This window comes from Photorhabdus bodei (assembly GCF_003287735.1).
Taxonomy (GTDB): Bacteria; Pseudomonadota; Gammaproteobacteria; order Enterobacterales; family Enterobacteriaceae; genus Photorhabdus; species Photorhabdus kayaii.
The window spans coordinates 1-57,671 of the sequence record NZ_NSCM01000019.1; the positions used below are offsets into that span (position 1 = coordinate 1).

At 43.2% G+C, this 57,671-nt stretch carries 49 protein-coding genes, 1 tRNA gene, 1 other RNA gene and 2 pseudogenes (1 of these 53 running past the window's edge); 24 read left to right on the forward strand and 29 right to left on the reverse strand.

The features are described from left to right. The 6 genes from CKY02_RS12335 to zapG form a co-directional block, all read right to left on the reverse strand. Positions 1–1,255 (reverse strand): PAAR domain-containing protein (locus tag CKY02_RS12335; protein WP_193493129.1); only part of this gene is annotated, 1,255 nt, incomplete at its 3' end. A 510-nt stretch (positions 1,256–1,765) separates the two neighbouring features. Further along, positions 1,766–2,827: an outer membrane-stress sensor serine endopeptidase DegS gene (gene degS / locus CKY02_RS12340; protein ID WP_112895508.1), complete on the reverse strand. Its 1,062-nt coding sequence runs from the start codon at positions 2,825–2,827 to the stop codon at positions 1,766–1,768. Positions 2,828–3,785: 958 nt separating this feature from the next. Then, the gene (locus tag CKY02_RS12345; RefSeq protein WP_112895509.1) at positions 3,786–4,007 is read right to left on the reverse strand and encodes a hypothetical protein; all 222 of its coding nucleotides are present in this window, start codon (positions 4,005–4,007) and stop codon (positions 3,786–3,788) included. Between the two features lie 719 nt (positions 4,008–4,726). After that, positions 4,727–4,915, reverse strand: a complete 189-nt coding sequence (locus CKY02_RS12350; protein ID WP_112895510.1) for an AbrB/MazE/SpoVT family DNA-binding domain-containing protein — start codon at positions 4,913–4,915, stop codon at positions 4,727–4,729. Positions 4,916–4,974: 59 nt separating this feature from the next. After that, complete coding sequence (gene degQ, locus CKY02_RS12355) at positions 4,975–6,351, reverse strand: serine endoprotease DegQ (protein WP_112895511.1); 1,377 nt, start codon at positions 6,349–6,351, stop codon at positions 4,975–4,977. 361 nt (positions 6,352–6,712) lie between these two features. Beyond that, positions 6,713–7,117, reverse strand: coding sequence for a Z-ring associated protein ZapG (zapG, locus tag CKY02_RS12360; RefSeq protein ID WP_011148149.1), 405 nt, complete (start codon positions 7,115–7,117; stop codon positions 6,713–6,715). A 343-nt stretch (positions 7,118–7,460) separates the two neighbouring features. Here zapG and zapE point away from each other — a divergent pair, with 343 nt between their 5' ends. The 5 genes from zapE (at position 7,461) to sspB (ending at position 11,192) form a co-directional block, all read left to right on the forward strand. Then, on the forward strand, positions 7,461–8,591 hold the full coding sequence (zapE, locus tag CKY02_RS12365; RefSeq protein ID WP_112895512.1) for a cell division protein ZapE: 1,131 nt from the start codon (positions 7,461–7,463) through the stop codon (positions 8,589–8,591). A gap of 253 nt (positions 8,592–8,844) precedes the next feature. Continuing rightward, positions 8,845–9,273, forward strand: a complete 429-nt coding sequence (gene rplM / locus CKY02_RS12370; protein ID WP_112878885.1) for a 50S ribosomal protein L13 — start codon at positions 8,845–8,847, stop codon at positions 9,271–9,273. A gap of 15 nt (positions 9,274–9,288) precedes the next feature. Further along, on the forward strand, positions 9,289–9,681 hold the full coding sequence (gene rpsI / locus CKY02_RS12375; protein ID WP_011148146.1) for a 30S ribosomal protein S9: 393 nt from the start codon (positions 9,289–9,291) through the stop codon (positions 9,679–9,681). A 350-nt stretch (positions 9,682–10,031) separates the two neighbouring features. Next, complete coding sequence (sspA, locus tag CKY02_RS12380; RefSeq protein WP_058589205.1) at positions 10,032–10,673, forward strand: stringent starvation protein SspA; 642 nt, start codon at positions 10,032–10,034, stop codon at positions 10,671–10,673. Between the two features lie 3 nt (positions 10,674–10,676). Continuing rightward, positions 10,677–11,192, forward strand: a complete 516-nt coding sequence (gene sspB / locus CKY02_RS12385) for a ClpXP protease specificity-enhancing factor (protein ID WP_112878884.1) — start codon at positions 10,677–10,679, stop codon at positions 11,190–11,192. A gap of 51 nt (positions 11,193–11,243) precedes the next feature. On the opposite strand, the gene CKY02_RS12390 is transcribed toward sspB, so the two are convergent. From CKY02_RS12390 to gltB, 3 genes are all read right to left on the reverse strand, one after another. Then, a complete protein-coding gene (locus CKY02_RS12390) occupies positions 11,244–11,750 on the reverse strand; it encodes a hypothetical protein (protein WP_112895513.1) in 507 nt (168 codons plus the stop codon). 238 nt (positions 11,751–11,988) lie between these two features. Continuing rightward, a complete protein-coding gene (locus tag CKY02_RS12395) occupies positions 11,989–13,407 on the reverse strand; it encodes a glutamate synthase small subunit (RefSeq protein WP_112895514.1) in 1,419 nt (472 codons plus the stop codon). 9 nt (positions 13,408–13,416) lie between these two features. Continuing rightward, complete coding sequence (gene gltB / locus CKY02_RS12400) at positions 13,417–17,874, reverse strand: glutamate synthase large subunit (protein WP_112895515.1); 4,458 nt, start codon at positions 17,872–17,874, stop codon at positions 13,417–13,419. A gap of 747 nt (positions 17,875–18,621) precedes the next feature. Here gltB and arcB point away from each other — a divergent pair. From arcB to mtgA, 3 genes and pseudogenes are all read left to right on the forward strand, one after another. After that, positions 18,622–21,013 (forward strand): annotated as a pseudogene (gene arcB, locus CKY02_RS12405) (aerobic respiration two-component sensor histidine kinase ArcB); the annotation flags it as partial. Positions 21,014–21,200: 187 nt separating this feature from the next. Next, positions 21,201–21,854, forward strand: a complete 654-nt coding sequence (elbB, locus tag CKY02_RS12410) for an isoprenoid biosynthesis glyoxalase ElbB (protein WP_112878879.1) — start codon at positions 21,201–21,203, stop codon at positions 21,852–21,854. A gap of 4 nt (positions 21,855–21,858) precedes the next feature. Next, positions 21,859–22,584 carry a monofunctional biosynthetic peptidoglycan transglycosylase gene (gene mtgA, locus CKY02_RS12415; protein ID WP_112895517.1) on the forward strand — a complete coding sequence of 242 codons (726 nt, stop codon included), beginning with the start codon at positions 21,859–21,861 and terminating at the stop codon, positions 22,582–22,584. A 131-nt stretch (positions 22,585–22,715) separates the two neighbouring features. Here mtgA and dolP read toward each other — a convergent pair whose 3' ends face one another. From dolP to CKY02_RS12435, 4 genes are all read right to left on the reverse strand, one after another. Further along, positions 22,716–23,291: a division/outer membrane stress-associated lipid-binding lipoprotein gene (gene dolP, locus CKY02_RS12420; protein WP_112895518.1), complete on the reverse strand. Its 576-nt coding sequence runs from the start codon at positions 23,289–23,291 to the stop codon at positions 22,716–22,718. Positions 23,292–23,301: 10 nt separating this feature from the next. Continuing rightward, positions 23,302–23,892, reverse strand: a complete 591-nt coding sequence (diaA, locus tag CKY02_RS12425; RefSeq protein WP_112878876.1) for a DnaA initiator-associating protein DiaA — start codon at positions 23,890–23,892, stop codon at positions 23,302–23,304. A 24-nt stretch (positions 23,893–23,916) separates the two neighbouring features. Continuing rightward, a complete protein-coding gene (locus CKY02_RS12430; protein WP_112878875.1) occupies positions 23,917–24,297 on the reverse strand; it encodes a YraN family protein in 381 nt (126 codons plus the stop codon). A 72-nt stretch (positions 24,298–24,369) separates the two neighbouring features. Continuing rightward, complete coding sequence (locus CKY02_RS12435; protein ID WP_112895551.1) at positions 24,370–26,112, reverse strand: penicillin-binding protein activator; 1,743 nt, start codon at positions 26,110–26,112, stop codon at positions 24,370–24,372. A gap of 63 nt (positions 26,113–26,175) precedes the next feature. On the opposite strand from CKY02_RS12435, the gene rsmI reads away from it, so the two are divergent. Both rsmI and rnpB read left to right on the forward strand, forming a co-directional pair. Further along, entirely contained in the window at positions 26,176–27,042 is an 867-nt protein-coding gene (gene rsmI / locus CKY02_RS12440; protein ID WP_112878874.1) for a 16S rRNA (cytidine(1402)-2'-O)-methyltransferase, read from the forward strand. A 77-nt stretch (positions 27,043–27,119) separates the two neighbouring features. Further along, positions 27,120–27,496, forward strand: an RNA gene (gene rnpB, locus CKY02_RS12445) — RNase P RNA component class A. A 43-nt stretch (positions 27,497–27,539) separates the two neighbouring features. Here rnpB and CKY02_RS12450 read toward each other — a convergent pair. Continuing rightward, on the reverse strand, positions 27,540–28,241 hold the full coding sequence (locus CKY02_RS12450; protein WP_112878873.1) for a pirin family protein: 702 nt from the start codon (positions 28,239–28,241) through the stop codon (positions 27,540–27,542). A gap of 110 nt (positions 28,242–28,351) precedes the next feature. Here CKY02_RS12450 and CKY02_RS12455 point away from each other — a divergent pair, with 110 nt between their 5' ends. Then, the gene (locus tag CKY02_RS12455; RefSeq protein ID WP_112895519.1) at positions 28,352–29,248 is read left to right on the forward strand and encodes a LysR family transcriptional regulator; all 897 of its coding nucleotides are present in this window, start codon (positions 28,352–28,354) and stop codon (positions 29,246–29,248) included. Between the two features lie 1,013 nt (positions 29,249–30,261). Here the strand turns inward: CKY02_RS12455 and CKY02_RS12460 are convergent. From CKY02_RS12460 to CKY02_RS12485, 6 genes are all read right to left on the reverse strand, one after another. Continuing rightward, positions 30,262–30,657 (reverse strand): DoxX family protein, encoded by a 396-nt coding sequence (locus tag CKY02_RS12460; protein WP_112878871.1) that lies wholly within the window; start codon positions 30,655–30,657, stop codon positions 30,262–30,264. A 212-nt stretch (positions 30,658–30,869) separates the two neighbouring features. After that, positions 30,870–31,130: a YqjK-like family protein gene (locus CKY02_RS12465; protein WP_112878870.1), complete on the reverse strand. Its 261-nt coding sequence runs from the start codon at positions 31,128–31,130 to the stop codon at positions 30,870–30,872. Next, positions 31,123–31,524: a phage holin family protein gene (locus CKY02_RS12470; RefSeq protein ID WP_112895520.1), complete on the reverse strand. Its 402-nt coding sequence runs from the start codon at positions 31,522–31,524 to the stop codon at positions 31,123–31,125. Before CKY02_RS12470 ends, CKY02_RS12465 begins: the two co-directional genes overlap by 8 nt. A gap of 1 nt (position 31,525) precedes the next feature. Continuing rightward, complete coding sequence (locus CKY02_RS12475; protein WP_112878868.1) at positions 31,526–31,831, reverse strand: ElaB/YgaM/YqjD family protein; 306 nt, start codon at positions 31,829–31,831, stop codon at positions 31,526–31,528. A 194-nt stretch (positions 31,832–32,025) separates the two neighbouring features. Continuing rightward, positions 32,026–32,697, reverse strand: coding sequence for a DedA family protein (locus CKY02_RS12480; RefSeq protein ID WP_112895521.1), 672 nt, complete (start codon positions 32,695–32,697; stop codon positions 32,026–32,028). Between the two features lie 264 nt (positions 32,698–32,961). Next, positions 32,962–33,168: a hypothetical protein gene (locus CKY02_RS12485; RefSeq protein WP_112895522.1), complete on the reverse strand. Its 207-nt coding sequence runs from the start codon at positions 33,166–33,168 to the stop codon at positions 32,962–32,964. Between the two features lie 89 nt (positions 33,169–33,257). Between CKY02_RS12485 and CKY02_RS12490 the strand changes: the two genes are divergently transcribed. Together CKY02_RS12490 and sstT are read left to right on the forward strand one after the other, a co-directional pair. Then, positions 33,258–34,220, forward strand: coding sequence for a TerC family protein (locus CKY02_RS12490; RefSeq protein ID WP_112895523.1), 963 nt, complete (start codon positions 33,258–33,260; stop codon positions 34,218–34,220). Between the two features lie 290 nt (positions 34,221–34,510). Then, a complete protein-coding gene (gene sstT, locus CKY02_RS12495) occupies positions 34,511–35,758 on the forward strand; it encodes a serine/threonine transporter SstT (protein WP_112895524.1) in 1,248 nt (415 codons plus the stop codon). Between the two features lie 125 nt (positions 35,759–35,883). Here the strand turns inward: sstT and CKY02_RS12500 are convergent, their stop codons facing one another. Then, positions 35,884–37,905, reverse strand: coding sequence for an oxidoreductase (locus CKY02_RS12500; protein ID WP_112895525.1), 2,022 nt, complete (start codon positions 37,903–37,905; stop codon positions 35,884–35,886). Positions 37,906–37,987: 82 nt separating this feature from the next. On the opposite strand from CKY02_RS12500, the gene CKY02_RS24590 reads away from it, so the two are divergent. Next, positions 37,988–38,143 carry a hypothetical protein gene (locus CKY02_RS24590; protein WP_162120488.1) on the forward strand — a complete coding sequence of 52 codons (156 nt, stop codon included), beginning with the start codon at positions 37,988–37,990 and terminating at the stop codon, positions 38,141–38,143. A gap of 448 nt (positions 38,144–38,591) precedes the next feature. Beyond that, positions 38,592–39,191: a GNAT family N-acetyltransferase gene (locus CKY02_RS12505; protein WP_112895526.1), complete on the forward strand. Its 600-nt coding sequence runs from the start codon at positions 38,592–38,594 to the stop codon at positions 39,189–39,191. Between the two features lie 53 nt (positions 39,192–39,244). On the opposite strand, the gene CKY02_RS12510 is transcribed toward CKY02_RS12505, so the two are convergent. Then, a complete protein-coding gene (locus CKY02_RS12510) occupies positions 39,245–40,180 on the reverse strand; it encodes a VirK/YbjX family protein (protein WP_112895527.1) in 936 nt (311 codons plus the stop codon). 616 nt (positions 40,181–40,796) lie between these two features. Between CKY02_RS12510 and CKY02_RS12515 the strand changes: the two genes are divergently transcribed. After that, positions 40,797–41,219: an isopentenyl-diphosphate Delta-isomerase gene (locus CKY02_RS12515; RefSeq protein WP_240002047.1), complete on the forward strand. Its 423-nt coding sequence runs from the start codon at positions 40,797–40,799 to the stop codon at positions 41,217–41,219. 137 nt (positions 41,220–41,356) lie between these two features. After that, positions 41,357–42,301, forward strand: a complete 945-nt coding sequence (locus tag CKY02_RS12520; RefSeq protein ID WP_112895528.1) for an SAM-dependent methyltransferase — start codon at positions 41,357–41,359, stop codon at positions 42,299–42,301. A gap of 670 nt (positions 42,302–42,971) precedes the next feature. Here the strand turns inward: CKY02_RS12520 and CKY02_RS12525 are convergent. Then, positions 42,972–43,048 (reverse strand) — tRNA-Ile (locus CKY02_RS12525). A 548-nt stretch (positions 43,049–43,596) separates the two neighbouring features. On the opposite strand from CKY02_RS12525, the pseudogene CKY02_RS12530 reads away from it, so the two are divergent. Then, a pseudogene (locus CKY02_RS12530) lies at positions 43,597–43,832 on the forward strand (helix-turn-helix domain-containing protein); the annotation flags it as partial. A gap of 126 nt (positions 43,833–43,958) precedes the next feature. On the opposite strand, the gene rpoD reads toward CKY02_RS12530, so the two are convergent. The 3 genes from rpoD to rpsU all read right to left on the reverse strand — a co-directional run bounded on the left by rpoD (position 43,959) and on the right by rpsU (position 48,061). Further along, on the reverse strand, positions 43,959–45,803 hold the full coding sequence (gene rpoD, locus CKY02_RS12535) for an RNA polymerase sigma factor RpoD (protein ID WP_112895529.1): 1,845 nt from the start codon (positions 45,801–45,803) through the stop codon (positions 43,959–43,961). Positions 45,804–45,973: 170 nt separating this feature from the next. Next, positions 45,974–47,719, reverse strand: coding sequence for a DNA primase (gene dnaG, locus CKY02_RS12540; RefSeq protein WP_112895530.1), 1,746 nt, complete (start codon positions 47,717–47,719; stop codon positions 45,974–45,976). Positions 47,720–47,845: 126 nt separating this feature from the next. Further along, on the reverse strand, positions 47,846–48,061 hold the full coding sequence (gene rpsU / locus CKY02_RS12545) for a 30S ribosomal protein S21 (RefSeq protein WP_001144069.1): 216 nt from the start codon (positions 48,059–48,061) through the stop codon (positions 47,846–47,848). Positions 48,062–48,355: 294 nt separating this feature from the next. On the opposite strand from rpsU, the gene tsaD reads away from it, so the two are divergent. After that, entirely contained in the window at positions 48,356–49,369 is a 1,014-nt protein-coding gene (gene tsaD, locus CKY02_RS12550) for a tRNA (adenosine(37)-N6)-threonylcarbamoyltransferase complex transferase subunit TsaD (protein ID WP_112895531.1), read from the forward strand. Positions 49,370–49,438: 69 nt separating this feature from the next. On the opposite strand, the gene plsY is transcribed toward tsaD, so the two are convergent. Then, a complete protein-coding gene (plsY, locus tag CKY02_RS12555; protein WP_112878321.1) occupies positions 49,439–50,095 on the reverse strand; it encodes a glycerol-3-phosphate 1-O-acyltransferase PlsY in 657 nt (218 codons plus the stop codon). Between the two features lie 106 nt (positions 50,096–50,201). On the opposite strand from plsY, the gene folB reads away from it, so the two are divergent. Further along, positions 50,202–50,552, forward strand: coding sequence for a bifunctional dihydroneopterin aldolase/7,8-dihydroneopterin epimerase (gene folB, locus CKY02_RS12560; protein WP_112895532.1), 351 nt, complete (start codon positions 50,202–50,204; stop codon positions 50,550–50,552). Between the two features lie 176 nt (positions 50,553–50,728). Then, on the forward strand, positions 50,729–51,547 hold the full coding sequence (gene bacA / locus CKY02_RS12565) for an undecaprenyl-diphosphate phosphatase (RefSeq protein ID WP_112895552.1): 819 nt from the start codon (positions 50,729–50,731) through the stop codon (positions 51,545–51,547). Positions 51,548–51,600: 53 nt separating this feature from the next. On the opposite strand, the gene CKY02_RS12570 is transcribed toward bacA, so the two are convergent. Beyond that, on the reverse strand, positions 51,601–52,836 hold the full coding sequence (locus CKY02_RS12570) for a multifunctional CCA addition/repair protein (RefSeq protein ID WP_112895533.1): 1,236 nt from the start codon (positions 52,834–52,836) through the stop codon (positions 51,601–51,603). Between the two features lie 15 nt (positions 52,837–52,851). After that, positions 52,852–53,472 (reverse strand): TIGR04211 family SH3 domain-containing protein, encoded by a 621-nt coding sequence (locus tag CKY02_RS12575; RefSeq protein WP_112878319.1) that lies wholly within the window; start codon positions 53,470–53,472, stop codon positions 52,852–52,854. A gap of 261 nt (positions 53,473–53,733) precedes the next feature. Here CKY02_RS12575 and CKY02_RS12580 point away from each other — a divergent pair, with 261 nt between their 5' ends. The 3 genes from CKY02_RS12580 to hldE all read left to right on the forward strand — a co-directional run. Further along, on the forward strand, positions 53,734–54,672 hold the full coding sequence (locus tag CKY02_RS12580) for a CYTH domain-containing protein (RefSeq protein ID WP_112895553.1): 939 nt from the start codon (positions 53,734–53,736) through the stop codon (positions 54,670–54,672). Between the two features lie 33 nt (positions 54,673–54,705). Then, positions 54,706–57,561, forward strand: a complete 2,856-nt coding sequence (gene glnE / locus CKY02_RS12585) for a bifunctional [glutamate--ammonia ligase]-adenylyl-L-tyrosine phosphorylase/[glutamate--ammonia-ligase] adenylyltransferase (protein ID WP_112895534.1) — start codon at positions 54,706–54,708, stop codon at positions 57,559–57,561. 85 nt (positions 57,562–57,646) lie between these two features. Then, positions 57,647–57,671 carry the 5' end (the start) of a bifunctional D-glycero-beta-D-manno-heptose-7-phosphate kinase/D-glycero-beta-D-manno-heptose 1-phosphate adenylyltransferase HldE gene (gene hldE / locus CKY02_RS12590; protein ID WP_112895535.1) on the forward strand. The gene runs 1,400 nt beyond the window's last position, so 25 of the gene's 1,425 nt are visible here — the first part of the coding sequence; its start codon is at positions 57,647–57,649; the stop codon falls past the right edge of the window.

Below are 57,671 nucleotides of genomic sequence, written 5' to 3' on the forward strand. Positions count from 1 at the left end.
GCCCGTACAGCAGATAGTGACCGGCATGGAGATTGACCGAGAAGACGGTTTCCGTCGGGGTGTGGAAGGTGTAAATCACTCCCTCGCCATCAGTGAAATGGGTTTCCTCGCCGTCGCGGCGCAGGTGCTGCGACCAGTCGTCGGCCCATTGGGGGCCGAACAGCCCGGACAGGGCGGCGGTGGAGCGGTAAGTCCGGTTGAGGGTCAGCGGCAATACCCCCGGCAGGGCCAGCACCGGCCAGACCTGTAAGAAGTCGCCGGTCGCCACGTCCACCGGCTCGCCGGCTTTGTGACAGAGCTGGCTGTCACAGCCGGTTTTTTTCACCGACGGGGTGGGGGGTGATTCATGGGGGCGGTTTTTGTTCCCTCTGGGCAGGGGGAGCAGGCCGGCAATGGCGACCAGCCAGCGCAGGTCTTTGTTGCTGGCGGTCAGGATAGTCAGGGCGTCACCGGTTTGTGTGGTGAGGGCAATCGAGGCGGCGGCGCTGTTGATATTGGCGTCACAGGCGGTGCGGTGGCCCAGCCGGGCAATCGGCCTGCCGTTGGCAAACACGGTTTTGGCGCCTTCGGCAATCACCACCGGGCCGGGGTGGTCGCCGCACACAATTTTGTCCCCCTGTCGGGCCACCGGCCGGCCTTCAAAAAAGACATCCGGCGACCCCTCGACAATCTGGCCTTTATTCGCCCCGTACTGCCCGAGCGCCGCGCCCACGGACGAGACCAGTCCGCCGACAAAACCGCCCGCCAGTCCGACCGCCGCCCCGGCGACCACGGCCATCGCCAGGCCGCCGGTCGCCACAACTAGCCCGCTGACGGCCACCGCAGCCAGTGCGCCAAGCAACACGCCGCCCAGCGCCCCCCATAACCCGGCGCTTTTGTTCTGGTGGGCAATCGCATCCCCGAGCCGGGCCGGGGCCTGGCCTTCGGTGGCGACGGTGCGCTGGCCCCAAAGCGACATCACGCCATGCGTGAGGCTTTCGCCGATATCACTGCCTATCTGCGCCCCCAGCTTCCCGGCGGCCACCCCGGCGACCAGCGGAAGGACGGCGGGGGCGCCGCCCACCGCAACGGTATACGTCATCGCCGCCGCCAGCGAATGACGCTGAAAATCCTCACTTTCCAGATAATTCAGCACCGTATCGGCAGAAGAGCTGCCTTCGGTCGGCGGCGGAGCATTATCCGCGGCGGCCGTCTTTGTTTGGGGTGTACGCTGCGCGGCGCCGGCCCCCAGCCAGGCCATCATCAAGACACTCATGACCCCTCCCGGACGTTATGGCTCATGACTCAGGCGAAGCTGAAACGTGGTCATGATGGTGAGCAGCGGCTTTGGCTGGGTTGGGGACATGTGGCAGATTAGACCGTCGGTGCCTTGAGCACTCAGGCGGTCAGCAATTTGTCCGGCGCTCAATCGCCAGCATTGGTTTTTTGGGAATGGCATCACGCTCCCTTATCATTGGCAAGTTACGTCAGAACTATCTATAAAGCGATAAAGGCGCCAGCAGTTTGTCGCTGATAGTCTTATTGATAACCTGTATGAACAGGCAACGTCGGGAATATTCCATTGCGGCTTAAGAGCATCGTGAAGATAGCTAATCAGTCGTTTTATGTGTTTAATATCCAGTCAAAAACATATAACAAAAAACTTATGTTGTCCCGTCTGTTTGTCTGATGAATATTTGATTAACTTAATAAATGTGACATAAATCGCAAATTTTTTAACTTGCTACACTCACTAAAAATCCGATTTAAGTGAAGATCAGGTTAATTAATATTCATCGTATTCTTCAATGGTCACTTGCAACGATAATATTTTCCCATTGCGCAATAAAGTGACAGGAACAACGCTGCCGGGGCGTATTTCAGCCACTTGATCCATTGTTTCAACCGCAGAAATAGCGGGTTTATTATTGACGCTAGTAACGATATCGCCCACTTTAATACCGGCTTTTTGCGCTGGTCCGTTTGCAGTCACCTGAAATACTCGTAACCCCTGAATCTGGTTAATATTGCCGTTAGAAGAGCGAATATGTGGCAGCTCTTGTGACGTTATGCCGATAAAACCTCGGATAACTCGTCCATCACGGATAAGTTTCTGCATAATCTTAGTGGCGAGTTCAGTCGGAATAGCAAACCCCAATCCTTCTGGCGTTTCACCATTTTCACTTTTATCGAATGATAATGTATTGATACCCACCAGCTCACCAAGGGTGTTAATCAGTGCACCGCCGGAGTTACCTTGATTAATGGAAGCATCAGTTTGGAGAAAGTTTTGGCGGCGGGTAGGGCTTAATCCAACGCGACCGGTAGCGCTAATAATCCCTTGAGTAATGGTTTGCCCCAAGTTGTAAGGGTTACCGATGGCGAGAACGACATCTCCCACATGCGCGACTCTATTTGGATTAATCGTTATGACAGGCAGGCTCTCGGCATTAATTTTCAGGACAGCAAGATCCGTTAAGCTATCAGAACCTATGACCAGAGCTTCATAAAAATGACCGTCTTGCAGTGCAACAATAATTTGTCCTGCATTATTAATGACGTGTTTATTGGTAAGGATGTAGCCTTTATCACTCATGATGACGCCAGAACCAAGGGTATGGTTTTCCCGACCTTGATGAGAAAAACTCCCCATGTTGCTGCTGTAGACGTTAACCACGGCGGGCGCCGCCCTGCGGACACCTTTATTAAAGCTGAATGGAACTTCGTCATTACTGTTGCTGGTAATTGCAGATATCAGCCCGCTAGGGCGCAGCGATGGAATGGTAATGAGTAAAATTACAGCGACAAGTAATCCTAAAAAAGCAGAGCGCAGCAACTTGGCAATCATGGGTATTATTCAGTGTGAGTTAATGAGTCATGGCAGGATAACATAGAAATTAACAGACACCGCATTATGCTGTATCTACTTTTAGCGCTTCGATTATCACTATTGAGTTTTCATTAATCATAAAACGAAAAAATTTGTACTGACAGTTTACATGGGTATTAAACTTTTTTTATCGCATTTTGCTACAAACGGAGGGGTTTTAACGCTGTTTTCACTGTCTTTAATTTTTCGTTTTAGCGCTTTTTATTTACTTCGTAATGTTGAGATTCATTCAGATTAAATCATGTGAGGTGTCGTTTTTCATATCGTTTGAAAACAAGGCGTGACAAAAATTTTCACTCATTCAGGTAAGATAAGGTACGCTTTATCTGCATATGATAAACCAGTCGTTAAAAAACCGTTTATGGTTTATCAGTGTAGTTTTAAAATCTGGAAAAAATAGTAAGCGTATTATGAAAAAACAGGTAAAAACTTTAATCATTAAAGGTGAAAATAAGTGATTAAGGCTTTTTAAAATGGGTAAAAAATTCGACGTTATACTGACATTGTAAGAGAAAACATCAGGAAAAACCGGTTTTGAATTGATTAACAAAGTGACTGCGTTAATATAATAATAAGAATAAAAGTATTTAATAGGATTAACCAAATTAAGCTAATGTGCTTAAATAAGCGGTTTTGTATGGGTTGTAAGACGTTTATGAAAAACAGAGTCAATCATTAAAGAAAATCGATAAACATTTAGGTTGACTAGATTAGCAGTATTAAAAATGATTAAATAAGTAGGTATTGATCTTAAATACTATTAGTATATCTGTTATCTGCTCTGGTTTTAAAGTTGAAGAGTAAAATACGGGAAAAGAGAAAACCTAAACATCAGTTTAATGAAAATGGGAAAGTTAAATACGTATCAGGAAACGAAAAATCATTAGGTTTATAAAAACTGCTTAATCAAAACCATCTATTGGATGCATTTTTGCTTTAAAAAATAGGAAAACCCCAGTAATGATAATTGTTTTACAGATTCCATCTCTTTTAACATGGTTAACTTTCTCTTTTTACTTGTATTTCCAGTTATTAGTGAATGCAAGCATTTTTTATCGGTAATTAACTCATCTGAGGATTTAAAAAGTAAGTATCCCATTAATGCCAGTTTTTTAAAAGGTACAGAGTAAATAAACATGGTCTATTCCTTACTATGAGCATTTAAAAGTGAGAATGCAGAGAAATTAAAGGTTTTATGTGAAAGTAAAAGGCGGATTTAACTCAATGATGCATTTTTTATAAGAACAGTTAATTACATTTAATCAAATGCTATTAACCATTAACAGAAAGTTGAAAAGAAATCATCAGGTAAAGGAATATTACTCGGTACGTTGATATTAAAGTGTTTTCTCACCATTATTTTACTAAGCAAGTTATATACCCTATGGATTTCAAGATGAATCGCGGCGGCAAGGGAGCGAATCCCCGGGAGCATAGGTAACTATGTGACCGGGGTGAGTGAGTGCAGCCAACAAAGAGGCAACTTGAAAGATGACGGGTATAAACATAACGCAATAAAAAGAGGGATAAAACGGTTAATGTGGTAGGATTTAACTTCTAAATAGAGAGTTGATTATCCGAAAAGATATAAGGGGTATCTTTAATATCATCAGGCTATTTACTGGCATAATTTATGCCGTAAAATAAAAGGTGGTAATCTATAAAAATCTCTCAGGATTGAGAGTAAACAGCATCAGTAAAGATAAAAAACGGGTATGATTAACGTTTGTTAAATGTAAAATACGATATGCCATGATGATTAAACTTAATAAAAAGCAGGTGTTAAGAGTGGTAAAAACAACGGTTAAAACTTTATACCGATTAAAATCAGAGGTTAAAACAATGGATTATATTTTTTCATAACTTAACGCGTCCTTCTTCCACAATATCCAGCCGTTCGGTTAAAAAGTCAGAGTTAGCTTTTTCTTGTTGCAAAAAGGAATTCCAACAGGGTTTAACCGGCCGCAGAATAATGATATCGCTTTCACGAATAATCTCCAATTCGTTCACTCCCTCGAAATCAAGGTCGCGAGGGATATCAGCCATTTAAGACACAGCATAATGCTGTGTCTTAAATGGCATTAGATCGATTTTTACTAAAAGTATTAATTTCTCAGTAATAGATAGATACTTTCTTCACCGCGAAGAATGTTCAGAGCTATGACGGGTGGTTTTGAATCAATAACTTTGCGCAGTTCATTAATATTCTGTACCCGTTCATTATTGATCCCAACAATCAGGTCATTTTTCTGTAAGCCAGATAACGCCGCCGGTGAGTTTTGAGTAACACTATCGATTTTCACACCGTAAGTCCCTTTCACTTCACCATTGCTTAGGGTTGCGCCTTGCAGGGCAAGGGTTAGATTTCCGGCTTTGGTTGTTTGACCTTCACTGTTTTCCAGCGTAACAGAAACCTCCATTGGCTTACCTTTACGCAATAAACCAATTTTAATTTCTTTACCTGGTATCGTTGTGCCGATTTTGGCTTTCAGTTCAGCAAAGCTACTAATCTTCTTACCCTCAACGGAAATAAGAATATCGCCAGATTTAATACCTGCTTTCGCGGCTGCGGATTTTGGTAATACTTCACTGACAAATGCTCCGCGCTGGGCGTCAATATTGAATGCCTTAGCGATATCGGAATTCATTTCAGTACCTTTAATACCGAGGATACCGCGTTTTACTTCACCATGCGCGATAAGCTGCTCGCTCAGGGTTTTTGCCATATTACTTGGGATAGCAAAGCCGATACCGATGTTACCACCACCTGGGGCTAGAATGGCGGTATTGATACCGATTAATTCACCATTCAAATTAACCAGCGCGCCACCAGAGTTGCCACGGTTAATAGAGGCATCTGTCTGGATGAAGTTTTCCAATCCTTCCAGATTCAAACCGCTACGCCCTAACGCGGAGATAATGCCGGAAGTTGCAGTTTGACCAAGGCCGAATGGATTACCAACCGCAACAGCGAAATCACCAACTCGGAGCTTATCAGAATCGGCCATAGTAATTGCAGTTAAGTTCTTAGCATCTTTCAGTTGCAGCAAGGCAATGTCTGTCTGAGGATCGCGGCCTAATAATTTGGCTTCATATTCACGGCCATCATTCAATTGCACACGGATTTTATCTGCATTCTCAATAACGTGATTGTTGGTTAATATATAACCTTTGGCGGCGTCAATGATGACACCTGAACCAAGCCCTTGGAATGGGCGGGTACTTTCACGGCCCATGGGTAGGTTTGGACCAAAGAAGAATCTGAATTCTTCAGGTATACTCTGTTCCTGTTGTACTTGCGTACCAGAGACATGCACGCTGACAACGGCTGGCAGGACTTTTTCAAGCATCGGTGCGAGGCTTGGCAACGCCTGACCGGCGATAGCAGCAGGCAAAGCAGCATTGCTAATCGTAGGGACAGAAATTGTAGACAATCCGATACTGATTGCTAATGCACTAAGGAATAAGTGTTTTCTTTTCATCTAATTTTGTTCTCTTGTATACCTAAGCCGAAAGCTAATTGAGTTAATTCTGGCAAGCTGCCATGATTACTCTATACCTATCATCCTTCAAGTTGCCTCTTTGTTGGCTGCACTCACTCACCCCGGTCACATAGTTATCTATGCTCCCGGGGATTCGCTCCCTTGCCGCCGCGATGCATCTTGAAATCCATAAGGTATATGACTGTTAATTATTAAATAAAGTTCATCGGGCAAACAGATTTAGCATGATTCTTTACAGGTATTTACATGATTGGAAAACAAAAAAACAAAACTTGTAGGTAGATAATAGATTTTACATTTGAATTAATGCTGTGGCACACGATGTGCCACAGCAGGGTATTTACTGGTTTTTTTCATTCATCGGACGAAACAGGCCGGAAGCGCCATCGGAATAATCTCTTGGTGGCATTTTAACCGGAGATTGATCATTATCCGCTTCTGACTCAGTCAATCGATAATTAAATGGATTTTCTTGTGCTGGCATATTCGGCATCAGTTCATGAGAGCTTTTAGCCATATGTTGATATAACTGACGATAATCGCGAGCCATATTGTCGAGTAATTCTGCACTACGGGCAAAATGACCAACTAATTCTTTACGGTACTCTTCCAGTTCTGATTTATTATTCTCCAGTTCAGTTTGTAAGGCTTTTTGCTGGCGCAGCTTAGTGTTACCAAAACGCATAACTAGCGCTCCGATAGCAAAACCAACCACCAAGCCAATCAGTGCATACTCCCAAGTCATAGCTACTCCTTCATCGACATCGTTGTTCCGCAGAATGTTTCACTTAATTATCGTCACTATAACCGTTAATCTAGTTAGAGTGGAATATTGATCATGATTTACATTTGCTTGTATACCCGTCATCTTTCAAGTTGCCTCTTTGTTGGCCGCACTCACTCACCCCGGTCTCATAGTTATCTATGCTCCCGGGGATTCGCTCCCTTGCCGTCGCGATGCATCTTGAAATTCATAGGGTATAGATCTTATTGTGGACCTTATTGTAGACAATTGATCCGGTAATAAGGTCAATCTGAATCATAAAAACGATAAAAAACGGGCGATTATTTTAAGGATTGTTATTGTTATGCCATCATTGATTACCCCTTCATCATACTATCAAGAAGCCCTTTCTAAGGGTAAATACCAACCAGATGATGTTCAGCGCCAAGTTGTAGCGCAATTGGATACCATTCACAATACTCTGATTAATGCTTCTCCCGGCAATCCCGTAAGGCGACAAAGCTTGAAAAGGCGTCTGAGTAAACTGTTAGGAAAGCAGGCTTCAATGAGCTGTGCGCCTGTTCAAGGGCTTTATATGTGGGGGGGCGTTGGTAGAGGGAAAACTTGGTTAATGGATATGTTTTACCAGAGTTTACCCGGTGAAAGAAAACTACGTTTGCATTTCCATCGTTTTATGCTGCGGGTACATGAAGAATTAAAGGTATTGCAAGGGCATGAAAATCCGCTGGATATTGTGGCTGATGGTTTTAAAACGGAAACAGATGTACTTTGCTTTGATGAATTTTTTGTCTCCGATATTACTGATGCTATGATTCTTGGTACATTGTTGGAAGCGCTGTTTGTCAGGGGGATTACCTTGATTGCAACGTCAAATATTCCTCCTGATGAACTCTATCGTAATGGTTTACAGAGAGCTCGCTTTTTGCCTGCTATTGAGCAGATCAAAAAATATTGTGACGTGATGAATGTGGATTCGGGTATTGACTATCGGTTGCGCACGTTGACTCAAGCTCATCTCTATTTCACACCGCTGAATGAAGATAATGAACGCGCGATGGATCGAATGTTTATTCTTTTGGCCGGTAATAGCGGTGAGCAAGCCGCTGTATTGGAAATTAACCACCGGCGGATGCCCGCGATTCGTCATGCTGACGGTGTATTGGCAATTGGATTTAAAGTTTTGTGTGAAGATGCGCGTAGTCAGATGGATTACATTGTTTTGTCAAAACTTTATCACACGGTTTTGTTATATCAGGTTCCAGCGATAATGCCGGGTAATGAAAATGCCGCTCGCCGTTTCCTGGCACTGGTTGATGAATTTTACGAACGCCGGGTAAAATTGATAATTAATGCGGCGGTGCCGATGGAGCAAATTTACCAAGGGGTGTTGTTGGTTTTCGAATACCAGCGTTGCTTATCCCGTTTGCAAGAGATGCAAAGTGAAGAGTATCTGAAATTACCTCATTTACCTTAATTTTGTGTTTACCCGTATATTTCAGACTCAAAACTGATTTTAAATATTCAAATTGGGGTCGATTTTTATTTTTGACTTCTCTATAATCTTGCGACCCCACGTTACGGCAATGTTTTTTTCCCAAAAACTTGCAATAGTGCCGGCATAGGCTATTCGAAGGGGTAGGTTTGCTGGACAAGAGTCGTGTGAACCTCAGCAAGTTTCTGAACCTTGAGTGTTCACCAACGTGTAACTTATTATTGGGTAAGCTTTAATGAAAACTTTTACAGCTAAACCAGAAACCGTAAAACGCGACTGGTATGTTGTTGACGCAGATGGCAAAACTTTAGGCCGTCTTGCAACTGAAGTGGCTAGCCGTCTGCGCGGCAAGCATAAAGCGGAATACACTCCGCATGTTGATACCGGTGATTACATCATCATCGTTAATGCAGAAAAAGTTGCAGTCACCGGCAACAAGCGTTCTGATAAAATCTACTATCACCACACCGGTCATATCGGTGGTATTAAGCAAGCGACCTTTGAAGAGATGATTGCCCGCCGCCCTGAGCGTGTAATTGAAATCGCGGTTAAAGGCATGCTGCCAAAAGGGCCGCTGGGCCGTGCAATGTACCGTAAACTGAAAGTTTATGCAGGTAGCGAGCACAACCATGCGGCACAGCAACCGCAAGTTCTGGACATTTAATCGGGATTATAGGCAATGGCTGAAAATCAATACTACGGCACTGGTCGCCGCAAAAGCTCTTCCGCACGTGTCTTTATTAAGCCAGGTAGCGGTAATATCGTCATCAACAAACGCAGCCTTGAAGTTTACTTTGGCCGTGAAACAGCGCGCATGGTTGTTCGTCAGCCGCTGGAGTTGGTTGATATGTTGGGTAAACTGGATCTGTACATCACTGTTAAAGGTGGTGGTATTTCTGGTCAAGCAGGTGCAATCCGTCACGGTATCACCCGCGCACTGATGGCGTATGACGAAACTCTGCGTTCTGATCTTCGTAAAGCTGGCTTCGTTACCCGCGATGCTCGTGAAGTTGAACGTAAGAAAGTTGGTCTGCGTAAAGCACGTCGTCGTCCACAGTTCTCCAAACGTTAATTTTTTGTCTTTATGGCAATTATTTAATGTGCAAACCCGTCTTTGTGGCGGGTTTTTTACTTAATTATCCACACACTTCCCCCAAAATGTACAAAATCTGGTAAACTAGTGCCAATTTTTGCCTCATCCATTTGTCTGCCTACTATCTGAACGGTAGTAATCGCGTTGAAACGGTAATGATTGTGTTGAAACGAAAGTAATTGCGTTGAAACGAAAGTAATTGTGTTGAGTAGCGCATTCCGTATTCACCGTTGTGGCGTAGAAACATAAGGGATGAGAATGAATGAGTAAGAATAGTCGTGGTCGTGTGGGGCTATTCATTCCCTTTTTAGATAAACTTGGAGGTTTTCATGGCTGTCGCTGCCAACAAACGTTCGGTAATGACTCTGTTTTCAGGCCCGGCCGACATTTTTAGCCATCAAGTGCGAATTGTATTGGCGGAAAAAGGTGTCAGTGTTGAAGTTGAGCAGGTTGAGGCAGGTAACTTGCCACAGGACCTTATCGATCTGAACCCTTATCAGACAGTTCCGACTTTGGTTGATCGTGAGCTGACGCTATATGATTCCCGCATCATTATGGAATATCTGGATGAACGCTTTCCTCATCCACCATTAATGCCTGTGTATCCAGTTGCCCGTGGTTCCAGCCGTTTGATGATGCACCGCATCGAAAAAGACTGGTATTCCCTGATGCATACTATTGAGGAAGGCAATTCTCAAGAGGCCAATACTGCCCGTAAACGATTAGCGGAAGAGTTGCTAGCAGTGGCGCCAATATTTAAAGAGATGCCATTCTTTATGAGCGAAGAATTCAGTTTGGTTGATTGTTATCTTGCTCCTTTACTGTGGCGTTTGCCGGTATTGGGTATAGAATTACCGAGTTCTGGTACTAAAGATTTACAAATTTACATGCAGCGTGTCTTTGAGCGTGATGCATTCTTGGCTTCATTAACCGAAGCTGAACGTGAAATGCGCTTGCAATCCAGGAGCTGATTTATGGAGCTGTCTCAAATGTCTCCCCGTCGTCCTTATTTGTTGCGTGCTCACTACGAGTGGTTACTCGATAATGATATGACTCCGCATCTAGTTATAGACGTGACTTTACGTGGAGTTAATGTACCAATGGAATATGCCCGTGATGGGCAAATTGTGCTGAATATAGCGCCGAGAGCTGTTGGTAATCTTGAGTTAACCAATGATGAAGTACGCTTCAATGCCCGTTTTGGTGGTGTTCCACGTCGGGTTAATGTACCGATGGCGGCAGTTATTGCGATTTATGGCCGTGAAAATGGGGCGGGAATGATGTTTGAGCCTGAAGCAGCTTATAAAGATGAATATCTTTTTAAATCCGCTTCAGATCAGGATAAGGCTGATACCTCTGCATCCGCGACAGATAATCTGGTATTAGTTACGGATGCATTGCCCGGTGCTGGAGATGATAGTGGAGCTTCACCTGATGATGAGCCACCAAAACCGACGAGAGGGCGCCCTGCTTTACGGGTAGTAAAATAAGCGTTAAAAGAGGGGGGCGGTTTGCCTCCTTATTTTTTTCAAATTCATTGATTAGAATTCTGTATTGTAGGCTTTTTCTAATTCCCAAAAACAATTTTCAGCTCTGTTTTTAGCTTTGGAATCTGTGATAGCGCCTAAGCTCTTTTTAACCTTATCTACAAATTCTATTTTATTCTCTCTGGTCCCCAGTTCTGGTGGGATTGTGCAGATATCAGCCAATGATATATTGTTTTCTTTATCTACGTTAGCAAGGACTTCAACAGGATTATTAATTAATGCTAGGGATAATGCGTAGCGAACTTCTTTGGCAAAACCTAGGTGTATGCTTTGCGTTAATTTAAAAGCCAGTTTTATCCATTTACTATCACCAGTAGAAATGTTGTGAGTGATTTCTTGTTTGGCTCCTATTTCACCTAATTCTGCCACTACAGAATTGGTACCTCTATTCATAATTTCTTTATTAATATTTTCAGATGTTAAGGGCTGTGATAAAGCAAGTGCTGTATGACTGATAAACAGCATTGGAGATAATAAAGTTAAGGTTTTTATTAGCTTCATTAATATTTCCAGTATTTATAGTTGAATAAGCATCGTGATATTTGTGTTGGTTAATTAGAATATTTTATTTAAGACCCACACTAATGAGAATGAATATTCCAAAATATTATGTATGACAGTAATAAGTGTGGAATGTTCATTAAATTCACTTACTTTTTTGTGTAAGGGTAATCCAATTAATATAAGTTATCGAACTGATGATAGAAAGAGTTGGGAGCTGAAAAGCTCCCTTGGTTGATTAGATATTGAGATAATCAAGAATGCCTTGCGCGGCTTTACGCCCCTCGGCAATTGCGGTTACAACGAGATCTGAGCCACGAACAGCATCTCCACCAGCAAATATCTGCGGATTGCTAGTTTGAAAGGGAGTGTCTGAGTACTCTGGTGCGACAATGCGTCCTTGTTTATCCAAGGTTACTTGGTGATCACTTAGCCAGTTCATGGTATGTGGTTTAAAGCCGAATGCCATGATCACTGCATCGGCCTTAAGCAGGTGTTCCGAGCCTGCGATAATTTCAGCTTGGCGGCGTCCATTCTCATCAGGTTGACCTAATTGAGTCCGTACCATTTTTATGCCACAAACTTGACCTGAATGGTTGATTTCAATCCTGACCGGTTGCAGATTAAACAGAAATTCCACACCTTCTTCCTTGGAATTTTTGACTTCACGCTGAGAGCCTGGCATGTTGATTTCGTCACGACGATAAGCACAGGTAACTGAAGCTGCTTTTTGGCGAATAGCCGTTCTGACACAATCCATTGCAGTATCACCGCCACCAAGCACCACGACCCGCTTACCTTGCATATTGATGAAAGGTTGCGATTGTAGGGCGGGATAACCCATCAAATGCCGGGTATTGGCAGTCAGAAATGGCAGAGCATCATAAACACCATCAGCATCTTCATTTGCCAGCCCCCCACGTATTGACTGATAGGTTCCTACACCAAGAAATACCGCATCAAACTGCTCAGTCAGTTCAGATAAGGCAATATCTTTGCCTATTTCAGTATTGAGCCGGAATTCAATTCCCATCTCAGAGAAAATTTCACGGCGGCGTATCATGACCTCTTTTTCCAGTTTAAACGCCGGTATGCCAAAGGTGAGTAATCCACCGATTTCCGGGTGACGATCAAAAACAACGGCTTGTACGCCATTACGAGTCAATACATCAGCACAAGCTAGCCCAGCAGGGCCTGCGCCAATAATCGCAACCTGTTTGCCCGTTGGCTGAACTTGTGACATATCGGGCTTCCAGCCCATAGCAATCGCTTTATCATTGATGTAGCGTTCAATATTACCAATGGTTACTGCACCGAACTCATCATTCAGAGTGCAAGCGCCTTCACAAAGGCGATCCTGTGGACAAACACGACCACAAACTTCCGGCAGGCTGTTTGTTTGATGGGATAAATCAGCCGCTTCCATAATACGTCCTTCATTGGCAAGTTTAAGCCAATTGGGAATGTAGTTATGAACAGGACATTTCCATTCGCAATAAGGGTTACCGCAAGAAAGGCAGCGATCAGCCTGTGTCTGTGCCTGAATTGCTGAAAATGGTTCATAGATTTCCACAAATTCTATTTTACGGATTTTCAGCGGCTTTTTAGGCGGATCGACGCGTTGTAAGTCGATAAACTGATATACATTCTGGCTCATCTTGGCTCCTTATTGCGCTTGAATTCGCAACTCTGCGGAAGAACGACTGCGATGTCCCAATAGGGCTTTCACATCACTGGATTTTGGCTTCACAAGCGCAAATTTGCTCAGCCACTGTTGCCAGTTAGCAAGAATATCTTCACCGCGCTGGGAGCCTGTCAGGTGGACGTGTTCAGTGATAAGCCCTCTCAAGTGCTCTTCGTGGATAGCTAAGGCATCTACTGCCAGTACTTCAACCAACTCTGGGTTAACCCGTTTGCGGAAATCATCATTTTCATCCAGGACATAAGCAAAGCCGCCGGTCATTCCTGCACCAAAATTTATTCCAGTGCGTCCGAGAATACAGACGATACCTCCTGTCATATATTCACAGCCGTTATCTCCGATACCTTCCACAACCGTGATAGCACCTGAATTACGAACGGCGAAGCGTTCTCCTGCTCGCCCGGCTGCAAACAGCTTGCCTCCGGTTGCACCGTAGAGACATGTGTTGCCAATGAGGGTTGCCTGATGGCTTTTGAAGGCAGAACCTACAGGAGGGTGTATGACAATGCGGCCGCCAGCCATACCTTTACCGACATAATCATTGGCATCACCGATAAGTGTCAGCTCCAGACCACCGGCATTCCAGACGCCAAAACTTTGACCGGCGGTACCATTGAAATGAATTTTTATGGGTGCCGCGGCGATCCCCTGATTACCATATCGAGCAGCGATAAAACCGGAAAGGGAAGCGCCCACTGAACGATCGGTATTACGGATATCGAAATAGAAAGTTTTACTTTGTTGCTTCTCAATATAGCTGGAAGCTTGAGCCAGTAAGTTTTTATTCATTGTTCCGTCGTCAAATGGCGGATTGCTTTCAGTGCAATATAAGGCTTTGCCCTGATGGGGGTCTGCGGTTGCCAAGAGCGGATCAAGATTGAGTTTGTTCTGTTTTGCTGAAATACCTTCCAGTACTTCCAACAGGTCAGTTCGGCCTATTAAATCAGTTAGATTTTTGACACCCAGTGTAGCCATGATTTCTCTGGTCTCACGGGCGATGAAGCGGAAATAATTCATTACCCGTTCAGGTAATCCGTGGTAGTGGTCGCGACGTAATTTCTCATCCTGAGTGGCAACCCCGGTTGCACAATTATTAAGATGGCAAATACGCAGATATTTGCATCCAAGGGCAACCATTGGCCCAGTACCGAAACCGAAACTTTCAGCGCCAAGAATGGCCGCTTTAATAATATCTACGCCTGTTTTCAATCCGCCGTCAACTTGTAAGCGGATCTTATGACGTAATCCGTTAGCAACTAGCGCTTGTTGGGTTTCCACCAGCCCCAATTCCCACGGGCATCCTGCATATTTCACTGATGATAATGGACTGGCACCGGTACCGCCGTCATAGCCTGCGATAGTAATTAAATCGGCATAAGCTTTGGCAACGCCAGTGGCAACAGTACCAACACCGGGTTCTGAAACTAGTTTTACTGAGATCAGCGCATTGGGGTTGATCTGTTTTAGATCGAAAATCAACTGAGCCAAATCTTCAATAGAGTAAATATCGTGATGTGGTGGTGGAGAAATAAGTGTTACGCCGGGTACGGAATAACGCAGTTTTGCAATGTACGGTGTTACCTTATCACCCGGTAATTGCCCGCCTTCTCCGGGTTTAGCGCCTTGCGCGACTTTAATCTGAATCACATCAGCGTTGACCAGATAAGCAGGTGTCACACCAAACCGACCGGAAGCAACTTGTTTGATACGGGAAACCTTTTTTGTTCCATAACGTGCGGGATCTTCTCCACCTTCGCCGGAGTTGGAAAAACCGCCTAGCGTATTCATAGCTTCAGCCAGAGCTTCGTGTGCTTCCGGGCTTAATGCTCCAATCGACATCGCTGCGGTATCAAAGCGTTTAAACAGCTCTTCGGCAGGTTCTACTTCTTCAATAGGTAGAGGTTCACCTTTTGTTTTTATCGCCAGCAAATCACGGATTGTGGTAATTGGACGCTGATTAACCAGACGAGAATATTTCAAGTAATCGTTATATTCGCCACTATGAACCGCAGACTGTAAAGTGCTTATAACATCTGGGTTATAAGCGTGATATTCGCCGTTATGAACATATTTCAGCAATCCGCCCTGATCGAGTGGTTGACGAGCAAGCCATGCACGTTTAGATAAGTTTTGCAGATCCTGCTCGAAATCGCTGAAATTAGCGCCGCCAATTCGGCTGACGACGCCATTGAAGCAGAATTCAGTTAATTCGAAATGTAAGCCGACAGCTTCAAATAGTTTAGAGCAGCGATAGGAGGCGATAGTCGAGATGCCCATTTTCGACATGATTTTATATAACCCTTTATTGATACCATTGCGGTAGTTAAGCATGACATCAGCATAAGGTTTATTAATTGTGCCATTATCGACCATTTTGGCGAGGGATTCATAAGCCAGGTAGGGATAAATCGCTGTTGCGCCAAATCCCAGTAGTACAGTGAAATGGTGTGGATCACGGGCACTCGCTGTTTCTACTATCAAGTTGGTATCACAGCGTAGGCTTTTTTCTACCAAACGGTGTTGAATAGCGCCAACAGCCATGGGAGCTGGTATAGGTAACTTCTCCGACGTAATGTTGCGGTCAGATAATACCAACAATACCGCACCATCTCTGGCGAGTTGTTCAGCCTGATCACACAATGCAAACAGGGCATTTTGCAGATTGGTTTCTTGTGGATTGAAAGTTAAGTCTAATTGTTCTGCGCGATAGTGTGGACTTTGCTGCGTTATTAATTGGTGAAAGTCAGAGTAGAGCAGAATAGGAGATTTAAAACTTAATCGGTGTGCCTGTCCCTCTGCTTCACAAAATACGTTCATCTCCCGTCCGATGCAGGTGGTGAGAGACATAACATGTGCTTCGCGTAGTGGGTCGATTGGCGGATTAGTGACTTGAGCAAATTGCTGGCGGAAATAGTCATAAATAATCCGTGGGCGGCTGGAAAGGACGGCAAACGGCGTATCATCTCCCATTGAACCGGTTGCTTCCTGACCATTCTCTCCCAGGGCACGGATGATTTGATCTAACTCTTCGTTGCTGTAGGAAAATTGTTTGTGATAGACCGCTAAGGTTTGATCGTTCAGATCCCGATGACCCGCTTGATCTTCCAGTAATTCTTCGAATGGGGTCAGACGCTTGACGTTTTTATCCATCCATTCTTTATAGGGATGGCGGCTTTTCAAGTCATTGTCTGTTTCTTCTGCATGAAGGATGCGGCCTTGGCGGGTATCAATCACGATAAGTTCACCGGGACCAACTCGCCCTTTTTCCACCACTTCATCCGGTTGATAATCCCAGATACCGACTTCGGAAGCACAGGTGATCAACTTATCTTTAGTGATAACATAACGGGCTGGGCGCAAGCCATTACGATCCAGATTACAGGCAGCGTAGCGTCCATCTGACATAACGATACCCGCGGGGCCATCCCACGGTTCCATGTGCATAGAGTTGAAATCAAAAAAAGCCCGCAGATCTTCATCCATATCAGGATTGTTTTGCCATGCGGGAGGAACCAGCAATCGCATAGCACGGATTAAATCCATTCCGCCGTTGAGAAACAGTTCCAGCATATTATCCAGCGAGCTGGAATCTGACCCTGTTTCATTGACAAAAGGGGCCGCAGTGTGCAGATCGGGAATAAGCGGTGTCTTGAATTTATAGGCTCTTGCTCGTGCCCACTGGCGGTTACCGGTGATGGTGTTTATTTCACCGTTATGGGCAAGATAGCGGAAAGGTTGTGCCAATGGCCAGCGCGGGACGGTATTGGTTGAAAAGCGTTGATGGAATAGGCAAATTGCCGATTCCAAACGTAAATCAGCCAGATCGGGATAGAAACGGGGCAAATCTGCCGCCATGCACAGCCCTTTATAGATAGTCACTAGGTTAGACAAACTGCAAACATAAAAGTCGCTGTCATTGATGCGTTTTTCTATTCGGCGGCGAGCAACGAACAAGCGGCGTTCTAAATCACGTGCACGCCAGCCAGCCGGAGCATTAACAAAAATCTGTTCAATATGAGGGAGGCTTGAAAGGGCTATTTCGCCCAGAATATCACTGTTGATGGGGACTTCACGCCAGCCAACGACTGACAGGGTTTCATTTTGTAGCTCTTGTTCGATGATTGCCCGGCAGTTTTGTGCAATCTGAGGATCTTGGCTGAGAAATAGCATACCGACGGCGTAATTGCGGGCTAAATGCCACTCTTGCTCCTGTGCGACCATCCGAAAAAAGCGGTCAGGTTTTTGCAACAATAAACCACAACCGTCACCGGTTTTGCCATCCGCCAGGATTGCCCCACGATGTTGCATTCTGGCTAGGGCATGGATAGCGGTACGTACTACTTTGTGGCTTGGCTCCCCTTCAATATGGGCTATCAGTCCAAAGCCACAGTTATCCTTTTCTTGAGATTTGTTATATAGCATAGTGTGAACCTCCCGAGGTTCTGTCCGACTCTCACAGAAACTCACAGACATTTGTGAGATTAATATTTTTTACTGGCGTCTGAATTGCGCCCTCAATCAACCACCACTTGTTTATTTGTGATAAACAGGTGGTGACTTAAATGATATTGTGTCACTGCATAATTATGGTTCAGATGAGAATCTGACAGATGATTTCCAGTGACTTTCCAAGTTAACTAGAAATATAAATCAGGTCAAATATCACCGGGATAAGGTCAGGACAGGTGATAAGTAAAGTTAATGCTATGATTTATAAGTAGAAAAATTAACATTAGTGTTGTGTGATATAGATCATGTTAGGATTTTAATGTGATTTATATCACTAATATTAGTGTAATATCTGTTTTGTATATGCTGTTAAACTTTTATTTATTAGATTTAAAATCTTACTAATGTTAACTTTATGGAATTAATATGTATTTTTGTTTCTTTATGAGAATAAAGTTTTATCTTTTTGGGGTATTAAAAGAGTAAAAAAGAATTTTATGCTTATTTTATCAATGTGTTTGATTATTTATTCATGCTTGGATTGTGCGGAAAGACCGGCGGGAGTAAAAAGCCAGAATAATGTTTGGGAAGTCATAACTAAAACTATTAAATAATACTATTGTTTTACCAGGTCAACAATTTCTGTTATTCCTTCAACGAAGTGGCCGGTTTTTTACGGTATGATCCGGAATGGTCATATTTAACGGGAGTCTTTATGAAATGAAGCTGCTCAGGGGCCTGGCCCAATATTATGTTGATTTAATGATGAAATTGGGGCTAGTGCGCTTCTCATTACTGCTTGCATCCGCACTGGTCGTTCTTGCTATGGGTGTACAGATGGTAGTCACTTTTCTGCTTCAGGGAGGAGTGCAAAGTATTGATTTAGTTCGCTCAATATTTTTTGGTTTGTTGATTACACCTTGGGCTGTCTATTTTCTTTCGGTTGTTGTTGAACAGCTCGAAGAGTCCCGTCAGCGATTATCTAAATTAGTTGAAAAGTTGGAAGTTATGCGTCAGCGTGATCGGGAACTTAATCAGCAATTAAAAGACAACATTATTAAGCTTAATCAGGAGATCTCAGAAAGAGAAAAAGCTGAGCAGGCGCATCTGATATTGTTGGATAAACTCAAAGAAGAGATGAAACACCGTGAGCAGACGCAGATTGAATTGGAACAACAATCTGTATTGTTGAAATCTTTTCTCGATGCTTCTCCTGATTTGGTCTATTACCGTAATGAAAATAATGAGTTTTCTGGTTGTAACCGGGCGATGGAATTGCTGACGGGTAAAAGCCAGAAACAACTTGTCGGGCTGACACCAAACGATGTTTATGACAAAGAGGTTGCTCGCAAGGTAATGAAAACCGATGAAAAAGTGTTCCGTCATAATGTTGCACTCACTTATGAACAATGGCTAGTTTATCCCGATGGTCGAAAAGCCTGTTTTGAGCTTCGGAAAGTCCCTTTTTATGATCGGGTAGGAAAAAGACATGGGCTTATGGGATTTGGGCGCGATATAACGGAACGTAAGCGTTATCAGGACGCTTTGGAGAATGCAAGTAGGGATAAGACCACTTTTATCTCAACGATTAGCCATGAGCTTCGTACGCCTTTAAATGGCATTGTTGGTTTGAGCCGTATTCTGCTCGATACTGAGTTGACATCTGAGCAAAATGACTATCTGAAAACGATTCATGTCAGTGCCATCACGCTTGGTAATATTTTCAATGACATTATTGAAATGGATAAAATTGAACGGCGTAAAGTGCAAATTGATAATCAGCCAATTGATTTTACCGGTTTTATATCCGATCTGGAAAACCTCTCTGGGCTGCTGGTGCAACCGAAAGATATTAAATTTGTAATGAACCCAGAACTGCCACTGCCTGCCAGAATCATGACAGATGGTACTCGCTTGCGCCAAATTCTGTGGAACTTGATTGGTAATGCGGTGAAATTTACGCAAAAAGGAGAGATTACTGTTCGAATCTGGTACGAAGAGGGAGAACGTTTGCTGTTTGAAGTCACAGATACGGGGATTGGTATCCCACATGATGAGCTGGAGAAGATTTTTGCGATGTATTATCAAGTGAAAGGCAGTCATGGTGGTTGTCCAGCAACGGGAACCGGTATTGGATTGGCGGTATCCAAACGTTTGGCTCAAAGTATGGGAGGGGATATTGTGGTGGAAAGTGAGCCGGGACAAGGTTCTCGATTTACACTGTCTATCATTGCACCGGCTATGGAGGAGAATCTTTTATGCAAAGAAGATACAGAAGATTATCCACTTCCAGCGTTGCATATCTTATTGGTGGAAGATATTGAGCTGAATGTGATTGTTGCTCGCTCTGTATTGGAGAAATTGGGTAACAGCGTGGAAGTCGCTATGAATGGTAAAGATGCGCTAGCAGTGTTTAAGCCAGGAGAGTTCGATCTGGTACTGCTTGATATTCAGCTACCCGATATGACCGGGTTAGATATCTCCCGGGAATTAAGTCAGCGATATGCCAAAAAGGATCTGCCCCCGCTGATTGCACTGACAGCAAATGTCTTAAAAGACAAAAAAGAGTATCTGGATGCAGGTATGAATGGTGTGTTGAGTAAGCCGCTTTCTGTGAATGCGTTAACCGCCATTATTGAACAATATTGGGGGGAACAGTCTGTGCATCATATGCAGCCGGAAGAAGAGGAGTCAGGATTGGTGAAAAAAGGTGAAGATTTACTTGATACAGAAATGCTTAACCAATACATCGAGCTCGTTGGGCCTCAATTGGTTCGCAATAGTCTGAGTGTGTTTGAAAAGATGATGCCGGGTTACTTATCTGTTCTGGATTCAAACATGACAGCTAAAGACCAGAAAGGCATTACGGAGGAAGCGCATAAGATAAAAGGTGCTGCGGGATCGGTTGGATTGCGTCATTTACAGCAACTGGCCCAGCAGATTCAATCACCTGATTTACCTGCATGGTGGGATAATGTTCAGGAATGGGTTGATGAGTTAAAGCAAGAATGGAGAAACGATACGGAAATTTTGGGAGAATGGTTGACGGACGCTGAAAAAAAATAACCCCAACCGAGGTTGGGGTGCGCGAATACTGCGCCAACACCAGGGAAAACTTTTTACACGCCTATCTAATATTTGGTTGCGGCGAGTAAATGAGGAATTCTCCGTACATCATACAAGTACCAACATAGCAAAGATAAGATTTTTTGTTACAAGATTCATTAAAATCTGTGATGAAGATTGGTGTTTAACCCCCTAAAGGGTTAAGCAATAATCTACTACAAATGGAGTGAGGTATGAAATCAGTTGCGGTTGTCTTAAGTGGATGTGGTGTATTCGATGGTAGCGAAATTCATGAGTCAGTATTAACTCTGCTTTCTTTAGACCGTTTAGGTGTTAAAACGAGCTTTTTTGCGCCTGACGAACCACAACTTCATGTTATTAATCATATTAACGGTGAAGAAATTGGCGAAGAACGTAACGTTCTACAGGAATCCGCCCGTATTTCAAGGGGAAAAATTAAGCCTTTATCACAAGCAAATGCCGATGAATTTGATGCCCTGATAATTCCTGGGGGATTTGGTGTTGCAAAGAATTTATGTGACTTTGCCGTTAAGACAGTTGATTGCGAAATAAATAAGGATTTATTAAGTTTGGTAAGGGCTATGCATAAGCAACATAAACCGATGGGATTTATGTGCATTGCGCCTGTTATGTTGCCAAAATTACTTAATAAACCGGTGAAACTAACGGTCGGCAATGATCCTGAAACGGTTGCTCAAGTAGAAGCAATGGGGGGTGTCCATATAGTTTGTGAGGTAAATGATGTTGTTGTTGATTTAGAAAACAAAATTGTGACAACACCAGCCTACATGCTTGCTGAATCTATTTCTCAGGCGGAAGTGGGAATTGATAAACTTGTCAGAAAAGTATTGGAAATGACTGAGTAACTGGATGCGAAATCCTTTTCAATTTTTATGGTACTGGCTTAAAAAAATCGTAATCTCAGTTACTATCTTATGGATAGTTTCTGTTGTTGCATTTTCATTTTTGCCAGTGCCTTTTTCTATGGTTATGGTTGAGCGCCAGATTAGCGCTTGGTTATCAGTTAATTTTTCTTATGTGTCTCATTCTGACTGGGTAGGGCAAGGACAAATATCGCCAAATATCGCATTGGCTGTTATTGCTGCGGAAGATCAAAAATTTCCACAGCATTGGGGATTTGACTTTGATGCTATCGAAAGTGTACTTGCGCGTAACCAAAATAATTCTGGAAGACTCAGAGGAGCTTCAACGATTTCTCAGCAAACGGCCAAAAATTTATTTTTGTGGGACGGACGTAGCTGGGTAAGAAAAGGGTTGGAAGCCGGGATGACCTTTGCTATTGAACTGGGATGGTCAAAAAGTAGAATTCTGACTGTTTACCTTAACGTAGCAGAATTTGGTGATGGCATTTTTGGTGTTGAAGAGGCATCTAAACGCTATTTTCATAAATCAGCCAGTAAATTGACGGCATCAGAAGCCGCTTTACTTGCTGCTGTATTGCCTAATCCACACCGCTATAAAGTTAACTCACCTTCGGCTTATGTCTTACAGCGTCAGCAATGGATTTTGCGGCAAATGCGGTTGTTGGGCGGGGTGAGTTATCTTGAGAAAAATGGGTTAATGAAAAATGATTGAAGGAAGAATGAGAGGTTATTCAGTTTGACGTGGGATGATGAAAAGGGTAAAACGCCAGCGCCAAAAAATGACGCGGCCTGATACCTGAATGTTTGACCGATTTATCGTGTCATCACTTTCAATCAATATATTTAATTCAAATAAGTAAATGCGGTTGTTACCCGCTTAACACCGTTAGTTTCGCTGGCAATTTTCGCTGCGGCGTTACCCTCTTGTTTGGTCAGAATGCCCAGTAAAAAGACTTCGCCGTTTTCCGTAACGACTTTTATGTTAGAAGACTTAACCGAGTCACTAGCCAGGATTTTTGAGCGTACTTTAGTTGTAACCCAGGTATCCTTGGAAGCAGTACCTAATTCAACAGGTTTCCCCTGACGAATTTCATTGTAAACGGTGTGTGCTCCATCAACACGCGAGGCTATCTGTTTAGCACGGTCTGAAAGGCTTGAGTCTGGGCTTTGACCTGTCAGTAAAACTTTTCCTTGATAGGCAGTGGTAATAATACGGGTTTGCTCTTTGAGCTGCTTATCTTTGTTAAGCGCATTACTAACACGGGCTTCGAGAGTACTATCGTCAACCTGTTGACCAATAGTGCGGGGATCGGTTGCGGTTTTAGTCGCTACGGCAGCAGAACTGACCACGACCGCACCAATACATCCTTGTAACATTACAGCAGCACAAATCGTAGCTAATAGGGAGAAAAATCGCATTATTGGCTCCTTAGTCATCCTGATGGGGAAAAAGTGTATTATCGATTAAGTCACATAAACAGTTAACTGTTAGCATATGAACTTCTTGAATTCTGGTACTGCGATGAGATGGAATACGAATCTCTACGTCTTGTGGCCCGAGTAAGCCGGCAAGCTCACCACCATCATAGCCAGTAAGGGCGACAATTGTCATATCGCGGGTTACGGCGGCTTCAACGGCTTTGACAATATCACGGCTATTACCATGTGTAGAAATCGCTAATAACACATCGCCTGGCTGACCTAATGCCCGTACCTGTTTAGCATAAATTTCATCATGCTGTTTATTGCTTGAAATCGCAGTGATGACCACATTGTCTGCATTAAGTGACAATGCGGGCAGGCTTGGGCGCTCAGTTTCAAACCGGTTAATCATATTGGCAGCAAACCGTTGGGCAGTCGCTGCTGAGCCTCCATTACCACAGCAAAGGATTTTATTACCATTCAGTAATGACTGAACCATCATCATTGCCGCTCGCGAGATAGCATCAGGTAATGCTTCTGCGGCTGCAATCTGAGTTTGAATACTTTCTGTAAAACAGACTTTAATTCTATCCAGCACGTTTATAACCTACTCAGTATCATTTTAACGAGTAAACTCATTTTGATTGAAGGCATTTTGCAACCATTCAAATTGTTGACCAGTAATAGCACAAATATCAAAGCGACAAGAAGAGGTTTCAAAACATTCACCTCGTTGAAACAGCCATACTGCGGCAGCGTGTAATAATTTTTTACGCTTGCTACGGGTGATTGTCACCAATGCATCTCCATATTGTCCTGATTTGCGAAAACGGACTTCAATAAAGACCCAAGTTTGCTTGTCTTTCATAATCAGGTCAATTTCACCACCGTGAACTTTCACATTTGCGGCGATAAAAGATAATCCTTGTTTTTGTAAAAACAACTTTGCCTGCGCTTCATAGTTGCGTCCTAGCAGATAACTTGTCAGCTTTTTTATTTTCATCCTGCTTTTTTATTTTCATTCTGAAATGAGTCATTTGAATTGAAAGGCCGCTTGGTAGCAAGCGGCAAGTTGCTAAATAGCCGTGATTTGGCCTTGATGATATTGCATCCATGAGAGCTGTCGGAAAATGGTGCAGTTTTCTTGAACAGACAGCACCCCGGAAGCACCATTGAGTTGGAAATCACTTTGAAGCTGAACTTGACTGAATTGATTTGCTAATGACCAGGCATCGATACCCATAGCATAAAGGCGCATCAAAGAGTAATCATTTGTAAATTTACTGGCTGCTTGCTGCATCAGTGACAAGTTAGCACCGGCGATTAAGGGAATGTCACTGAATTGCATTCCCTCCATCTCCAGGCGGAAATCGGGACCAACGCCAGCCTGATTACTGCGGGAACTCGCGTAAAGGGCGGGCTTATCGCGGGAGCTGATTGCCATATCAATCATTGTCTTAATTAGCGTCAGTTCATCCAGGGTAGAAACAATATAAACCGCATCCACTGAGCCGCCAGTAGAAGTAGGAACGACATCGGTGTTTATCTGGGGGATTTCCAGATCACCAATAGCGATTGATGTAGGTTGATTGCTTGTGACATTGACGGCTGTTCCGGTCAAGCGAATACCGGTACCTCTATTAATTAATTGTTTCAGTTCGGCGGAAGAGCCAAAAGTTTGTTGCAGAACAGCATGTCCCCCTTGTTTTTGCCATTCCTGTGCAAAGGCTTTGGCAATGCGATCACCAAAAGTCCCTCTGGGGACCAAAATCAGAGGATTCTGTTTCTGTTGCTGCCAAATATGTTCCGCGGCATTTTTCGCTTCATCTTCTGGTGACAAAGAAAAATAGCAGATATTAGAGTGTGGTTGAGCATTGTCTAACTCGTTTAGTACTAGCATGTTTAATGCGGTATCTATCTGAACGAGTTTAACCACATCTGGCTTAAGTAACGGCCCGACAACTAAATTCACACCATCCTGCTTAGCCTGAATGAATAAGTTTTCCAATGGCTGGCTGGCTGTGTCATAGATTTTGACCTGTTGTGTGTTAATTGGTGCATTGGCTATGACAGGTGTTGTTTGAGTGGTTGGTCTTGCTGAGTCTATGATCGCCCCTTCACTAGGGGACATATCGGTAGAAACCATGCTATCTGACGCGCTATCGTTGTCTGCTATGGATAAATTTTCCGGGTTTTCTGTTGGCAATGATGGACTGGGTAAACCGGCCTGAGCATCAAGAAAACCTTGGCGAATGGCTTCACCGAATACTTTTGCTTGACCACTTAATGGCAGGAACAGAGCAATACGGATATTCGTATCTTGCTGTTGGATGGCTGCCTGTTGTAACTGAGTTGGGAGTGACTGTGTGGCAGGGTTTTGTGGATAACGAATTTTCCAGTCACGGATGGCTGCCTGTAGTTTGTCGGAGTCCTGTTTGTTATCCTGATAGGCACTGAGTAAGTCCAGCCAGCCTTGCAGAACATTTTCATCAGCGTTGATGACCAATCCACGGCGCTCTTGTGGTGAAAGACGGGTCAGCATTTGCCAGGTATCATCAATATTTTTTTGACGAGCCGCACTCTCTTTCACAAGTGGTTCCTGAGCGATATAAGCACGGATGACATCAAGAGAAGGTTCGCCATGGGCGGCATCAATGATGGCTTGATAACGGGCGATTTCTGTACTGATTTTGTCTTGAGTTTGCGAAGGTTGTTGCCCCTGTTGATCAGGTACGGTACATCCTGCGATGATCATGACTGCCAGCATGGCTGAACAGACTAAACCAGTTTTGATACGCACAAAAATTGAGGAAAGCATACTGTATCCAGCGATGTTTTTTTCAAAGATGCTCAATTTTAAATCGGCCATTCGGATGAAACAATGAATCAACCTAATCGAGCAGTGGTTACGACATCCACGCTATATGTTGTACCAACCCCCATTGGAAACCTGGGTGATATCACTCAGCGTGCGCTTGAAGTTCTTGAGCATGTCGATCTGATTGCAGCCGAAGATACGCGACATACTGGCTTGTTGCTTCAACATTTTGCCATTAATGCGCGCATGTTCGCACTTCATGATCATAATGAACAGCAGAAAGCAGATCAATTAATTACAAAACTCCAACAAGGGCAAAGTATTGCATTAGTCTCTGATGCAGGAACGCCCCTGATTAATGATCCTGGTTATCATGTGGTTCGCCGTTGCCGTGAAGCAGGTATTCATGTTGTCCCACTTCCAGGGCCTTGTGCGGCGATAACCGCCTTGTCTGCTGCTGGTCTGCCATCAGATCGTTTCTGTTACGAAGGATTTCTGCCCGCAAAGCGTAAAAGTCGGACAGATACTTTACGGGCTTTGCAACAGGAACCACGCACATTAATTTTTTATGAATCCACTCATCGTCTGATCGAAAGTTTAGAAGATATGGTTGAGGTGTGGGGAACTGAACGTTACATCGTTTTGGCAAGGGAATTAACAAAAACTTGGGAATCCATTCAAGGGATGCCAGTAGGTGAACTTTTGGCGTGGGTTAAGGAAGATGAAACCCGTCGCCGTGGTGAAATGGTATTGATCGTTGAAGGTTATAAAAAACCGGATGACGATGTTTTGCCTCCAGAGGCATTAAGAACACTGGCGCTTCTTCAACAAGAACTGCCATTGAAAAAAGCAGCGGCATTGGCGGCAGAGATTCATGGTGTGAAGAAAAATGCGCTTTATCGTCATGGGTTGGGACAGAACGAAGAATAATGGCAATTGCTGATAAACAGGGCAGATAATCAGTAAACGCCTATACATCGTTGGACAAACCTCTTATAATCCGCCGCGGAGTTGACTAGACAGTCGCTGCTTTACCATTAATCCTTTGGACGATGGGTAGAGGAGAGGAAAGTCCGGGCTCCACAGGGCAGGGTGCCAGATAACGTCTGGGGGGTGAAAGCCCACGACCAGTGCAACAGAGAGCAAACCGCCGATGGCCTATTTAATGTAGGATCAGGTAAGGGTGAAAGGGTGCGGTAAGAGCGCACCGCACGGCTGGTAACAGTCCGTGGCACGGTAAACTCCACCCGGAGCAAGGCCAAATAGGGGTTCATTAGGTACGGCCCGTATCGAACCCGGGTAGGCTGCTTGAGCCAGTGCGTAAGTGCTGGCCTAGATGAATGATTGTCCACGACAGAACCCGGCTTATCGGTCAACTTCACAAATTTAGCCCCGTTAGATTGGAATCTGACGGGGCTTTCACTTTTTTAAGCAGCCAGATCAATTAACAGCCCCTGGAATTCCGTATCTGCTTTTAAAACCAGACGACTTTCTTCATGAATAAAAGCGCCATCTCCGCATTTAATTAAATTGTTATCCTTAGAATTGCCTCTTATTTTTATATTTCCGTTTAGGGATTGCAGATAGGCATTTTTTCCCTTCAATTGCAGATGATGAGATTGATTTTTATTAAGGAAAATATAATTTACCCACACTTGCTGACGTAATTGCATACTGCCATCTTCTGCGGTTGGAGAAGCTAGCATAGCCAATGGTTGTTCTGGTAATTCCATTCGTTGCAATGGTAAGCTTTCCTGCTGAGGAAAGGCATTCAGCCAAAGCTGCAAGCGCGTCAGTGGCTTATTAGTACTGGCATTATGTTCACTGTAGCTGATGCCTTGACGGGCAGAAAATAGCAAACATTCTCCCTTGCGCGCTCTGATGTAGTTGCCTTCGCTGTCACGGTATTCTGCTTCACCTTGTAGAATAATATTCAATATATCCACGTGTGGATAGGATTTAGGTTGGAAAGCGGCTTTGGGGGCGATGACTTCTTGATTGAGTACACGTAGCGCGCCATAACCTAAAAACTTTGGGTCAAAATAGTGACCAAATGAAAATGTATAACGAGCCTGTAGCCAACCATAGTCAGCTTTCCCACATTGTTTTGCTGTTCTATTTATAATCATGATGGTGGTTACCTTAAAAAAACACACACTAAGGATAGTAATTATCTGGACGGCGAAATGTTAGCCAGTTAATCTGGTCAGCATATTCAAATTTCCTGATTGAGAAAAATATGAGCAAAGAACGAGCGCTTACACTGGAATCTCTCCGGGTCATGGATGCGATTGACCGGCGGGGAAGTTTTGCCGCGGCCGCTGATGAGCTTGGTCGTGTTCCTTCTGCACTTAGCTATACGATGCAAAAATTAGAAGAGGAGCTGGATGTGGTGCTGTTTGACCGTTCGGGTCACAGAACTAAATTCACCAATGTCGGTCGCATGTTGCTTGAGCGTGGACGTCAATTGCTTGAAGCTGCTGATAAATTAACGGCTGATGCAGAAGCGTTAGCGAGAGGCTGGGAAACTCACCTGACAATTGTTTGTGAAGCGTTGGTTCCTGCTTCTTCATTATTCCCGTTAGTAGGTAAGCTTGCTCAAAAATCGAATACTCAGCTCTCTTTATTGACTGAGGTTTTGGCTGGTGCATGGGAGAGGTTGGAAACTGGTCGGGCGGATATTGTTATTGCACCAGATATGCATTTTCGCGCATCGGCAGAAATTAATTCACGTCAGCTTTACAGCATTACCAATGTTTATGTCGCTAGCCCTGATCACCCTATACATCAGGAGCCGGAGCCTTTGTCCGATGTCACGAGGGTGAAGTATCGTGGTATTGCTGTGGCGGATACAGCGAGGGAGCGCCCGGTATTGACGGTTCAATTGTTAGATAAACAACAGCGTTTGACAGTAAGTTCTCTGGAAGATAAACGCCGTGCTCTCTTGGCTGGGTTGGGCGTTGCTACCATGCCTTATCCTATGGTGGAACAAGATATTGCAGAGGGTCGTTTACGGGTGATTAGTTCTGAATATAGCCATGACACAAATGTCATTATGGCATGGCGACGAGACAGCATGGGGGAAGCTAAGTCTTGGTGTTTGCGGGAAATCCCTAAATTGTTTGTTAGTCGGTAAGTAGAAGCGATGTGAGCAATCAAATTAGAAGACAGGCTGAAAAAACATGATTCGATGATTGCTTAACCTGTGTCTTCCTGCGCCCTTAATCTGATTGCCGAAAGAGCTTGGCGGCTTTGCTACCAAGCTCTTTTTGAGCAGAGTTGTCATCACTGGTAGGTGTAAATTTTGTGATCTCTATTCGCTGAGTATTGATGGTTCTATTTTTTTGGTGCCAGACAGTGATAAAAACAGGGAGACTTTCGTATTTATTAATAACACCAGAACGGCTTTTCCCTAGGTCAGAATGGTTGTCCTGATGTCAATATATTCTTATAGGGTTGTTGGCTCTATTATTGTGTATCTTTTCTTTAATCAATGGCAACAAATAGGACAGGCCATAGTGCATTTTTCTTTGGCAAGAAAGATGCTATTATAGCAACTACCTGACTTTCTGAAAAATTGTACTTATCAGCCGAATCTGTCTTGTGATAGAGCTTAATATAATCAATAAATACAGTGTTGCTACTATTAATTTATGGTGTGATGATAATTCGTTTTTGCGTTTTTAACTATATTTTACATGATTTTATTTTTGTGATTAAAAAATTTAATTGGATTAAATAATCTTTGAATATACTTAAGTTAATTGTTGTTTATTTAAATTGGCATTGTGGATGTTAATAGAATTTACACTGCGAATTCTATACTCTTTATATTAAATTATTAAGAGTTACTTAATGTGTTAATTTATTATCGAGCATGGATTTAATTATTTCTTGCCGAGAAGTGAGATGATTATTTATTTTGATAAAATAACTATTTTATCCGAGTCACTGTGATTCAATAGAAGTTTAGCTTATTGATTAAAGTGAGCCGAAAGATCTTTGGGATCTTTCGGCTTGCTATTTACCTTTAGGCTGAATATTGGATATCTGGCTGATAAAACCCTTGAGCGAGAGTGAGATTTTGATCGTTTCACCTTCTACCTGAAAACTGTTATTTTTCAGATTCAGAACAGCCACGGCAGAATATTACCAGTTTCTCTTCATCAGACGATCGATACTGAATTTACCTGGACCTGTGATAGACAGTAACAGATAACCTCCTCCGATAGTCAGGTTCTTAAGAAACATAGTCTGGTTCATCCCTTCAGCAAAATTGCTGTGGAAGAGCACGGCAGTCAGGACACAGAAACCAAAGGTAAATAACGCGGTGGTGCGAGTTAAGAAACCAAATAGAACTGCCAGGCCACCACCTAATTCAAGTAAGATTGTCAGTGGTAATAGAAAGCCAGGGACGCCCATAGCATTCATATATTGTTGAGTACCCGCGTAGGAATCACCTAATTTTCCATAACCTGCAACGATAAACAGAATCGGCATCAAAATGCGAGCCAGTAGCAGGGCACTATCTTCAAATTTTTTCATTAACAACTCCTAAAACGCAGAGAAATAATAATAGTTTTTTTGATGATTAACTTGTACTAACTCGAAATAGTACGATTTGCTAATCATTAACGGATGGAATGTATACTAAAGGTAGGTGAGCTTAGTTGTAAGCAAGGATTATTAACAATTTTATACAAAGTTTTTGAATGTAGGTAACTAAAGTTATCATCAATGAGATATATTATGAAGAATTATTTCCATTTCAATATTCGAATGATGTGGCGCGACAAACGATAAAATTTCATAGGATGACGCAGGCTATATAAAGAGATAGCGTGGATTGCGGGTCGCAGATAGGGTTTTAATGACAAAAGCTTTTGCCAGCTTTTGTCATAAGGTTCAGTAAAGCTCTTCCAGAGCTGTGTATTGTTGGAAAGTTCAAGTCGCTGTAGCTGGATATTTCTGAGTAGTTGCTGTTTTTTCAGCTTTTTTTCCTGACGTTGTTTACTCATTACTGTGATCCTCCAACATTTCTCTATCTATCTTTAATTGCTCGCGAGTTGCACTAAGTAATGTTGAATTTCGCGCTTTCCTGATGGTCCATATAAGGCCAATAAGCGCCAGAATGAGTAGTGTGCTAGTGGTACTAGCTAATACCATAAAGCGCCAGCTAGGATCGATAGCCCAAAAAATCATAACAAGCAGACACATGAGGCCGAAAGCGGTAAGCAGTAGTGTCAGACTGGCTATGACTATTAGCTGTATCAAAGTGGCTTTTTCTTTTTCCAACTCCAGAACGATCAATTGCAAACGAGTTTCTACTATCTCGATAACAACAGCGGCAATGCGTTGGAGAATGTCAAGGACCCCTTTACCGGGGCCTTGAGATTTGGATGAGTTGATCATATTAGCGTTTAGCTAACACTACACCTAATATGGCACCGACAACAGTACCAATACCGATGCTTACCCAGGGCTTATCGTGAACGTAGACATCAGCACGACCCGCCATATCTTTTGTTTTCTTAACAACCATATCACTGGCATTACTGAGTTTAAAACGAGTATCTTTGATGACTTCCTCTACTTTGCCGCGAAGTTCTTCCAGCTCGACTTTGGATTTATCACCAGAGCTTTTGATTACTTCTTCCAGTGTATCTGCGAGTGATTTTAGTTCAACGTGTAGATCTTCAGTAGTTTTGATCTTTGACATGTAGATTACTCCTCAATGTAAGGTGTGTGTATTTGACTTAGTCAGTTGCTTTTCCTAATGCCGGAAAAGACTATCACTAAATATAGCTTATATTTTGGAAGGTGAATAAAAAACATTAGCGTTATTTCACTATTCTGCTGCAAACGATACTTTCATCTGCAGCAGGGAGGGATATTGGATTTTATTGGAATTAATTACTTTTTTTGAGGGGGTTGGCAAGTTTTTTTACGCCATACAACTAACAAACTGCCGCTAAAACCAATAATGAGTAAAGCAAGTGGCAGTAATATCAGGAAATTCATTACCAAGTCTTCATATTGACGGAAAATGGAGGTCTTACCAAATGCATAACCCAAAGAGGTAAGGATAATGACCCACAGGAAGCCACTGAGCCAGTTAAAAAACTGGAAACGACTGTTTTGTAGACCTGTCAGTCCTGCAAGTGTTGGTAAGAGGGTTCTGACAAATGCGAGGAAGCGGCCAAGAAGTAAAGCTGATAGGCCGTGGCGGTGAAAAAGATTGTAAGCTCTTTGGTGATAATAAGCTGGAAGGTGAGAGAGCCAGCCTTGTACTGTCTTGGTATTTCCTAACCATTTTCCTTGGAGATAACCAATCCAACAACCTAAGCTTGCTCCGGCAGTTAATACTACAATCGTTAGGGGGAAACTCATTGCACCTTTGGCAATCAATACGCCAACTAGTATAAGCAGGCTGTCTCCTGGTAAAAATGCAGCAGGAAGGAGGCCATTTTCAAGGAAGAGGATCAAGAATAGCATGATGTAAATGGCCCATAATAGGGATGGGTTGGCCAGAGTTTCATAATCCTGGTACCAAAGTGCATATATAAGTTCTTTTACTATTTCCATCAGGTGTTCCTAAAATGCCTTTGTTCGTTCATCCTGAAAGCATGAGGCTAAACCGATTAAATTACATCCTATTTTACGTTATTTGGTTGGTTTTCATGCCTTTTCACCGTTGAAAAAGGCAAATGACGCAGCCTGCGCCACTGTAACAAAATCAGGGGTGACTAAACAGAAAATTTTGGTGATCAATTGAACGTTCATTAAAATAGGATAAGAAATGGGTCTATGAGGTTGGATGAATTGCGTTTGTTCCTACTGTTTTTATTGTCATTTTTTTATTTTTTCAGTGGTAGATTGATTCTTGTCTGAATTTGATTTATTTTTCACCGCAGCAAAGGGGAGTAACTTCCTTGCCGGTTTATCGTCATTACGATGCAACAGCATCCGGTAGCCGGGCAACCTTGAACTTATACCTGATGGTACATTTTCTGTGTTGTAAGTGAGACCTTGCCAGAAGGCGAGGGTTGCTTGCAATACATCCATCTCCACGATGTGGGGAAGAAATATAGCAGCGGCTGGCGTCTTCTGAGACTTCAGCCGTTTTTGTTTGTGAGAGAAAGAAAATGAACTCTGTGGGTAGCCCTCTTTTATGGGGAAGTTTTGCTGTCTTAATTACGATTATGTTGTTGCTGGATCTATCCTTACAGGGGCGTAAGAAAGAGCAGGCAATGTCATTTCGTCAAGCTGCTGTCTGGAGTGTGATCTGGATAAGTTTATCGCTCTTATTTGCATTAGGATTATGGTGGTATTGCAGAGAAACCGCAGGGGAAGTTGTTGCCAATAGTCAGACAATGGCTTTCCTTACCGGGTATTTACTTGAGAAAGCACTTGCTGTTGATAATGTGTTTGTTTGGCTGATGTTATTTAGCTATTTTGCTATTCCGGCAAATTTGCAACGTCGGGTGCTCATTTACGGTGTCTTAGGCGCAATTGTGTTGCGTACCGTGATGATCTTTGCAGGGAGCTGGTTGGTTTCTCAATTCAGTTGGATACTCTATTTGTTCGGCATCTTTCTGCTGGTTACCGGCGTTAAGATGGCGTTGGCGAAAGAGGATGATTCCCCGATAGGCGATAAACCTTTTGTCCGTTGGCTAAAAGCGCATATTCGCATCACTGATAATCTTCACGGAGAACGTTTCTTTGTGAAAGAAAGAGGTTTGTTATATGCGACTCCACTCATCCTGGTTCTGATTTTGGTTGAAATTAGTGACGTTATTTTTGCGGTAGACAGTATTCCTGCTATTTTTGCTGTGACTACAGATCCTTTTATTGTTTTGACCTCTAATCTTTTCGCTATCTTAGGATTACGTGCGATGTATTTTCTGCTGGCAGGGGTGGTAGAGAAATTTACAATGCTGAAATATGGTTTATCAGTCATTCTGGTATTTATCGGTATTAAAATGCTAATAATGGATTTTTATCATATTCCTATGGGGATTTCTCTGGGAACTGTAGCGAGTATTTTGACAATAACAATGATTATTAATGTTTGGGTAAATAAATACAGAACTAAAGAGATACAGTAATTAGATAACTATTTTTTAACAGATAACCATATCTTTCTTGAATGGGGAGATATGGTTTCTTATTGTCTTAAATTGCTGCGAAATGGTTAAACATAAAAACAAATAATTGTGTTTTGTAAATGTGTAAATTGCCGTTTTGATCACACAAATGTGAATGTATTGTTAATAAGTGCTGGCGAGGTTGTATATTTTAACTATCGTAGCTTTTCACTACTCTTGGTTTCCCTATACTGAAGAAACAAACACAAAAAATATAGGCTTAACAGAACTGTTAATAAAATGGATCAGCTATGGAAAAACAAAAACGTGGCTTCGTGCATTACATTGTACAAGGGAGCCTGGTTAAACAAATTTTGATAGGTTTAATTGCAGGGATACTGTTAGCGTGGTTGACGCCTTCGGTTGCCAAATCAGTCAGTTTACTTGGGACGTTGTTTGTTGGCGCCTTGAAAGCAGTAGCCCCGGTATTGGTATGGATTCTGGTCATGTCTTCTATTGCTAACCATAAAAAAGGCCAAAAAACCAATATTCGTCCAATCCTTATCCTCTATATCTTGGGTACATTTTTTGCTGCTCTGGTTGCCGTAGTCGGTAGCTTTATGTTCCCGTTACAACTGGTGCTAGCTGTCAATGATGCTCAGATGTCTCCGCCTGAAAACATTATGGAGGTGATTAAAGGGTTACTGGTTAATGTTGTCGCTAATCCAGTAAACGCGTTACTGAACGGTAACTATATCGGTATCCTTGCTTGGGCTATTGGCTTGGGTATCGCCCTGCGTCATGCAACGGATTCAACTAAGTCTCTAATTCATGACATGTCTGAGGCGGTTACTCAGGTTGTTCGCGTGGTCATTCGTCTTGCACCGATTGGTATTTTTGGTCTGGTGTCTGCAACAATTGCAGAAACGGGATTTGGTGCCTTACTGGGATATGTTCAACTGCTGGCTGTATTACTGGGTTGTATGTTGGTTATGGCACTCATTGTAAATCCATTGATTGTTTACTGGAAAATTCGTCGTAATCCTTATCCGCTGGTATTTGCTTGCCTGCGTGAAAGTGGTGTAACTGCATTTTTCACTCGCAGTTCGGCTGCAAATATTCCAGTGAATATGGCGATGTGCCGCCGTATGAATCTGCATGAAGATACTTATTCAGTTTCTATTCCATTAGGCGCAACTATCAATATGGAAGGCGCTGCGGTGACCATCACGGTATTGACTCTGGCTGCGGTCAATACGCTAGGTATATCGGTTGATTTGCCTACAGCATTTCTACTGAGTGTGGTTGCTGCAATTTGTGCCTGTGGTGCTTCTGGTGTGGCAGGGGGATCGTTATTGTTGATCCCTTTAGCGTGTAGCATGTTTGGGATTTCCAATGAGATGGCTATGCAGGTTGTGGCAGTTGGTTTGATTATTGGTGTATTACAGGATTCCGCGGAAACGAGTCTGAACTCTTCTACCGATGTATTGTTCACTGCCGCTGTTTGTCAGGCTGAGGATGATCGTCTGGCATCGGATCAGCTAACTCAACGTAATTAATTGATTAAAGCGTTCAGGTTTGAAAAAAGATTAGGTAAGAAAGAGTAAAATATCCGCGCCAGGAAGGCGCGGTTTGAGGATTTACTCTGTTTTTACGGCCTGTCTATGACCGTCATTATTTATCATCAAATTTTAAGGCCTAACCGAGTACCTTGATCGATAGCCCGTCGGGCATCCAATTCCGTTGCAACATCTGCCCCACCAATAAGATGCACTGTTTTTCCCGCTTGCTGTAACGGTTGATATAATTCTCTCAGTGGCTCTTGTCCGGCACAAATAATGATATTATCTACGGCAAGGCAGCGCTGTTCCCCATTGCTGCTAATATGTAATCCCTGATCATCTATTTTCAAATATTGCATATTGTTGAGCATTTTCACACCACGCAGGTGTAGATTGGTTCTGTGTATCCAACCTGTTGTTTTACCTAGTCCTTCACCAACCTTTGTCGGCTTACGTTGCAATAAATAAATTTTCCGGGGAGAAGATTCCGGTTTAGGGCCTTGAGGGGATAAACCACCACGATGTGTCAGATTATGGTCAATACCCCACTCTTCACTGAAAGCGGTGCTATCAAGGCTAGAACTTTTTCCTGGTTGACTCAGATATTCTGCGGTATCAAAACCGATGCCACCTGCGCCAATGATAGCGACACGTTGACCGACATTTTTCTTATCCCTTAATACATCTAAGTAGCTCAGTACCTTTTCGTGATGGATACCATCAATTGTGAGTTGGCGAGGCGCAATGCCGCTGGCGATAATTACTTCATCGAAATCAGAGAGTGCTTCGGTTGTGGCAGTCTGGTTCAACCGTACATCAACATGATGGATTGCTAACTGACGCTGAAAATAACGCAGTGTTTCATGAAATTCTTCTTTACCAGGGATCTGTTTAGCAATATTAAATTGTCCGCCAATCTGTCCGTCTCGTTCAAACAGAGTGACATGATGACCACGACTGGCAGCGGTCACCGCGAATGATAATCCGGCAGGTCCGGCACCGACAACCGCCAGTTTTTTCGGTGTGGTGGTTGGTTCGGCGGCCATTTCTGTTTCGTGGCAGGCGCGGGGATTAACTAAACAAGAGGCTATTTCACCGACAAAAATCTGATCCAGACATGCCTGATTACAGCCAATACAAGTGTTAATCTCATCGGCTCGTCCTTGCTGGGCTTTCATAACAAATTCAGCATCAGCCAGAAAAGGTCGTGCCATAGAAACCATATCGGCACAACCTTGTGCTAGCACTTGCTCTGCAATGTTGGGATCATTAATTCTGTTTGTTGTGATCAGTGGAATAGAAACTTTCCCCATCAGCTTTTGCGTTACCCAACTGAATCCGGCGCGGGGAACCATAGTAGCAATTGTTGGGATTCGAGCTTCATGCCAGCCGATACCGGTATTGATGATAGATGCTCCCGCTTGCTCAATAGCAACTGCGAGTTGCTCGATTTCTTGCCAATTAGAACCATCTTCGACTAAATCCAACATCGAAAGCCGGTAGATTAGAATAAATTCTTTTCCTGTTGCTTGACGGACAGCTTTAACAACCTCCACGGCAAAGCGCATTCGATTTTCAAAACTTCCTCCCCATTTATCTTGGCGGTGGTTGGTGCGAGTAGTCAGGAACTGGTTAATCAGATAACCTTCAGAACCCATGATTTCTACGCCATCATAACCTGCTTGTTGCGCCAGTTGTGCACAATGAGCGAAGTCAGCAATGGTTTGCTGAATGTCCTCTTCTGTCATTTCACGAGGCATGAATGGATTAATTGGTGCTTGAATGGCAGTAGGGGCGACAAGGTGAGGTTGATAGCTGTAACGGCCGGTATGTAAGATTTGCATTGCAATTTTTCCACCAGCCTGATGAACTGCGTCTGTAATAACTTTATGGTGAATAAGATCTTTTTCATCTACCAGGAATGCAGTGCCTTTCCCTATAACACCTTGTTTGTTTGGCGAAATGCCGCCTGTGACAATCAATGCCACGCCTCCGGCTGCCCGTTCAGCGTAAAAGCGGGCAAGCCTCTGGGCGCGGTCGGGATGTTCCTCTAGCCCAGTGTGCATTGATCCCATCAAAATGCGGTTTTTTAGTGTGGTGAACCCCAAGTCTAGAGGGGCGAACAGGTGAGGATAATGGCTCATTGCAATCTCCATCGGGTGTTTGTCAATCATAACCAGATTATTATTGTGTTTTAAACCACGGAACAAAACGCCAGGTGGTCGGATGAGTAATGGTTCAAATTTAGATGGAATAAGGTTAATTGGGAAAAAAATGTTAAATGAATGTGATGAAGGTCATGAAATCAGGTTCTATCATAGAGTTAGTGAAAATAATCTGAATGCAAAAGTTGTTGATGTACTCTTTGTTGATTGGTTCTAGAAAGGTTAAATAGATCACACTGTGGGCCATAATCGATTTCAGCCGTTCACTTTCCCAGATAGTCCGTAGCATGGTTTTGTATTCTTACATAGAGAGAATAGAGTGACTGCTCCCCGCCGTAAAAAACGGCGAGGCTTCCCACTTCTCAGGCCGCAACCGTCGATGCAACGGATTTACGCTGGCCTCAAAGCCCTTTGGGCTTTTCGCCTGATATTCCCGCCTGCACTGGGCAAGGGTTTACGGCGGTTTTTGCTAATTTAGTCAGGCGATTTGTTTACCCAGTTTTAGTATTTTTTTCTGAATGATGCGACAGCCACCTGAGATGTTAAAAGTGCGGATTTTGCTTTAATAGGGGGTTGATTTTCCATATATTAATTCGATTCCGGTTTTGATTCCGGAATAGGGTGAGTTCTTCTATTCTGACTTAATTTATAACTCAGTGGTTATTATGAAAAAACAGATGACTGAATGGGTAACTTTGGCGGGAAAAGGGGTGACTTTAGAGCCTCTGACACACCAACGGCATGATGAGTTTTTACAGGCAATTGAAGAAAGTGAGCTGCATAAATTGTGGTACACCGGTGTTCCTTCGCCGGCTGAGTTGAGTAATGAGATTGAGCGCCGTTTATTCCTGCATGAAAAGGGTACTATGTTGCCTTTTGCGATTGTTGATCATCGAACAGGTAAAGCGGTTGGAATGACCACGTATATGAATATTGATTCTGATGCCTGCCGAGTGGAAATTGGTTATACTTGGTATGCTCGTTCTGTTCAGCGGACACATATTAATACGGAAGCAAAATATCTCTTATTGAAATACGCTTTTGAAGAATTAGGATGCATTGCAGTGGAGTTTCGCACTCATTTTTTTAATCATCAGAGTCGAAAAGCGATAGAACGACTGGGTGCAAAACTTGATGGAATTCTGCGTAGTCATGGTGTATCTAAAGATGGCAGTATCAGGGATACTTGTGTTTACAGCATTATCAATGGTGAATGGCCTGCGGTTAAAATACATCTTGAATGGCTGATGGTTAAACCGAGATAAGAGTCATCTCAAAAATTAGGCCGTCCTGTGAAAGGTTGCGGCCTGATTCTGATTTAATTTGAAGGCAGAGAATGCTGCATTCCATTATCCAGTTCATCTAGTAATTGATAGCGGCGGCGATATTCTGCCCGCTTCTTACTGGCTATATCTTCAAGCGGTTTTCTTTCAATGGATAAGGGGAGATGGAAATCCTTATTTTTTCCCTTTGCTCCACCTAATGATTCCCAGAAAGAGTCGTAATCAGCGACTAATTTGTCTTTCTTTTTATGCCAATAGCGTAGACTCTTATAGATGTGAGTATCATTGCTAGCTGCCAGAATTTGCTGGCATTCAAAGTGGGCTGCGAGACGGCAAATGGATTCAATCAGTAAGCGTTTTGGAAATAATCCATAACAATCTTTCGTTGCATCGCGGATAATTTCAAGGGTTGCATCGCCTTTGGAACCTTGTAGTCCACCGATGAACAGTGTTTTTTTACCAGCAATAGTGAGTAGTGTGAAAGCGCATCTTGCCAAGGTTTTATTATCTTCTGTTGTAATAAATAGAGTAAGCTCACCTTCTTTATTAAAACAGTCCATAGAATCTAGAAAAATAGTGTAAGTTCCACTCTTACCATTGATAACCGCTAATGGATATGCATTGGAACGAAATATTTTATTAACAATAGACTGATTTAACCCAGTAAATAATAGCTGGTAATGTTCATTTATTGCACGTAACGTCTGCCCTCTATTGAAGTTAATACTTAGATAAGGGCGATGTAATTTAGAAGGTAAACAAGGTTGTTTTTTCAAAATATCCAGATAGAACGGCGTATTAACTATCTGGTTTAATAGTTTTAGTGTCGATATTGGCATCAGAGCGCTACGTAAGGCAAATTTAGTGCGATTCTGGGCAGAATACCAATGAGGGCTAGGGCTAATTTTTTTTCCGACTAAATCTGTGAACAGCCGAATTCCTGAACTGGCAGGTTGATACATATATTTCATTTATTTCATTTCTTTATCTAGTTCTAAAAAATACTTGGAGGGAAGAAGACTTGCAAACCGTGAGTATACTCCTTTGATATTAAACAAAACTTCAACGGATGTTTATTTGTGTTTTTTTAAGATAAAAAATCAACAGCTGTTTAATGAATGTTTAGTTATTAAGGGGATTTTCTCGTGTTTGTTTATTATTCGTTTAGTTTTCTGTGATGTTTTTTGTTGTAAAAGCACATCCAGAAAGATGAGAGAAACGGCTATAACTTGGTGTGATACCCGAGCTCATGATCTGTAACAAATTTAGTAGGTGAGTATCGGCGATAAATGATTAATGTTGGATATATTCTTTTTTGAATCCATTTAATTAAAACATTAATAATTATTCTATTAATTTGTTTTGTTTTTACATTAATGTCAGAATGGAATGGATAAAATATTTTTATTTTGTGATTTATATCATGTTGTTATGAAAAAATTTCCTTGTTCTTGAAAGTTAATTTGGGACTTGCAGAATATGGATTATATTTTTATTGTTAATTAAAATTTATGATTTTATACCCAATGGATTTTAAGATGCATCGCGACGGTAAGGGAGCGAATCCCCGGAAGCATAGATTTTATTATTGATAATAAAGGAAATTTTCTCTTACAGAAGCGAGCGGCAACCAAATATCATTCAGCCGGACTTTGGACCAATAGCTGTTGTGGTCATCCTAGGGTTGGTGAAGCTCTGGAGGCCGTTGCACATCGGCGTCTTGGCGAAGAGATGGGTTTTGACTGTCCATTGAAAAAGGTTTCGTCATTTATTTATCACGCGATACTTCCTAATGATTTGATTGAATACGAGTATGATCATATTTTTATTGGACGTTTTGATAAAGAACCGATAATTAACCTTGACGAAGTGTCCGATTATAAATGGGTTAATCCTCTGAAATTGAGAGTGCTAATTAATAATGCTCCTGATGTGTATACGGTTTGGTTCAAAAAAATCATTAATGGCCTTTCGTATCAAGATATTGAGGGGTGGCAAAGACTGATTTGATAACAATGTAATTTATCGGTAGCCATAGTATTGGATTAATTAGATATGAATATCTCATTGAAATTTACCAATACGCCGAAAATCCTGACAAATTAAGGGTGCGACGCTTTTAAAAACCGTTTAATAAGGAAAAGTTAATGAGTAGCTTTGATAATGTGTTTTGCACTGATGTTGAGTCTGTCTCGCCCTATCACATCATCCAGGGGGAAACCACCAACGACTACGAAAGTAAAGTGGTACAAACTTATTGTGAAGATCCAGAACGCTGGCGTAAGGTGATTGGCGATACACTGTTATTCCAGTTTGGTATTTACGATGATCCTGCTTCAAAGCCACCAATTTCATTGGATGAGTCAGGTATTCGTTATTTTGATCGTCAGCTGTTATTGGCTGGTTTGGAAACAAAGGCCGAAAGGCCATCAATTCGGCGTATCTTGGATATCGGTTGTGGCTGGGGTTATATCCTAAAATATCTGGCTGAACGTTTTCCTGAGTGTACACGTTTGGATGGTGTGAATATCAGTGAGCAGCAGTTACGGTATTGTGCTAAGTTTCACGCAAAATATGGACTTTCTGAGCGTATTAACTTGTATCTGTGTAATGCCCAGGATATTGATCGTTTACCTGATCCACAAGAGCTCTATGATTTGGTGATTATTCGTGGTGTCATTTCGCATTTTCCGAACTTGTTGTATGAAAAGGCTATGAATGCATTGTTCAAACGGGTGAGCGCTGGTGGCCTGGTGATTATTTCTGATAATCTCTATAATATGGGGTTGGATAACTATAAATCGGATATTCCTGACACCATTGATCGTCTCGCTTGTGCTAACCGCAAAACACCCAGTTATTTCAGACAAGTATTGGAGAAAAGTGGCTTCGTTATTAAGGATATGAGGGTATTGCCGTCTAATATTGATGTGGTGCATTGGTTGTTGGATATTAAGACCAACATCGAACGAAACTTTCCTGAAGGCGTTAATGGTCCTCTGGAAGAATTGCGTGTGCTGGCTGAAAACTTTTCGGTTGCTCAGGTGAAAAACTATGTGTCGACTTATAGTGTTATTGCACAGAGACTTTAGAAAGTAGCTTTGTTTTCTTGGTTGAAGAGTAGGGCCGTTAAGAAAATTTTTGTCACGGTTTTGTTGTTACTGATCCCTGGAAATAAAAAAGCCACTTTTTTACGGAGTAGCCTCATCAGATCGCGCCAACATGGATGGCGCAAGAGAAATTGCCAACTGAAAAGTTTTTAATAAATTTCAGTTTTTGGGCTTTTACACACCTGTAATTTGGGGGTAATCCAGAAAATTAGCAAAAACCGCCGTAAACCCTTGCCCAGTGCGGGCGGGGATATAAGGCGAAAAGCCCAAAGGGCGTTAGGGCTGGCTACTGCGACGTATCCTGGCTGAATTGATATCTGCCTGTAAAACAGGCTAAAATGAATACACTATCTCCAAAGTAAGATCACGAAGATAAGCCGAAGGAAATTTCAAAACACAGTAAGTAATAGTGCGGTCTCGTGGCTATTAGAAAATTGAAATCAACTAAGTTAAGTAAATATATTTTCATTGGCAGAAAATTTTTTTCGCGCTTGGTTCGTTCGGTCAAAAAATAATCTTCCTTGTGTATGAACAATGGCACAACTGGGGTATGAAAATTTTCTCAGGGGACAAAAAGGGGACACTGACTAAAAGATATAAAAAAACCACTCTTGCTTGAGTGGCCTATCTATCTGTTTTCACTGCTAAAATCTGGTGGCCCCTACTGGACTTGAACCAGTGACCAAGCGATTATGAGTCGCCTGCTCTGACCAACTGAGCTAAGGGGCCGTTGAATGGGAAGGATTATACGTACAGTTTTGCTCGCGGTCTAGCTTTGTAAATTCGTATGATCATTTTATGTGCAAAATTGCGTTTTTAGTAAGTAGTGAAAATGGGGAGTGATATATATTAGTTGCTTTTATGGTCTATTTAACGTTTTTATCCGTTACTGGATTAATTTCTCAGAAGCGATTTTGCACCATCTGGTCATATATTATTCCGATAAAAATATATTTTATACATTATTATTTTAATGATAATCATATCCCTTTCATTCTTCCTTAATCACCAGATGGAAAACGACTTTTTTCTCTATCGGCTAGAGAGAATGTTGATTGAGTTATATCAGAGGAACCTGTGATGATATTTCTGCATAAATACCATATTGTCAGAGGATTTAGCAAAAACCGTCGTAAACTCTCGTCCAGTGCGGACGGGGATATAAGGCGAAAAGCCCAAAGGGCTTTAGGGCGGGCTACTGCGACGTATCCTGACTGAATTGATATCTGCCTGTAAAACAGGCTAAAATGAATGCTCTTTATCAATGAGCACTGAATATGTTAAGAGCGGCCAAAGTCCGCATCTACCCCACCCCTGAACAGGCCGAGTATCTTAACGGCCAGTTCGGTGCGGTCCGTTTTGCGTACAACAAGGCGCTGCACATCAAAAAGCATACTTACAAACGTCACGGAGTGAGTTTAAATCCGCGCAAAGACCTCAAGCCGCTCCTGGCGGTCGCGAAGAAATCCCGCAAGTACGCCTGCTCAAGGCATATGACGCCATCGCGTTACGGTTGCGGCCTGAGAAGTGGGAAGCCTCGCCGTTTTTTACGGCGGGGGGGCAGTCACAGTATCGCCGATATAAAAGACAAAAGCGTCTGCCGGAGCAGACGCTTTTTAGTCAGAATGAATAAATTTGATTATTCATCAAGGAAGCTACGTAGAACCTCAGAACGGCTTGGATGACGTAGTTTACGTAGTGCTTTCGCCTCGATCTGGCGGATACGTTCACGGGTAACGTCAAACTGTTTACCGACTTCTTCCAATGTATGGTCAGTATTCATATCAATACCGAAACGCATACGCAGTACTTTTGCTTCACGAGCGGTCAGACCTGCCAAGACATCGTGGGTTGCTGAGCGCAGGCTTTCTGAGGTTGCAGAATCCAGCGGCAGTTCCAGCGTTGTATCTTCAATGAAATCACCTAAATGTGAATCTTCATCATCACCAATTGGCGTTTCCATTGAGATAGGTTCTTTGGCAATTTTTAGTACCTTACGGATCTTGTCTTCCGGCATCAACATACGTTCTGCCAGCTCTTCCGGCGTTGGTTCACGCCCCATTTCCTGCAACATTTGGCGGGAAATACGATTGAGTTTGTTGATTGTCTCAATCATATGAACGGGTATACGAATGGTACGAGCTTGGTCGGCAATTGAGCGTGTAATTGCCTGACGGATCCACCATGTGGCGTAAGTTGAGAACTTGTAACCACGACGATATTCAAATTTATCAACCGCTTTCATCAGGCCAATGTTGCCTTCTTGGATCAGATCCAAGAATTGCAGGCCACGGTTGGTATATTTTTTGGCAATTGAAATAACCAAACGTAAGTTGGCTTCAACCATCTCTTTTTTCGCTCGGCGGGCTTTTGCTTCACCGATGGACATACGACGGTTGATGTCTTTCACCTGTTCAATGGTTAAACCGGTTTCTTCCTCAATTTGACGAAGTTTTTGCAAGCTACGCTGTACTTCTTCTTCCACCTCAAGGAGTTTTTCAGACCACGGTTTGTTCATTGCTTTTGCAGCAGTAAACCAAATGTCGCTGGTTTCATTACCGGAGAACAAAGTGATGAAGTTCTTCTTCGGCATTTTGCACTGTTCAACACACATTCTCATGATCTGGCGTTCTTGAAGGCGAACGCGATCCATCATAGAACGCATGTTGCTGACCAGATAATCAAACTGCTTTGGCACCAGACGGAACTGTTTGAAAACTTCTGAAAGTTTTAAGATTTCGGCCGCAGTATTTGGATGATTGCGGCCGTTTTCCTTAATTTCCTGACGGGTGATGTCATACTGTTGTCGCAGTTCTTGAAATTTCTGGCGCGCTAATTCTGGATCGATGCTGTTGTCATCATCACTATCGTCATCACTGTCTTCATTATCGTCGTCTTCATCATCATCGAGCTCTTCCTGTGGAAGTTCAGAACCAACGTGGGTGGCAGTAGGTGCAAGTTCTTCTTCTGCGTTCGGGTCAACGAAACCAGTGATGAGATCTGACAGGCGAGCCTCACCTGCTTCCACACGGTCATATTGTTCCAGTAAGTAGGTGATTGCTTCAGGGTATTCAGCAACGGAACACTGTACCTGATTGATGCCATCTTCAATGCGTTTAGCAATGTCAATTTCACCTTCCCGGGTCAATAACTCAACGGTACCCATTTCACGCATGTACATACGTACTGGGTCGGTGGTGCGACCGATTTCAGATTCAACACTAGACAGTACTTGCGCAGCAGCTTCCACAGCGTCTTCATCTGTGTCGTTAGCGGTTTCTGCTAGCATCAGATCATCGGCATCAGGTGCTTCTTCCATTACCTGAATGCCCATGTCATTGATCATCTGGATGATATCTTCGATCTGATCGGAATCGACGATATCTTCCGGCAGATGGTCATTGACCTCAGCATAGGTCAGATAGCCTTGCTCCTTACCACGGGTGACAAGTAGCTTTAGCTGTGACTGCGGGTTTTGCTCCATAAGACGGTATCCACACTTCAGAGTATTTGGGTTGGTGTCGGTCGGCGAAACTAATCTGCCAACAATAACTTTTAAGGGCGTTTTCGTTATATTGCCGCTGCCCACTTATAGCGGCAAAATGTAGGGTTATTTCCCTACCTAATGCGGCATTTAAGCCGTGAATTCAGTGTTTACTTTCTGGCACGGGATTCATTAATCAAGCGAACTTCTTCGCGCTCTTCCGGTGTCAGGCCTTCAGTTCTTGCTCTGGCGATAAGAATGTCTAAACGTTCTTCTAACGCTGAATCAACAAGATGATCCAACGCGTCACGAAATGTATTTTCTGCTATTTCTTCTACTTGTATATCGTTCCATGTAGCTAATTTTTCAAGTTGTTTACTAAATTTATTATCACGATATTGCTCTAGCAGTTGTCCAGTTGTCAGCCCTGGCTGAGTAAGACAAACCTCCACAAGCTCCATAAATAATGGTAAGCCTGCAATTTTGGCCTGCATAATTCCCTGTAGGGGGGGAACTAAAGCGGCTAAGTGTGGGTTTTGTACCAACAGTCCTATAAGTATACGCATAGTTGTCGGTTTTAGCTGCGGCATCTGATAATTATTCCCACTTTCCAGATGCTGCGGCAATAAACGCTCCAACTGCACTGCATCAGGGATGCCCATCATATTGCCAAGTTCTTGTCTCATATAGAGACGCAGAACCTCCCCCGGAATCTGGTTGATCAATGGTACGGAAAGTGAACTGAGTTTTGTTTTCCCTTCAGGATTACTCAAATCAACTTGTGGCAGTAATGATTCGAACAGAAATTCAGACAATGTATGAGATTGTTCCATTCTTTGTTCAAATGCTTTCCGGCCTTCCTTACGGATTAGTGAATCAGGATCTTCGCCATCAGGCAAAAACATAAAACGTAACTGCCTACCATCATTCAGATAAGGGAGCGCTGTTTCCAATGCCCGCCATGCTGCATCACGCCCGGCTCTGTCACCATCGTAACAACAGATGACGTTATCAGTAGCGCGGAAAAGTAATTGAATATGTTCCGATGTAGTCGAAGTACCTAGTGAGGCAACCGCATAATCGATACCAAACTGCGCCAGTGCTACCACATCCATATAACCTTCAACTACTAATAATCGTGAAAGGTCACTGTGATTTTGTTGTGCTTCATAGAGGCCATATAGCTGGCGGCCTTTATGGAAAATTTCAGTCTCTGGTGAGTTGAGATATTTTGGGAGTGCATCTCCCAGAACTCGTCCACCAAATGCAATTACGCGCCCTCTACGGTCACGGATTGGAAACATTATTCGTTCGCGGAAGCGGTCATAGGTACGGCCATTATCATTTGCGACCAGCATTCCAGCATCATTTAACTGTCGACGATCTTCCGCATTATGAGCAAACCGCTTCAAGGTGTTGTCCCAACCAGCGGGAGCGAAACCAATCGAGAAACGGTGGATAATTTCTTCACTAAGCCCACGCTGAGCCAGATATTGCCGGGCTTGTTGTGCAGCGGGGGTGTTTAATACATTTTGATAGAAGCTGTTAAGCTTATCCATCAGTTGATAAAGGTTTTGTCTTTGGTGACGTTCTATCTGACTGCTACTGGAACCTGCTTCATAAGGGACTTCCAGACCATGCATAGCAGCTAATTCTTCGATGGATTCGACAAACTCAAGTCTATCGTAATTCATCAGAAAATCGATGGCGTTGCCGTGAGCTCCGCAACCAAAGCAATGATAAAACTGTTTATCGCCATTAACAGTAAACGAGGGTGTTTTTTCGTTATGAAATGGACAGCACGCGTGGTGATTTTTACCCTGTTTTTTAAGTGGCACACGAACATCGATCAGATCGATGATATCGGTACGAGCTAATAAATCATTGATAAATGCGCGCGGAATTCGTCCAGCCATAAGCCCTTTTACGCCTGTTGATGAACGACAATAAACCGCGCTCCCTTTCGGAAAGCACGGCCTTTATCTGCAACTATTGTTACTGTTGTCTGCAAATTCAATCACTATGCGGATCAACCGCAAGGATTAGTACAGACGAGTGCGGCGTGCGTTTTCACGAGCCAGCTTTTTAGCGTGACGTTTTACAGCAGAAGCTTTAGCGCGTTTACGCTCAGTCGTTGGTTTTTCATAGAATTCACGACGGCGAACTTCTGCTAATACACCTGCTTTTTCGCAGGAACGCTTAAAGCGACGCAATGCTACGTCGAATGGCTCGTTTTCACGTACTTTAATTACCGGCATGTGCCTCTCACCTCAATAGAAATCGGTCTTGCTGGCGTGGGATGCCAGCCATCTTAAAATGGTGCGGAATTTTACTTCAATGAACACGGCTTTGTAAAGCGCCACAGCAAATTGAAACAACAACATTACGACGGTGATCTGCAAATCAGTTCCGTAATATTGATGATAACCACACAGGGATTTTATGTAGAGGGGTGATTATAGACTAAGCAGCAAAAATAGTCAGCATGTAAGCCGCGCAAATTAGCTTATTAATGATAAACTGGCTCTCTTCTGTGGAATATAGGTAGTGTAATGCGAGTTTTAGGTATAGAAACGTCCTGCGATGAAACCGGAATCGCAATTTATGACGACAAAGCCGGTTTATTGGCAAATCAATTATACAGTCAGATTAAACTGCATGCCGATTACGGTGGTGTCGTGCCTGAATTGGCTTCACGTGACCATATCCGCAAAACAGTGCCCTTAATTCAAGCTGCTTTGAAAGAGGCAGGATTAACCTGTAAAGATATTGATGCGGTGGCTTATACAGCAGGTCCTGGTCTGGTTGGTGCGTTATTGGTGGGGGCGACGATTGGCCGTTCTTTGGCGTTTGCTTGGGATGTTCCCGCGATTCCTGTTCATCATATGGAAGGGCATTTACTAGCGCCAATGCTGGAAGATAACAGCCCTGAATTCCCGTTTGTGGCTTTGCTGGTGTCTGGTGGTCATACACAGCTTATTAGTGTGACGGGTATCGGTAAATATGAGCTACTTGGTGAATCAATAGATGATGCCGCTGGTGAAGCATTTGATAAAACAGCTAAGTTACTGGGATTGGATTATCCAGGAGGGCCGATACTCTCCAGAATGGCTCAGAAAGGAGAAGCTGGGCGTTTTGTATTTCCTCGCCCGATGACAGATCGTCCTGGGTTGGATTTCAGTTTTTCAGGATTAAAAACTTTTGCGTCTAATACTATTCATAGTAACAGCGATGATGAGCAGACTAGAGCAGATATTGCCCGCGCTTTTGAAGACGCGGTAGTTGATACATTAGCGATTAAATGTAAAAGAGCGCTTGAGCATACCGGGTTCAAGCGACTAGTGATGGCTGGTGGTGTCAGCGCCAACAGAGCATTGCGTATTAAAATGGAAGAAGTCATGGCAAAATTGGGTGGCGAAGTATTTTATGCGCGTCCTGAATTCTGTACAGATAACGGCGCCATGATTGCGCTTGCCGGCATGGTCCGCCTAAAAGGAGAGGTGAATGACTCACTTGGCGTGACAGTCAAAGCCCGCTGGCCATTGTCGGAATTACCTCCGTTATAAATCTTCTTGATATAATGAAAATAAAAGACCAGTAACTCAATGAGTTGCTGGTTTTTATCGCCTTAGTTGTTAATCTTCTTTTCTTTGCTCTTTTTCTGTTCGGTTTTTTTCTTTTTCGGTCATCTCTTTTTTCTTTTTTAGCTTGTTCCAGAGACGATTTTCTTGGCCGCGCCACAGGCGCTGGATATTATCATGGTGACGTAGTAACACCAGACAGCAGAGCATGGCTACGGGGAAAGTAAATTCGGGTTTAAACCACCAGACATAGAATGGTGCTATCAAGGCACTGACAATGGCCCCCAAAGAAGAATAGCCGCTCAATAATATGGTCAGCAGCCAAGTACCCATCATCAAACCTGTCAGATCCCAACCAATTGCCGCAATAGCACCAAAAGCAGTTGCGACACCCTTACCGCCTTTAAATTGGAAAAAGATCGGGTAAATATGGCCGAGACAAGCAGCGATTGCTGTAATTCCTAAATAGAAAGGGGGAACATAGAATTGATAAGCCAACCAGACGGGGATCATCCCTTTTAGAACATCACAAATTAGTACTATTGCCGCAGTACTGCGGCCACCAATTCGCAATACATTTGTCGCGCCTGGGTTGCCTGAGCCATGTTGACGAGGATCAGGTAGCCCAGCCAGACGACAAATAAGTATTGCGCTGGAAATTGAACCGCAAAGATACGCGAAGATGATCATGCCAAGCGCGATAGCACTCATAATGTCTCCCCAATAATAATGGTCGTTTTCTTAGCCTAGTCATGGATAATACGCATATTTAGTCGGAAGTGGTATCCGACAAGTTGAAAAACAGGAAAATGACGTGATGGATATCGTATTTATTGAGGAGTTAGTTGTTGTTACCACAATTGGTGTTTACGATTGGGAACAGACCATTAAACAGAAGTTAGTGTTCGATATCGAAATGGGATGGGATAATAAACGCGCATCTTCCAGTGATAATGTCGAATATTGTCTGGATTATGCCAAAGTTAGCGAAGCGATTATCAATCATGTAGAAAATCAGAATTTTGCTCTGGTTGAAAGAGTGGCTGAAGAGGTAGCGGATCTACTGTTAAAACGCTTTAATTCGCCGTGGGTACGGATAAAAGTGAGTAAACCGGGTGCTGTCGCACAGGCTCGTCAAGTGGGTGTTATTATTGAAAGAAAAAAATAATCTGATCAGTAGTGAATTCAGCTGCCATATTATTGTCATTGTTCTTACATAGACTGGCGTGCAGTAGTGCTAGGCTTGATAATCATGTTAATTGATTAATGACAATGGGAATAATGGTAGCTGGGGTTATTCCATGCTACTTGTTTCGGGTATTTATTAATGGGCGACCTCTCTATATGACTGACCTTTCTACCTTGTTTCATGCAGCGGTTCTTGGTGTTGTTGAAGGGCTAACTGAATTTCTTCCTGTTTCCTCTACCGGCCATATGATCATTGTTGGCCATATGTTGGGATTTACTGGCGATAAAGCTGAAACATTTGAAGTTATTATCCAACTTGGATCTATCCTTGCTGTGGTAGTAGTGTTTTGGCGTCGCTTGTTTGGACTCATTGGCATCCACTTTGGTGAAGTTCCTCATGAAGGTAAAACCAATGGTAAACTGAAACTGAGTCATATTATTTTGGCAATGCTACCTGCGGTGACACTTGGGTTGGTGTTCCATGATGTCATCAAATCACTGTTTAACCCACAAAGCGTGATGTACGCCTTGGTTATTGGTGGTGGGTTGCTAATTACAGCAGAAATCTTGAAACCTAAAACACCAAAAGCAGAAGGGTTGGATGATATTACTTATCGTCAGGCTTTTATGATTGGCTGTTTTCAGTGTCTAGCTTTATGGCCGGGATTTTCCCGTTCAGGTGCGACAATTTCTGGTGGAATGCTGATGGGGGTTAATCGTTATACTGCATCAGAATTCTCGTTTATTTTGGCTGTACCGATGATGATGGGAGCAAGTGGATTAGATTTATATAAGAGCCTGCACTTTTTGAGTGCTTCTGATATCCCAATGTTTGCTGTTGGTTTTGTTACTGCATTTGTTGTCGCGTTAGTCGCCATTAAAACTTTTCTGGCATTGATTAAGCGTATATCTTTTATCCCATTTGCTATCTACCGCTTTATTGTGGCAGCCGCTGTGTACTGGGTATTTATGTAGTGAATGACTCCCCCTGATATCATATTGCCTAGTGTTTGATATCAGGGGATGTTTCAGGTAACTGTATTGTCTTGTTGTTTCCATTCCGCCAATGCGTGCTGACGCTGACGTCGTAACTCATGACCAATGTCAGCGCCACGTAATCCACTGTCTACAATATTTTTCACCTGAACTTGGCTGGCAACTTTGAATGCCTGTCGCAGATAATCACCTTGTGGATAGGGTGTATCTTCAAAACCGATACGACCCCGCGCATCGGCTTCACTGATGATAACTAATTGCTCTATTCGCTGTGGTTTACGCCATGCATCAACAGCATCAAACAACTTAAGTAATGTTTTCGGCCGCAATTGAGCGGCGGTATGCACTAAATCATGATACTGAGCAGCCAGTTTTGCCAAATCACGAACAGAATTAGGAACACGCAGACGTTGGCATAATTGGTCAACTAACTTAACACCTGCTGGCCCATGTCCATAATGGTGAGGCCACTGTTCTGGTGGTGTCAGCCCTTTACCAAGATCATGGCATAGAGAAGCAAAACGACTATCGACTTCATTTGTTAATTCAGTCGCTACTTTCAGCACCATTAACGTATGAATACCGGTATCAATCTCAGGATGCCACTTCTCTGGTGCGGGAACACCAAACAAATTATCAATTTCAGGAAACAACACCCCCAATGCACCACAATCACGTAAAACCTGAAAAAAGACCTGAGGGGAAGGGCTAGCAAGGGCTTTCTCGGTCTCTTTCCAGACACGTTCTGGTGTGAGTACTGATAACTCGCCGTTGGTTGCCATATTTGACATTAATGCTTGTGTTTCGGGCGCGATGGTAAACCCTAAATGGGCGAAACGAGCGGCAAAACGAGCTACTCGTAGTACCCTTAGTGGATCTTCAGAGAAAGCATCAGAAACATGGCGTAGAATACGATTGTTCAAATCATCAACACCATGATAAGGATCAACCAGTTCACCAGTGGGTGTTTGAGCGATCGCATTAACTGTCAGATCACGACGCTGCAAATCGTCTTCCAGTGTGACATCCGGCGCTGCATAACAAGTAAAACCCGTATATCCCAGGCCGGATTTTCTCTCAGTGCGTGCCAAGGCATACTCTTCATGGGTTTGGGGATGCAGGAACACCGGAAAATCTTTGCCAACTTGCTGATATCCTAGGGATAACAGCGTTTCTGATGTTTCACCCACAACGACCCAATCCCGCTCTTTTACAGGAAAATTTAGCAGTCGGTCACGTACTGCGCCGCCAACCAGATAGACTCTCACCTAACATGTTCCTTATCAACTCATCCAACGGTCATTTCGCTTACGGCGAGGGATCATATGTGGCAGTAATAGCCCAAAGATTAAACCAGCGCCTGCAACACCACCGCCATACATAAACCATTGCAGAATGATATTACGTTGTTTGTCATCAAGCTGTAGATTTGCAGCATCAAGCTTTTTTTCTGCTACCGTCAGTTTGTTTTTTAATCTCTCATTCTCTTTTTTCAGTTCTGCAACAATGCTACTACTATTGGCCGCCTTTAGTTGCATGTCGGCAGTGCGCTGATTCCAGTTATTGTCTATATTGGCTAACTTCTCCGTCAATGTTTTCACTTCCTGTTCCAATTCTGGGAGGCGGGTGCGTAGGCTTGGTTTATTACTGAGTTGGTTAACGGGTAGCCAGACAAGGCGGCCTTTATCATCTTTAACTTGAGCGTAATTACTATCCCGATTGATGCTTATCAATGTGACTTCATCACCGGCATTCAGTGTACCGGCAATACGATACTGGTTACCCGGCCCGGCGTGTGTGTAGGTAGATAACTCATCAGATACATAGCGCTTTCCTTCCGCGTGGGTAGTGAGCGAAAAGCTGAGGCTTATTAATGCCGTGAGAAGTAAATGTAGTTTTCGCATTGTGATTTCAACCGTTTTTTATCTATGGTGAGTTTAAAATTTGATAGTAAAGAGTTAAGTTTGCTAGAGCAATCAGTAAACCAAAATGACATTCTTCTAATTGGTTGAATACGGGGCTTGTTATCTGTTGAACGAAGCATTTCTTGTTAATGACTATCATAACTTGCAGAAAAGAGAAATTTTAATTTTTTTCTTACTCGTCGTAGCAAAAAGCGAAATCAAGGTAAGATGAGAGCCAAGATTGTCATCAACGGTGTAGATATGAGTGTAGAAATTGAATTAAAACTTATCGCCAAACCACAAGTTATTCCTACAATTCGCCAGCAATTATTGTTATTTCCGCATTACTATTTTTCTCCCCAAAAGTTGACCAATATCTATTTTGAAACGTCGGATAATCAACTGCGTGGTCTTGATATGGGGTTGAGGATCCGTGGTTTTGATGATCAATATGAGATGACGGTTAAAACAGCTGGTAAGGTGGTTGGCGGTTTGCATCAGCGACCGGAATATAATGTGCCATTGGCAAAGCCGGAACTGGCATTGACTCTGTTTCCACCGCACATCTGGCCTGACAACTGTGATGTGGAAGCATTGCAATCCCGTTTGAATGCGTTATTCAGTACTGACTTTATGCGTGAGAAGTGGGTGGTGACTTATGGACAAAGTGAGATTGAAGTGGTGCTTGATCAGGGAGAAATTATTGCAGCCAATCGCAAGGAGCCAATCTGTGAATTTGAACTGGAGTTAAAGCAAGGAATCATAGCCGATGTATTAGCATTGGCGGTTGAGTTGGCAACATCAAATGGCTTGCGGCAAGGAAATAGAAGCAAAGCGGCCCGTGGTTATCAATTAGCTCAGGGAAAACCAAAAGCAGTTTGGCCTTCAACCCAGGTGGAAATTGATATGCAGCAGTCATTGCCTTCGGTACTTACGTCAATATTAGCCCATTGGCAGGAGCAAGAGGAATGTTGGCTGGCCGGTTTATCAGACGGTCAAGATGGCTTAAAGCAAGTACTGAATTTGATTCAGCAGACGATCGAATATTCTAGTGAGCCGGAACAGCTGGATAACCAATTAGTTGCTATCAACCAGAAATTATTGGATACGGAAACAGACGCCGAAACGCTATGTTATAGCTCGCTCTATTTGCAATGTAAGTTGGCACTGACTATGTGGTTAATAGATCTATGTGGTTAATAAATCTCTCCGCTTAAATAATAGGAATTCTCTATGTTGCCACTTTCAACTCCGCTTCTGGCCCAGTTACAGCGTGTGACTGAACATTTTCATCAACTAACTTTGAACGTTGAGCCTGTTGCTGCTCATGAGCAGGCCATATTATCCCTGAGCGATTTTGTTGTTGAAAACCTGCAAACTCATCCTGAATGGTTAGCTGAGATCCGCCAACATCCACCTGAAGCGCAGGAGTGGCATCAATATGCTGAATGGCTGCAACAATTACTCGCATCAGTAGAGGATGAAAATACCCTCATGCGGGTTTTACGCCAGTTCCGTAACAAGATTCTGGTCAGAATAGCCTGGTCGCAGGCGCTACATAGCATGACGACTCAGGAGACACTGCAACAGCTTAGTATGTTGGCTGAAACGTTGATTATTGCTGCCCGTGATTGGTTGTATCAGCGTTGTTGTCAGGATTGGGGAACGCCTTGTAATGAGCGAGGCGAACCACAACCGCTGTTGATTCTCGGTATGGGAAAACTGGGCGGTGGTGAATTGAACTTCTCTTCTGATATTGATCTGATTTTTGTCTATCCTGAAAACGGCATTACCCAAGGTGGCCGGCGTGAAATGGATAACACCCAGTTTTTTACCCGCTTGGGGCAGCGTCTTATCAAAGTGCTCGATCAACAAACTGTGGATGGTTTTGTGTATCGGGTAGATATGCGCTTGCGCCCGTTCGGTGATAGTGGCCCATTGGTGTTTAGTTTTGTTGCACTGGAAGATTACTATCAAGAGCAAGGGCGTGATTGGGAACGTTATGCGATGGTGAAAGCACGGATTATGGGTTCGGGCAACCAAGAGTATGGTGAAGAGTTACGCCGGATGTTGAGACCATTTATCTTTCGCCGTTACATTGATTTCAGTGTGATTCAATCCTTGAGAAATATGAAAGGCATGATTGAACGGGAAGTGCGTCGCCGTGGCTTGAAAGACAATATCAAACTGGGGGCTGGTGGTATTCGTGAAATTGAATTTATCGCCCAGGTGTTCCAACTGATTCGTGGTGGACGTGAACTGTGTTTGCAATCTCAGGCGTTGTTACCAACTCTGCAAATGATAGCGCAGTTGGCGCTTTTGCAACCATTGCAGGTGAAACAACTTTCTGACGGTTACCTTTTTTTGCGGCGGTTAGAAAATCTTTTACAGTCAATTAATGATCAACAAACTCAGACTCTGCCAGAAGATGAGCTGAATCGTTCACGACTGACATGGGGCATGGGATTTGAAAGTTGGGACGCTCTGATAATTGAGTTGAACAGCAAGATGGGTGCTGTTCGGGCTATTTTTACGCAATTGATTGGCGATGACAGTGATAATAGTGAAGAGGAACTTAGTCATGTACCATTTAAAAGTCTGTGGCTGGAAGAGCTCGAAAAAGAAGAGTTAATCATACTAGCTCCGCACTTGGATGAAGAGATTGCACAGCAGATATTGCATATTATTTCTGTGTTCCGCCATGATGTGGGTAAAAGAACCATTGGCCCTCGTGGGCGTGATGTGCTCGACCATCTGATGCCACGTTTATTGGCAAAAGTCTGTTTGCGGCAAGATGCCAATCAAGATGTCAATATAGTGCTAGATCGGGTTATCCCTCTGTTGTTAAGTATTGTCAGCCGTACAACTTACCTGGAACTGATACTTGAATCGGAAGCTGTACTGACACATGTTATCCGGCTGTGTGCTGCTTCACCGATGATTGCGACTCAGCTTGCCTGCCATCCATTGTTGCTGGATGAACTGCTTGATCCACAGTTTCTGTATGAGCCTTTGCCATTAAATGCCTATAAAGATGAATTGCGGCAATATTTGTTGCGGATACCAGAAGATGATGAAGAGCAACAACTAGAAGCGCTCCGCCAGTTTAAGCAGGCTCAATTACTGAGAATTGCGGCGGAGGATATCACTGGTGTATTGCCGGTGATGAAAGTCAGTGATCATCTCACTTATTTGGCAGAAGCGATTATTGAAGCAGTTGTTCAACAGGCGTGGGGACAAATGGCAAAACGTTATGGTGTTCCATCACATTTGAGTCAGCGGCAAGGTCTGGGATTTGCTGTGATTGGTTATGGCAAATTGGGTGGTTGGGAGTTGGGCTACGGTTCTGATCTTGATTTAGTTTTCCTGCTTGATTGCCCGGTGGATGTGATGACTGATGGCGATCGATCAATTGATGCTCGGCAATTTTATTTGCGTCTTGCCCAACGAATTATGCACTTGTTCAGTGCTCGAACCTCCTCTGGTGTGTTGTATGACGTGGATGTCCGCCTGCGTCCTTCAGGCGAATCAGGCATGTTAGTCAGTACCATCGGTGCGTTTGCTGATTATCAGCAGAATCAAGCGTGGACTTGGGAACATCAGGCGTTGGTACGTGCCCGTATGGTATTTGGTGATGAAAACTTGCATCGGGATTTTGAGCGGATACGCCATCAGACATTATGTACGCGACGAGAGCCCGCTTTGTTACGTCAGCAAGTAAGGGAAATGCGGGAAAAGATGCATAAACATTTAGGCAGTCACGATTCAGATCAATTTGATATTAAAGCTGATCCGGGAGGGATCACCGATATCGAATTTATCGCTCAATATTTGGTGCTTCGTTATGCTACTGAAAATGCGCGTTTGGTGAGTTGGTCGGATAATGTACGGATTTTTCAATTAATGGCGGCTTATGAAATTATGGATGAAGATGAGGCAGCCGCATTAACGCAGGCTTACGTTTCTATGCGTGATGAACTACATCATCTGGCGTTACAGACGCTTTCCAGTCGGGTATCAACCCATTGTTTCAGTGAACAACAGGAACGGGTTCGTCGTAGTTGGCAACAGTGGTTGGGTGAACAATAACGGGTTTTACTGGTTTGGTGTAGGGATTTTACGGTCGTATGATAATATTTGGCATCAATTTAATATCTAATATTTGGAGCAAGGGATGAAAATGACACTCCCGGATTTTC

Coding starts and splice junctions, on each gene's coding strand:
- CKY02_RS12480 (WP_112895521.1), bottom strand. CDS start 32,697: ATGGAAATAGTAAAAGAACTTATATATGCACTTTGGTACCAGGATTAT.
- CKY02_RS12350 (WP_112895510.1), bottom strand. CDS start 4,915: ATGGCTGATATCCCTCGCGACCTTGATTTCGAGGGAGTGAACGAATTG.
- dnaG (WP_112895530.1), bottom strand. CDS start 47,719: ATGGCTGGACGAATTCCGCGCGCATTTATCAATGATTTATTAGCTCGT.
- rplM (WP_112878885.1), top strand. CDS start 8,845: ATGAAAACTTTTACAGCTAAACCAGAAACCGTAAAACGCGACTGGTAT.
- tsaD (WP_112895531.1), top strand. CDS start 48,356: ATGCGAGTTTTAGGTATAGAAACGTCCTGCGATGAAACCGGAATCGCA.
- degQ (WP_112895511.1), bottom strand. CDS start 6,351: ATGAAAAGAAAACACTTATTCCTTAGTGCATTAGCAATCAGTATCGGA.
- CKY02_RS12490 (WP_112895523.1), top strand. CDS start 33,258: ATGAACTCTGTGGGTAGCCCTCTTTTATGGGGAAGTTTTGCTGTCTTA.
- dolP (WP_112895518.1), bottom strand. CDS start 23,291: ATGCGATTTTTCTCCCTATTAGCTACGATTTGTGCTGCTGTAATGTTA.
- rpsU (WP_001144069.1), bottom strand. CDS start 48,061: ATGCCGGTAATTAAAGTACGTGAAAACGAGCCATTCGACGTAGCATTG.
- CKY02_RS12395 (WP_112895514.1), bottom strand. CDS start 13,407: ATGAGCCAGAATGTATATCAGTTTATCGACTTACAACGCGTCGATCCG.
- rpoD (WP_112895529.1), bottom strand. CDS start 45,803: ATGGAGCAAAACCCGCAGTCACAGCTAAAGCTACTTGTCACCCGTGGT.
- CKY02_RS12470 (WP_112895520.1), bottom strand. CDS start 31,524: ATGATCAACTCATCCAAATCTCAAGGCCCCGGTAAAGGGGTCCTTGAC.
- CKY02_RS12460 (WP_112878871.1), bottom strand. CDS start 30,657: ATGAAAAAATTTGAAGATAGTGCCCTGCTACTGGCTCGCATTTTGATG.
- folB (WP_112895532.1), top strand. CDS start 50,202: ATGGATATCGTATTTATTGAGGAGTTAGTTGTTGTTACCACAATTGGT.
- CKY02_RS12455 (WP_112895519.1), top strand. CDS start 28,352: ATGAGCAAAGAACGAGCGCTTACACTGGAATCTCTCCGGGTCATGGAT.
- CKY02_RS12500 (WP_112895525.1), bottom strand. CDS start 37,905: ATGAGCCATTATCCTCACCTGTTCGCCCCTCTAGACTTGGGGTTCACC.
- CKY02_RS12430 (WP_112878875.1), bottom strand. CDS start 24,297: ATGAAAATAAAAAAGCTGACAAGTTATCTGCTAGGACGCAACTATGAA.
- sspA (WP_058589205.1), top strand. CDS start 10,032: ATGGCTGTCGCTGCCAACAAACGTTCGGTAATGACTCTGTTTTCAGGC.
- zapG (WP_011148149.1), bottom strand. CDS start 7,117: ATGACTTGGGAGTATGCACTGATTGGCTTGGTGGTTGGTTTTGCTATC.
- glnE (WP_112895534.1), top strand. CDS start 54,706: ATGTTGCCACTTTCAACTCCGCTTCTGGCCCAGTTACAGCGTGTGACT.
- plsY (WP_112878321.1), bottom strand. CDS start 50,095: ATGAGTGCTATCGCGCTTGGCATGATCATCTTCGCGTATCTTTGCGGT.
- CKY02_RS12505 (WP_112895526.1), top strand. CDS start 38,592: ATGAAAAAACAGATGACTGAATGGGTAACTTTGGCGGGAAAAGGGGTG.
- rsmI (WP_112878874.1), top strand. CDS start 26,176: ATGAATCAACCTAATCGAGCAGTGGTTACGACATCCACGCTATATGTT.
- bacA (WP_112895552.1), top strand. CDS start 50,729: ATGACTGACCTTTCTACCTTGTTTCATGCAGCGGTTCTTGGTGTTGTT.
- CKY02_RS12450 (WP_112878873.1), bottom strand. CDS start 28,241: ATGATTATAAATAGAACAGCAAAACAATGTGGGAAAGCTGACTATGGT.
- CKY02_RS12520 (WP_112895528.1), top strand. CDS start 41,357: ATGAGTAGCTTTGATAATGTGTTTTGCACTGATGTTGAGTCTGTCTCG.
- sstT (WP_112895524.1), top strand. CDS start 34,511: ATGGAAAAACAAAAACGTGGCTTCGTGCATTACATTGTACAAGGGAGC.
- CKY02_RS12580 (WP_112895553.1), top strand. CDS start 53,734: ATGAGTGTAGAAATTGAATTAAAACTTATCGCCAAACCACAAGTTATT.
- degS (WP_112895508.1), bottom strand. CDS start 2,827: ATGATTGCCAAGTTGCTGCGCTCTGCTTTTTTAGGATTACTTGTCGCT.
- CKY02_RS24590 (WP_162120488.1), top strand. CDS start 37,988: ATGAGTAATGGTTCAAATTTAGATGGAATAAGGTTAATTGGGAAAAAA.
- CKY02_RS12575 (WP_112878319.1), bottom strand. CDS start 53,472: ATGCGAAAACTACATTTACTTCTCACGGCATTAATAAGCCTCAGCTTT.
- zapE (WP_112895512.1), top strand. CDS start 7,461: ATGCCATCATTGATTACCCCTTCATCATACTATCAAGAAGCCCTTTCT.
- CKY02_RS12435 (WP_112895551.1), bottom strand. CDS start 26,112: ATGCTTTCCTCAATTTTTGTGCGTATCAAAACTGGTTTAGTCTGTTCA.
- CKY02_RS12390 (WP_112895513.1), bottom strand. CDS start 11,750: ATGAAGCTAATAAAAACCTTAACTTTATTATCTCCAATGCTGTTTATC.
- CKY02_RS12510 (WP_112895527.1), bottom strand. CDS start 40,180: ATGAAATATATGTATCAACCTGCCAGTTCAGGAATTCGGCTGTTCACA.
- gltB (WP_112895515.1), bottom strand. CDS start 17,874: ATGCTATATAACAAATCTCAAGAAAAGGATAACTGTGGCTTTGGACTG.
- CKY02_RS12345 (WP_112895509.1), bottom strand. CDS start 4,007: ATGTTTATTTACTCTGTACCTTTTAAAAAACTGGCATTAATGGGATAC.
- elbB (WP_112878879.1), top strand. CDS start 21,201: ATGAAATCAGTTGCGGTTGTCTTAAGTGGATGTGGTGTATTCGATGGT.
- sspB (WP_112878884.1), top strand. CDS start 10,677: ATGGAGCTGTCTCAAATGTCTCCCCGTCGTCCTTATTTGTTGCGTGCT.
- CKY02_RS12465 (WP_112878870.1), bottom strand. CDS start 31,130: ATGAGTAAACAACGTCAGGAAAAAAAGCTGAAAAAACAGCAACTACTC.
- CKY02_RS12475 (WP_112878868.1), bottom strand. CDS start 31,831: ATGTCAAAGATCAAAACTACTGAAGATCTACACGTTGAACTAAAATCA.
- rpsI (WP_011148146.1), top strand. CDS start 9,289: ATGGCTGAAAATCAATACTACGGCACTGGTCGCCGCAAAAGCTCTTCC.
- mtgA (WP_112895517.1), top strand. CDS start 21,859: ATGCGAAATCCTTTTCAATTTTTATGGTACTGGCTTAAAAAAATCGTA.